Below are 46528 nucleotides of genomic sequence, written 5' to 3' on the forward strand. Positions count from 1 at the left end.
GAGGCCGCCGTAGGCGTTTGGACCTTTGGCCTGTTGTGGGTGGTTTTCGCCCTCCGGTCCGTCCTACCGCCTGTGGGGGCCACGGGTCCCCCGGGCCCCCACCGGGTCACGGGCGCCCCGCAGGATCACCGCCCTCATGCGATCGTGCGGGGCAGTCGCAGGCTCAGGGCGGCCGTCAGGGCGATGCCGGCCAGTTGGACCAGCAGTGTCGTCACCAGGGCGTCCCGCATGCCCATGCCCGGCGCCAGCGTCAGGAACAGCGTGCCGAGCGTCGCCACGCCCAGCGCCAGCGCCGACTGCTGCGTCGTCACCATGACGCCGCTGCCGACGCCCGCACGCGCCGTCGGCACCTCCGACAGGATGATCCGCAAGGTGATCGGGAGCTGGAGCGCCTGGCCCGCGCCCGCCACCGCCGCGCCCGGCAGCAGCTCCCACACGCCCAGGTGCGGCCAGGAGCGCCAGGCGGTCACGACCAGCAGCCCGATGCCGACCGCCTGGATCAGCCCGCCGACGGTCACCACCCGGGTGCCGAAGCGGGCCACCAGCCGCGGCCCGTACAGCGAGACCACGAAGAACGCCAGCGCCATCGGCGTCAGCGCCAGACCCGCGGAGACCGGACCGAGCCCCGCGCCCTGCTGCAGCGACACCGCGATCACGAACATGAAACCGCTGAATCCGATCGAGAACGGCACGATCATCACCAGACCGCGGCGCAGCGACGTCAGCGCGAACAGGCTCGGCGGCACCAGCGGCGTACGGCCCAGCCGGTCCGCGCGGCGCTCCACCGCGTAGAACGCCCACGCCGCGAACGGGAACGCGGCCAGCGACAGCCAGGTCCACAGCGGCCAGCCCGCCGCCCGGCCCTCGGTCAGCGGCGCCAGCAGGGCCAGCAGGGAGGCGGCGAGCAGCACCGTGCCGGGCCCGTCCACCGGTTCCGGGTGCTGCGAGCGGGTCTCGGGGACCGCCCGCGCGCCCAGGAACAGGCCGACCACCACGACCGGAACGTTGACGAGGAACACCGAACGCCAGCCGGTGCCCCAGACGTCCGCCGCCACCAGGACCCCGCCGAGGATCTGCCCGGCCACCATGGAAAGACCGGCCGTCGCGCCGTACAGGCCCATCGCCCTGGCGCGGTGCTGCCCGCTGGTGGCCGCCTGGATCGTGGCCAGCACCTGCGGCAGCATCGCCGCGGCCGCCGCGCCCTGCGCGACGCGTGCCGCCACCAGCGTCCAGGCGGTCGGCGCGAGGCCGCACGCCAGCGAGGTCACGCCGAAGGCGGCCATTCCGTAGAGGAAGAATTCACGCCGGCCGAACAGGTCGCCCAGCCGGCCGCCGAGCACGAGCAGCACGGCGTACGACACTCCGTACCCGGCGACGACCAGTTCGAGGACGGCCTCGCCCGCGTGCAGGTCCCTGCCGATCGTCGGCAGGGCGACGTTGACGATGAAGAAGTCGATGAGAGGCAGTGCCGCGCCCAGCAGCACCGTGAACAGTCCGAGCCCGCCCAGCCGTGGGGTCGCCACCGGCGAGCGGACGGTACGGGAAGTGAGAGTCTCAGTCACGCCATCGAGCCTCCGCCGGCTCATAGCGTGGTACCAGAGTCTCTTTATCCTGGTACCCACGCCACCTGGAAACAGGGTCCGAGGGGCGACAGACTGGGGGCATGGCGACGATGGTGCGGGAGACGACGGCGGCCCGGGAGACGACGGCGGTCCGCGAGACGACGGCGGTCCGCGAAGCCCGCCAGGACCGAGCCCGGCAGGCCCGGGAAGCCCCCGAGCCGGAGGCGCCCGGCAGGCGCACGGCCGAGATCCGGCGGCACGAGCTCGCCGCGTTCCTGCGGCACCGCCGCGAGCACATCACCCCCGAGCAGGTCGGACTGCCCCGCGGCCGGCGCCGCCGCACCCCGGGGCTGCGCCGCGAGGAGGTCGCGCAGCTCGCCGCGGTCGGTGTCACCTGGTACACGTGGCTCGAGCAGGCCCGGGACATCCAGGTGTCCGTCCAGGTCCTCGACGCCCTCGCCCGCACGCTGCTGCTCGACGCCAGCGAGCGCGCCCACCTGTTCAACCTGGCCGGTGCCGTGGACCCGGCACCCGGCGCGCACTGCCCGTCGGTCACCGAGGCCCAGCGGATCCTGCTGGAACAGCTCGAGCCGCTCCCCGCCTGCATCTCCAACAGCCGGTACGACATCCTCGCCTACAACCGCACCTACGGGCTGCTGATGTGCGACCTGGACACCGTCCCGCCGGCGGACCGCAACTGCATGGTGCTGAGCTACACGCACCCGGACTGGCGTGCGTCGATCGTCGAACTCGACGAGACCATGCGGCTCATGGCCGCCAAGTTCCGCGCCAACATGGCCGAGCACCTCGGGGAGCCGGCCTGGAAGATGCTGCTGAAGCGGCTGACCACCGAGTCCGCGGAGTTCCGCGAGAACTGGGAGCGGCACGAGGTGGTGGGCGCCCGCAGCAAGCGCAAGCAGTTCCGCAACGCGTACGTGGGCCTGCTGACGGTGGACCACACGGACCTGTGGCTGGGGCCGCACAACGGGCCGCGGATGGTGACGTACGCGCCGGCGGACCAGGAGACCCGGGAACGCCTGGAGAAGCTGCATGCGATCGCGTTGGAGCGGAGCGCCGCCTGACGCTTCAGGGGCGCCTGCCGCCCTGGGCGGAGACGCCGGACGCCTCGCGCACCTCGGGGGACTCCAGCCGCTCGGCCGTGCGTTCGGCCGTCTTCCTGGCCCACCGGCCGGTGGTGAGCGCGCCCAGGGCCAGCACCAGGGCGCCGCACGCGACGAGGATCCACCAGCCCGGCCGGGCCGCCGTCACGAACGTCGCCCGGTAGGACGACGCCGTCACGCCGGACGCCAGCACCGCGCCGACCACCGCCACACCGAGGGTCTGGCCGAGCTGGCGGCTGGTGGAGGCGACCGCCGCGGCGACACCGGCCTGGGCGCGGGGCATGCCGGAGACGGCGGTGTTGGTGATGGGGGCGTTGACGAAGCCGAAGCCGATGCCGAACAGGACGTAGCCGACGAGCAGCATGGGGTTCGACGTCTCCGCCTCGAAGGCCGCGAACAGCACGGCGCTCGCGGTCATCGCGCAGCCCGCCACCAGCAGCGGCAGGCGCGGCCCGCGGTTGCCGACCAGACGGCCGGACAGCGGGGCGCACAGCATCGTCGGGGCCGCCAGGGCCAGCATCCACAGGCCCGCGTGGAGCGCGTCCAGGCCGCGTACGTTCTGCAGGTACAGCGTGGACAGGAACAGGAAGCCGCCGAGGGCCGCGAACGCGCTGACGGCGATCACCGTGGCCCCGCTGAACGGCGCCGAGTGGAAGAAGCGCAGGTCGATGAGCGGTTCGGCGCGGCGCGGCTCGTAGCGGAGCAGGCCGAGCAGCGCCAGGAACGCGACCGCGGCGAACGGGACGATCCGTCCGGCACCGGCCTCCGGCGCCTCGATGATCGTGTACGTCAGGCAGCCGAACAGGGCGATCACCAGTAGCTGGCCCACCGGGTCCGGGCGGCGCGCCTTGGGCGCCCGGGACTCCGGGACGAAGCGCAGGGTGAGCAGCAGCGCGGCCAGTCCCACCGGCAGGTTGACCCAGAAGATCGACCGCCAGCCGACCGACTCCACCAGCAGCCCGCCGACCAGCGGGCCCGCGGCCATGGATATCCCGACCACGGCACCCCACACCCCGATCGCGCGGGCCCGTTCACGGGCGTCGGTGAAGGTGTTGGTGATGATCGACATGGCGACCGGGTTGAGCATCGAGCCGCCCACCGCCTGCACCATGCGGAACACGACCAGCAGCTCCAGGTTCGGTGCGAGCGAGCACAGCAGGGAGCCGACGCTGAAGACCGTCAGGCCCGCCAGGAAGATCCGCTTGCGGCCGATCCGGTCGGCCGTCGAACCCGCGAGCATCAGCAGCGAGGCCAGGACCAGCGTGTACGCGTCGATGGTCCATTGCAGGCCGGACACGCTCGCGTGCAGTTCCCGCTGCATCGACGGCAGCGCCACGTTCAGAACGGTGTTGTCGAGGCTCACGATCAGCAGGCTCATGCAGCAGATCGCGAGCACCAGCAGACGTCGGCGGTGGCTGAGCTCGGGCATGGACCCATGGTACGCCGACATCAATAGTGTGTCTAACTAATGACTCTTACATGGTCATCGCCGATACGCGACAATGGGGCAATGCCCATGACCGAGTCCCCTTTGCAGATCGGCCCGCACACCGTCCAGCCGCCCGTCGTGCTCGCGCCCATGGCCGGGATCACGAACGCGCCGTTCCGCACGCTGTGCCGAGAGTTCAGCGGCGGCAAGGGGCTGTTCGTGAGCGAGATGATCACGACGCGGGCGCTGGTCGAGCGCAACGACAAGACCATGCAGCTCATCAAGTTCGACGCGAGCGAGAAGCCGCGGTCGATCCAGCTCTACGGCGTGGACCCGGCCACCGTCGGCAAGGCCGTCCGCATGATCGCGGAGGAGGACCTCGCCGACCACATCGACCTCAACTTCGGCTGCCCGGTGCCGAAGGTGACCCGCAAGGGCGGCGGCTCGGCGCTGCCCTACAAGCGGAACCTGCTGCGGGCGATCCTGCGCGAGGCGGTCAGCGGGGCCGGCGACCTCCCGGTCACCATGAAGATGCGCAAGGGCATCGACGACGACCACATCACCTACCTGGACGCCGGGCGGATCGCCGTCGAGGAGGGCGTGACGGCCATCGCGCTGCACGGGCGGACGGCCGCCCAGCACTACGGCGGCACCGCGGACTGGGACGCCATCGCGCGGCTGAAGGAGCATGTGCCGGAGATCCCCGTGCTGGGCAACGGCGACATCTGGTCGGCCGGGGACGCGCTGCGGATGGTGCGCGAGACGGGCTGCGACGGGGTGGTCGTGGGCCGCGGCTGCCTGGGGCGGCCGTGGCTGTTCGCGGACCTGGTGGCGGCCTTCGAGGGGCGGACGGAAGCCATGGCGAGGCCGACGCTCCGCGAGGTCGCCGACGTCATGGTCCGGCACGCCACGCTGCTCGGCGAGTGGATCGGGGACGAGTCGAAGGGCGTCGTCGACTTCCGCAAGCACGTCGCCTGGTACCTGAAGGGCTTCGCGGTCGGCTCCGAGATGCGCAAGCGCCTCGCGATCACCTCCTCACTGGAGGAGCTGCGGGCCGGGCTGGACGAACTGGACCTCGACCAGCCCTGGCCGGCCGGCGCCGACGGGCCCCGCGGCCGTACGTCCGGCAACAACCGGGTGGTGCTGCCGGACGGCTGGCTGAAGGACCCCTACGACTGCGCGGGGGTCGGCGAGGACGCGGAGCTGGATACCTCCGGGGGCTGAACCCGCCCTCCCCGCCCCGGTGCTCACTTCTTCGGGTGCGGGGTCGAGCCGTAGGCCGTGAGGAACCTGTCGCGGAAGGCGCTCATCTTCCACACCGGGGCGTTGTGCGCCGGGCGCAGGCCGTCCGTCCAGCCCCAGTCGGCGACCTTGTCCAGGACCTCGGGGTCCTTGGCGACGATCGAGATCGGCACGTCGTGGCTGGCGTTGTTGCCGGTGACGTGGGCGTTCGCCTGGTGGTCGCCGAGGAAGACGAGCACGGTGTCGTCCTTGCCGTAGCGCTGCAGCCACTCCGACAGGGCGGTCACCGTGTACTGCACGGACTTGCCGTACTCCTGCTTGGAGTGCAGGTCGCTGGTGTAGGTGTAGGAGGCCGGGTGGGCCGCCTTCTCGATGGAGTCGAAGATCGAGCCGTTGCCCAGCTTGTCCCAGGGGACCATCTTCGGGATCGGCGCCCAGGGCGTGTGGCTGGAGGTCAGGATGAGGAACGACATCCGCGACTTGCCGTCGGCCGGCTGCTTGCTGTGCTCCAGCTTCTGGAACTGCTCGAGGGTGTACTGGTCCGGCATGGTCGACCAGCTGAACTTCGGCCCCTTGTAGCCGAGCTGGAAGGCGTTGTAGACCTTGTCGAGGCCGTACCACCTGGCCTCCGGCCAGCCCTTCTGCACGCCGGGCATGATGCCGACGGTGTCGAAGTCGCCGGTCTTCTGGAACGCCTTGGTCAGGGTGAGGTGGTCGCCGGCGCCGCCCTGGGTGACCGTCCGGTAGCGGTTCTGGTTGTTGATCCACAGGCCCGACATGGTCGTCGAGTGGCCGAGCCAGCTACTGCCGCCGTACGTCGCCGAGGTCAGCCAGCCGCTCTTGGCGTGGAAGCCGGCCCTGGCGAGGGCCTGGGTCTGCGCGTCGAGCGTGGCGTCGACGCCGGGCCCCTCGACCGGGTCCTCGATGGCGCTGCGGCCGTAGCTCTCGATGAACGTGAAGATCATGTCCTTGCCGCGCAGGTCGGGCACCAGCTCGGAGCCCGGGGTGGCGCCGAAGGCGTCGACCTTCTCGGTCTTGGAGAACTCCCGTTCGTCCCTGATGGTCTGACGGATGAGGTCGGAGCGGACCTTGAGCATCGTGACGGCGCGGTCGGCGGCCAGCGGCACACCGCTGTACTGCAGGTTGAGAACCGTGCAGGTCATCCACACCATGCTGAGGACGAGGACGGTACGGGTGGTGGTGGCACGGTGCCGGGCCATGACGTTGCTGAGCCGGACGACGGACAGTGCCGAGACGGCGAGGACGACGAGGACGAGCGCGACGGCCGCGACCAGGGTTCCCAGGGCGCCCGTGCCGCCCAGGGTGTCCTGGAGGTAGGAGTAGGCGTCGCTGAAGAGGGGCCAGTCGAGGACGGCGTTGAAGTCGCGGCCGAGGTACTGGTAGAAGCCGGCGTCGAGCACGTTGAGCATGGTCTGCACGCCGAGTGCGACACCGGCGAGCCAGGCGACGACCAGCCGCGGCCGCCGCGGCAGAGCGGTCAGCACGACGGCCCCGATCAGTGCCTCCACGGGGATCCGCAGGAACATGGCCGGCCGGAAACTCGCGGTCCTGTTGGGCATGACGAGCGAGAGGACGACGAGGGCGCCGGCCAGAACGGTGACGGTGACACCGAGAACGCGGGCGGCGCGCGGGTGGTCGGCCCGCCAGGTGCGCAGGCGGAAGCGGGGCCGGGGGCCGTCGGTCGTACCGGCCCTGTCGTCGGCCCCGTTCTCCCCCTGCGCCTCGGCCTCGGCCTCGGGCTCGGCGGCCGGGGTCGCGACGGGTTCGCCGTCGGCGACGGCCGCGGTGTCCGCCGCCGAGGCGGGGCGGTCGTCGTGGGCGCTGTCCGCTGAGGCGCTGTCCGCCGGGGCGGTGCGTTGCGGGTCCCCGTCCGCCGAAGTGCCGTCCTCCGGCTCGTGGTCCGCCGAAGTGCCGTCCTCCGGGTCCCCGTCCGCCGAAGTGCCCTCTTCCGGCTCGCGGTCCGCCGGAGTGCCGTTCTCCGGCTCGCGGTCCGCCGCGGCGGCGGACGCCGGCCGGGGCTCCTCGGCGCTCTGCTCGTCGCCCTGCTCGGCGTCCGCGTCCCCGCCCGCCTCCGTGGTCGCTTCAGCGGCCGTCTCCGTAGCCGTCTCCGCGGCCGTCTCCGCGATCGTCTCCGCGGTAGGCCGGACGGGCCCGGCCGTCGGCCCGGCGTGGGTCTCGTGAGCGTGTGCCGCCCTGTCGTGGCCGGGCTCGCGGGTCGCGGTGTCCGCCTCGGGCTCGGGCGCCGTGCCGTGGCCGTCCCCGGCCGGGGGGGTCTCCTGGGCGTCCGGCTCCGTCGCACGGTCGGCGGGCTCGCCCGGAGCGCCGGATATCGCCTCCGCCGCCGGCCGCTCGCCCTCCTCCGCAGGCAGGACCCCGTCCGTGGCCGCCCCCGCCTTGTCCGTCGTCTGTGGTGCGCGCGTGTTGAGAGGCAACCCGAGGGTCCTTCCGTGCGAAGCCCGTGGTGGAGGCGGGCCACGCTGGGGAGGCTGGGCCCGCCTTCATCCCCTACGGGCGGCCGGCTACCCGCGTTCACCACGGCGCCCCAGCGCCCGGCAAACACCCGGCAAACCCCAGGTCAACCCAGTCCGCGAGGACAGTGGGCCGCGCTTGTGAAGGGCTCGGAGAGAGCCGCCCCGGGGCCGCGCGCCGCCCGCCCATTGGCTCCGCGCGGTCCCGGGTGTCTGTGACGACGGGGCGCTACGCCCCGCCCACCGCCGTGAGCAGGGCGAGGGGTGTCGCCGCCGAGCGGGACTCGCGGACGCAGGCGTGCGGGTACGGCACCGGCTCCGGGTGGGTGTCGCGGTCGTACCCGGCCAGCACCTCCGGCAGCCGGTGGCCCGTCGCCGTCGCGGCGTCGACCAGGGCGTGGGCCACCGCACGGGCCTCGTCGTGCAGGCCGTAGCGGGCCAGGCCCAGCGTGATCAGCGCGTTGTCGTGCGGCCAGACCGAGCCGCGGTGGTACGACATCGGGTGGTACGCCGCCTGGCCCGCCGCCAGGGTGCGGACGCCCCAGCCGGAGAAGAAGTCCGGTTCCAGGAGGCGGCGGCCCACCAGTTCGCCGTACTCCTTGTCCAGCAGCCCCGACCAGAGCAGATGGCCCGCGTCGGAGGCCAGCGCGTCCACCTGGCGGCCCTCGCCGTCCAGCGCCAGCGCGGGGAAGGAGTGTTCGTCCATCCAGAAGTCCCGCTGGAAGCGGTCCCGCAGATCCCCGGCCGCCTGTTCGAGCAGCGCCGCGTACACCTCGTCGTCCCACACCGTGCGGGCCAGTTGCGCGGTGCGGCGCAGCGCGTCGTACGCGTACCCCTGCGCCCCCGCCGCCATCACCGGCCCGGTGGGACGGCTCCCGTCGGCGGAGCAGATCGCGCCGGGGGAGTCCTTCCAGTTCTGGTTGGCGAGGCCGCCCTGGTCGGCGCGGTAGACCAGGTAGCCGCGCGAGGTGAGGCCGCCGTGGTCCAGCATCCAGCCGATCGCCGCGCGGGCGTGGGGCTCCAGGCGGCGGGCCGTCGCCGTGTCACCGGTCTGCTCGACGTAGGCCCCGAGCAGCACCAGGAAGAGCGGTGTCGCGTCGACCGAGCCGTAGTACCGCCCGTACGGCACCTGCCCGAAGTGCGCCAGCTCCCCGTGGCGCACCTCGTGCACGATCTTGCCCGGCTGGGCGACCGAACCCGCGGAGACCTCGGTCGCCTGGGTCGCGGCGAGCGCGGCCAGAGTGGCCGCCGCCGGCCCGGGGCGGTAGGGGAGCGCGAAGAGGGAGGTCAGGAGCGCGTCGCGGGCGAGGAGCGTGAGGAACCAGGGCGCGCCGGCCGCCGGGACGCGCAGCTCCTCCCCGTCGGGTCCCGTGGCCGGGACCTGGAGCGCGGCCAGGTCGGACAGGCCCCGCGCACAGGCCGTGGCCAGCTCGGGCCAGCCGGTGGGGAAGGCGATGCCTTCCATGAAGGCGCCCTCCAGCGCGAGGAGCCGGTGGTTGGCGGCGGCCGGGGACGCGGGGACCACCGGGTCCTGCGCCGCCCCGTGCGGCCGGGCGGCGACCCGCAGCGTCAGCTCCGCCGAGCCGTGCGGCTCCAGCTCCAGCGTCCACACCAGGCGCCGGGCGCCCGTGCCGGTCTCCTCGACACCGTCCGGCGCGGGTTCGGCGGTGACCCTCGTACAGGAGCGCCACTCGCCGCGCCGGTAGCCGAACTCCACGCCGTCCTCCAGGACCTGGCGCGAGCGCACGGCACCCGTCTTGGCGTACGTGCGGTGGTCGGATCGCAGCTCGAACTGGTCCGTGAAGTCGGCGTCCGCCGTGACCGCGACACGGACCGTGGTCGGCACCGGGCGGTTGCTGGTGAGCCGCAGCGACTCCACGAACGCCCCGTCCACGACGGCCTGTTCGCGGAACAGGGTGTGCGCGGGCGGTTCCTGGCGGCCGCCGCGCGGCACGAGCACGCAGCGCGCCGTGTCCCCGTCGGCGACCGGCGTGAGCGTCTCGGGCACCGCGCCGTCGACGGTGAGCTGCCAGCGGCTCAGATGGCGTGCGTCCCGTACGAACAGCCCGGACGGGGAGGTGACGCCCCGCACCCCGTTGATGTCCCCGCTGTCGCCCACCGCGGCGAACGTCGCGCCGCACACGAGCAGATGGTGCCGGTCCGTCATCCCCGCTCCCCTCCCTTGTCACTCCTGTCGAACGTGCCGGTGCCCGTCGGGGACACGCCCTGTCCGGGGTGGTCGTGGAGCAGGTCGAGGGTGAGGGCGGCGGTCCAGCCGAAGCCGGCCGCTCCGCAGGCCTCGCCGGTGTACGGGTCGACGTACTCCGCGAAGTCGGAGGTGTCCGCGGTGTCCAGCAGGGCCTCGCGCAGCGCGTCGGCGTCCGCCTGCTCGCCGTGCACGCGCAGCCCGCGCTCCAGCAGCCAGCCGGTGTTGAACCAGGCGGGCCCCCGCCAGTACCGGTGCGGATCGAAGGCCTCGCCGAGCAGGTCGTAGCTGGGTACGAGCCGGGCGGCCCCGCCGAGCGAGAAGTGCGGCCCGCGCAGGGTCCCCAGGAGGGCGGTGGCGATGTCCCGGGGGAGCGAGGGCAGCAGCAGGGGGATCAGGCCGGAGACGGTGCGCTCGGGAACGAGGGTGCCGCCCGTGCCGCCGCCGTACACGTCCCGGCAGAAGAACATCCCCTCGTCCGGATCCCACAACCGGTCGATCAGGGCCCCCGTCAGGCGTTCCGCGCGGGCGTGCCGTGCCGTGCCCCCGGCGCCCAACTCCTGCGCGATACGGGCCAGGGCGTGCTCCGACGCGATCAGCAGTGCGTTGAACGCCGGGTCCTCCACCGCGAACCGGCCCGCCCCTCCGCCACCACCGCCCTCGACCGAGGCCGTACGGGCCGCCCCCTTGTCCGTCCCGTCGGCGTATCCGCCGTCGCGGTACTCCGTCGCCAGCCGCACGTACCGCCCGTAGTCCAGATCCGTCGGCCGGTCCTCGGGCGCGCCGTGGGCCAGGTCGGCGCGGCGGAACGAGCGGGCCGGGGCCGGGGTGATCCTGGACAACGGCGCGTCCCAGGCGGGGCTGTTGTCCATGCCCTGCTCCCACGGGTGCACCACCGAGGCCAGCCCGCCGCCGCCCAGGTCGCGGCGGTGCAGCAGATAGCGGTGCCAGGCCGCCAGGCGCGGGTGGACCCGGGCGAGGAAGCCGCGCGCCCGGGAGAGCCCCGGGTCGGCCAGGTGCACCAGCCAGGCCGCCAGCGCGTGGACCGGTGGCTGCACGATGCCCGAGGTCTGTACGGTGCGCGGGGCGCCCGCGGCGCGCCCCGCGGTGGAGGAGCGCCAGAAGTCGGGGCTCGGGAAGTAGGCGTCGAGGGGCACGGAGGGGTTGAACACGATGTGCGGAATCCGCCCGTCCGCCCACTGGGCGTCCAGCAGCGTCTCCAGCTCGGTCTGCGCCCGTAACGCCGAGATGTGGCGCAGCCCGATCGCGATGAACGCCGAGTCCCAGGACCACTGGTGCGGGTACAACTCACGCGAGGGGACCGTCGACGTGCCCGTCCAGTTGGCCTCCAGGACCCGCGCCGCCCTGACGTGCACAGACGCGGGAGGGGCCGGGTCGTATACACGGGCCCCGGAACGGGCGGTCCCACGCGGGCCGGAGGCGGGCGGTGAGCCGGAGGGGCGTACGGGAGACGTGAGTTCGGTACGGCGGGCGGTGAGTTGGGTCGTGCGCTCCACTCAGGTCTCCCCGAAAGACGTCCGGCCGAGCGGTTCGGCAGTAGCTACCGTAGGGTTACGTCTATTTAACACGCAAAACTCACTATGTAATGCGGTGTTGGTGAACGCAAGGGGGTGCGCATGAGCGGAAGAGCCGGAAAGCCGGGCGCGTCGGCCGGCGCCGGAGATCTGCTCGAACTGGTGCGCAGTGGCCGCGCCACGACCCGGGGCGCGCTGCAGCAGGCCACGGGCCTGTCCCGGGCCACGGTCGGCCAGCGTCTGGACCGGTTGTTCCGGGCCGGCTGGCTGCGCGAGGGCGCGGGCGGCCCGGTCGACTCGCCGCTGGGCGGACGCCCCTCCATCACCCTGGAGTTCGACGACGCGCATGCCGTGGTGCTCGCCGCCGACCTCGACACCCGGCACGCCCGCGCCGCCGTCCTCACCCTGGCCGGCGAGATCCTGGCCGAGCATACGGGCATCCTGCTGCTCGAGGACGGCCCGGACGCCGTGCTCGGTGAACTGGGCCGCTGGTTCGCCGGACTCCTCGACAGGGCGGGCCACCGGGCGCACGAGGTGTGCGGGATCGGCCTCGCGGTCCCCGGGCCCGTCGACACCGACACCGGCCGGGTGGTGCAGCCGCCGATCATGCCGGGCTGGGACGGCTACGACATAACGGGGCGCCTCGGCCGCGCCTTCACCGAGCACGCGCGCGGCGCCGCCGACGTGCCCGTGCTGGTCGACAACGACGCGAACCTGATGGCGTACGGCGAACAGCGCACCGGGCACCCGGACTGCGGCGCGTTCGTGCTGGTCAAGGTCTCCACCGGGATCGGCGCGGGCGTGGTCGTGAACGGCCGGATCTACCGCGGCATCGACGGGGGCGCCGGCGACATCGGGCACATCCGCGTCCCCGAGGGCGCCGAGGCGCTGTGCCGCTGCGGGTCCTACGGCTGCCTCGCCGCCGTCGCGAGCGGCGGTGCCGTGGCGCGCCGGCTGGATCGGGCGGGGGTGCCGGCCGCCTCCGGCTCGGACGTGCGCGAGCTGCTGGCCGCGGGGCACCCGGAGGCCGTCGCGCTCGCACGGGAGGCCGGGCGGAGGGTGGGGGAGGTGCTGGCGACCGTGGTGACGCTGCTGAACCCCGGGGTGCTGATGATCGCGGGCGACCTGGCCGGGACGCCCTTCCTGACGGGCGTGCGGGAACTGCTGTACCAGCGGGCGCTGCCCCGCTCCACCGCGCACCTCGACGTGGTGGTCTCGCGGCTCGGGGAGCGGGCGGGGCTGGTGGGGGCGGGGGCGCTGGTCGTCGAGCACCTCTACGCCCCGGAGCGGGTCGAGGAGCGGCTGCGGGCACTGGGTGTCTGAGACCCCGCCCGCCCCGTTCCCTTCCGTCCCGCTCCCGTCCCGGAAAACTCCACGCTCTTGGCGTGCGCATGACAAACACATTTCCGCGCGGATCCCCGTCCGCATGGTGAAATCGGGCGACCTCGATTAGCGTGATTCTCGCCACCCCTGATAGGGATTGCGCTCAGATGAGCGGATCTTGTGCGGTTGCACTTCCTCAAGGGGTGGCACTGAGTGCCACCCCTTGATCGTTCATCGATCGAATATCAGAAGATGCAAGAGCTGCTCATCTGAGCATTAAACCCCCTCTACGGGCGGCGATCCCTTCAAGAACTGAAAACATCGCCCGGTTGCCACTTGCCAAGCCTTGACTTTCGATCCGGTGGCGGACGAGTGGTTACGGGCGCATGACGCGCAAGTGGACGTACCCAGACGCCTTTGATCTGGGTATGTTCCTCGCCGTCAGGGCAGCCACCGCGTCCTCGAGGAGTCGAGACCGTGTCGGAAAACAAAGATCGCCACGTAACAGAGAACGGCGCCGAGGGCCTGAAGTTCGTTTACGACTTCACCGAAGGCAACAAGGACCTCAAGGACCTTCTCGGCGGCAAGGGTGCGAACCTCGCCGAGATGACCAACCTCGGCCTGCCGGTCCCTCCGGGCTTCACGATCACCACCGAGGCCTGCAAGGTCTACCTGGACAGCGGCGAGGAACCCCCGGCACTGCGCGACGAGGTGAGTGCGCACCTCGACGCCCTCGAGAAGAAGATGGGCAAGAAGCTCGGCCAGGCCGACAACCCCCTGCTCGTCTCCGTCCGCTCCGGGGCCAAGTTCTCGATGCCCGGCATGATGGACACCGTCCTGAACATCGGCCTCTCCGACAAGTCGGTGCAGGGCCTGGCGAAGCAGGCCGGCGACGAGCGGTTCGCCTGGGACTCCTACCGCCGGCTCATCCAGATGTTCGGCAAGACGGTCCTCGGCGTCGACGGCGAGCTCTTCGAGGACGCGCTGGAGAAGGCCAAGGAGGCCAAGAAGGTCGCCGACGACACCCAGCTCGACGCCGCCGACCTGAAGAAGCTGGTCACCAGGTTCAAGAAGATCGTCAAGACCGAGGCCGGGCGCGACTTCCCGCAGGACCCGCGCGAGCAGATGGACCTCGCCATCAAGGCGGTCTTCGACTCCTGGAACGGCGACCGAGCCAAGCTCTACCGCCGCCAGGAGCGCATCCCGCACGACCTCGGCACCGCGGTCAACGTCTGCTCGATGGTCTTCGGCAACCTCGGCCCCGACTCCGGCACGGGCGTCGCCTTCACCCGCGACCCCGCCTCCGGCCACCAGGGCGTCTACGGCGACTACCTGCAGAACGCGCAGGGCGAGGACGTGGTCGCGGGCATCCGCAACACCGTCCCGCTCGCGGAGCTGGAGAACATCGACAAGAAGTCCTACGACCAGCTCCTGCAGATCATGGAGACGCTGGAGAACCACTACAAGGACCTCTGCGACATCGAGTTCACCATCGAGCGCGGCAAGCTGTGGATGCTGCAGACCCGCGTCGGCAAGCGCACCGCGGCCGCGGCCTTCCGGATCGCGACGCAGCTCGTGGACCAGGGCCTGATCGACGAGGCCGAGGCGCTGCAGCGGGTGACGGGCGCGCAGCTCGCGCAGCTCATGTTCCCCCGGTTCGACGAGAAGGCGAAGGTCGAGCAGGTCGCCCGCGGCATCGCGGCCTCGCCGGGCGCGGCGGTCGGCAAGGCGGTCTTCGACTCCTACACCGCGGTGAAGTGGTCCCGCTCCGGCGAGAAGGTCATCCTGGTCCGCCGCGAGACCAACCCCGACGACCTGGACGGCATGATCGCGGCCGAGGGCATCCTCACCTCCCGCGGCGGCAAGACCTCCCACGCGGCCGTCGTCGCGCGCGGCATGGGCAAGACCTGTGTGTGCGGCGCGGAGGAGCTGGAGGTCGACACCAAGCGCCGCCGGATGACCGTGCCCGGCGGGCACGTCGTCGAGGAGGGCGACCTGATCTCCATCGACGGCTCCTCCGGCAAGGTGTACCTGGGCGAGGTCCCCGTGGTCCCCTCCCCGGTCGTCGAGTACTTCGAGGGCCGGATGCACGCGGGCGCCGACGACGCCGACGAACTGGTCGAGGCGGTCCACCGCATCATGGCCTTCGCGGACCGCAAGCGCCGCCTGCGGGTGCGCGCCAACGCCGACAACGCCGAGGACGCGCTGCGCGCACGGCGCTTCGGCGCCCAGGGCATCGGCCTGTGCCGCACCGAGCACATGTTCCTCGGCGACCGGCGCGAGCTGGTGGAACGCCTGATCCTCGCCGACACGGAGGCCGAGCGCGAGGAGTCCCTGAAGCAGCTCCTGCCGCTGCAGAAGCAGGACTTCGTCGAACTCTTCGAGGCGATGGACGGCCTCCCGGTCACGGTCCGCCTGCTGGACCCGCCGCTGCACGAGTTCCTGCCGGACATCACCGAGCTGTCGGTGCGCGTGGCCCTCGCCGAGTCCCGCCAGGAGCCGCACGAGAACGAGCTGCGCCTCCTCCAGGCCGTGCACCGCCTGCACGAGCAGAACCCGATGCTCGGCCTGCGCGGCGTACGCCTCGGCCTGGTCATCCCGGGCCTGTTCACCATGCAGGTCCGGGCGATCGCGGAGGCGGCGGCCGAGCGCAAGGCGGCCAAGGGCGACCCGCGCGCCGAGATCATGATCCCGCTCGTCGGCACGGTCCAGGAGCTGGAGATCGTCCGCGAGGAGGCCGACAAGGTCATCGCCGAGGTCGAGTCGGCGACGGGCACGGAGCTGAACCTGGCGATCGGCACGATGATCGAGCTGCCGCGCGCCGCCCTGACGGCCGGTCAGATCGCGGAGGCCGCCGAGTTCTTCTCCTTCGGCACCAACGACCTCACGCAGACGGTGTGGGGCTTCAGCCGCGACGACGTGGAGGCGAGCTTCTTCACGGCGTACCTGGAGAAGGGCATCTTCGGCGTCTCCCCGTTCGAGACGATCGACAAGGACGGCGTGGGCAAGCTCGTCCGCGACGCCGCGAAGGCGGGCCGCGCCACGCGCCCCGACCTCAAGCTCGGCGTGTGCGGCGAGCACGGCGGCGACCCGGAGTCGGTGCACTTCTTCCACGAGGTGGGCCTGGACTACGTCTCCTGCTCCCCGTTCCGCATCCCCGTGGCCCGCCTGGAGGCCGGCCGCGCGGCGTCGCAGTCGCAGGGCAGCGACCACCGCTAGACCCGCCGACCAGATCCGCCGACAGGTCCTCCGACGGACCGGCACCGAACGCCGGGACCGCTGCCGGTCACCCCGACCCTCACCGACGCGGCAGCGGTTCCGGAGCACCAGGAGAGGGCGGCACCCCTGTGCGGGGGGTGCCGCCCTCTCGCGTACGGGAATCAGTACAGGAAGCGGTGCAGGGGGGCGGACTCCGTCAGCAGCATCGTGACCCGGTGGGCCAGCCGCTGCCACGCCTCCTCCTCCGCGTAGGAGAGCCGCACGTCCTCCTCCCCGGCCGTCTGCAACGCCGCGAAGAGGACATCGGTGTCGGCGTCGGGCGCGAGGTCCACCATCGACAGCACCCGCGCCAACGCACCGACCAGGCCGGCCGCGGACTCTCCGGTCGCGGAGGCCTCGCCGAGGAAGCCGGCGACGACGTCTGACCGGGGCGGCAGGACGAGGGCTCCGGACAGCTCACGCAGCAACGCGTACAACAGGTCCGTGTCGCCGGTGGGCAGCCGGACGAGGCACAGGCCCTCGTGTTCCCAGCGGCCGTTCGGCGTCCACACCCTCGGCCCGCGTGCCACGGCGTCGGTCAGGGCCGTCCGGATGCGCCGGAAGGCCGCGAGCCCGTCCGTGAACAGCGCGTCCTCACCGGATCCAAGGGAAGTCCCGGCCAGGGGCTCCAGCAAGTGCTGCTCCACCCGGTCGCATTGAGCGTCGAGTTCCGGGTCCACGACGACGAGGCGAACTGACGTGCGCTGCTCCTCCATGCCGAACACTGTGCCAGTCGGCTCTGACAACGGTGACGGGGGCCGCTGCCCGCCCGACAGGGGCACCCGGCCTCACAGTGACCCACCGCCGTCCACGACCAGGTCCGTTCCCACGACCGGCGCGGCGGCGTCGGAGGCCAGGTACAGCACGGCGGCGGCGACCTCCTCGGTGGCCGCGATGCGGCCGAGCGGGAGCGTCGCCCTCGCGCGCTCCTCCCGGTCGGCCTCCGTCTCGCCGGGCCGCAGCGACATGGGGGTGGCGGTGGCGCCGGGGCTGACCACGTTGATGCGGACGCCGTCGCGGATGTGGTCGAGGGCGGCGGCCCGGCTGAGCGCGGTGACGGCGGCCTTGGAGGCGGCGTAGGCGGCGGCCCCGGCGGGGCTGGTGTGGACGCCGAAGGTGGAGGACACGTTGACGATCGCACCACCGGACGCCTGGGTCCGCATCCGGGTGATCTCCGCCTTGAGAGCCAGGAAGACGCCGGTGACGTTGATGTCGAGCTGGGTGCGCCAGTCGTCCTCGGGCATCTCGGCCAGGGGCCGGCCGCCCCGGAAGACGCCCGCGTTGTTCACGGCCACGTCGAGCGACCCGAAGCGGTCCACGGCCGCCCGGACCAGGGCCTCGGCGTCCTCGGCGCGCGAGACGTCGGAGGTCACCGCGAGCGCCTTGCCGCCCCGCTCCTCGATCAGCGCGACGGTCTCCGCCAGCGGCTCCCGTCGCCGCCCGGCCACCACGACGTGTGCGTCCTCCGCGGCGAAGGCGAGCGCGACGGCCCGTCCGATGCCGGATCCGGCGCCGGTGACGAGGGCGGTGCGCCCGGAGAAGCGGGTGGCGGTCATGATCTCCCCTTTTTCTTGACCGATCAGTTCAGTATGAGGGCCTGGAAAAGCGCGCCCGTGAGGGCGCGTCTCCACCCGTAGAGCCTCAGTCGAGCAGCGTCAGGGCCTGCTCCGCAGCGTCCCGGACACGCGCCGGATCCGGCGAGGCCTTGCCCACGACCCGCAGCCCCTGCATCACGACCAGCAGCATGCGGGCGAGTGCGCGCGGATCCCGGTCCGCGGGCAACTCGCCCTGCGCCCGGGCGCGGACCAGCGCGGCGTGCAGCAGGTCCTCGACGTGGTCCCACCGCTGCTCGACGCGGCGGGCCGCGTCCGGGTCGCGCGGGGCCAGTTCGGCGGCCGTGTTGGTGACCAGGCAGCCGGCCAGCCGCCGGTCCTCGGCCGCCGCCTCGCCGGCGAACCGCCGGATGACGGACCGAACGGCGGGCAGTGCCGGGCCCGGCCCCGACAACTCCCGCAGCAGGAGCGCGTCACGGTTCTCGCAGTACCGGTCGAACGCCTTGAGGTACAGCTCGTGCTTGTTGCCGAAGGTCGCGTACAGACTGGCGCGCCCGATGCCGAGGTGCTCGACGAGGTCGGACATCGACGTCGCCTCGTAGCCGCGCCGCCAGAACAGCTCCAGGGCCGACTGCAGCGCGGCCTCGGGATCGAACTCCTTGGTCCTGGCCACGCGCCGGAGCCTAGTTTTTTCTGGAACGATCGGTCAAGACGGCTCGGCGGTACGCTCCCTCCTGCGCCCGCCCGCCTCACACCGCACCCCCGCCCCGCCCCCGGAACCCTCACACCCACCCCCCGCCACCGCTGAGGGCAGCGTTCCCGGTGGGAAACAGTCGTGATGCGGCCGGGTAACGTCGGCACCGCACGCTCGACACATGACCTCGAATACGCGTGTGGTGGTGATCGGCGCCGGGCTCGCGGGCGTCCGTCTCGCCCGGCGGCTCGGCGAGCTCGACGTGCCCGCCCTGATCGTCGGCGAGGAGGAGCACCCCCCGTACAACCGCGTGCTGCTCGCCGACGTACTGGCCGGCCGCTACGCACCCGAGGTGATCTCCCTGCCGGCCCCCGAGCGCCTGGTGCGCTCCCGGGTCACCCGGATCGACCGCGCTGCCCGCGCGATCCACTGTGCCGACGGCTCGGTGATCGCATACGACACGCTCGTCCTCGCCACCGGCTCGAACCCCGTCCTGCCGCCCCTGCGCGGTCTGCTCACCCCCGACCGGCCCGAACTGCCCGAGGGCGTCCACGCCTTCCGCACCATGGACGACTGCCTGGGCCTGGCCAAGGCCGTGCGCCGGGGTGTGCGCGCCGTCGTCATCGGCGGTGGGCTCCTCGGCGTCTCCGCCGCCCGCGCGCTCGCCGCCCGCGGCGCCCAGGTCGTCCTGGCCCAGCAGGCCGAGCGCCTGATGGAGCGCCAGCTCGACCCGTCCGCCTCCAAGCTGGTCCGCCGCCACCTCACCGACCTCGGCGTCGAGGTGCACACCGAGACCCGGGTACGCGGCGTGCGCACCCTCGGCGGCGCCGTCCGCAGTGTCGAGATGGCCGACGGCTACGCCCTCGACGCCGACCTCGTCGTGCTGGCGTGCGGCGTCCACCCCCGGGTGGGCCTCGCCCGGGACGCGGGTCTCGCCGTCCACAAGGGCGTCCTCGTCGACGACGAGCTGCGCACCTCCGACCCGCACATCCGGGCCATCGGCGACTGCGCCCAGCACGACGGCACCCTCTACGGCCTCGCCGCCCCGGCACTCGAACAGGCCGAGGTGCTGGCCGAGTCGCTCGCCGGAGACGCGGACTCCCGCTACACCGGCACCCGTTCCCTGACCCGGCTCACCCTCACCGGGCAGGACTTCCTCGACCTCGCGGCCTTCGGCGAGACCGAACCGCGCCCCGGCGACGACGTCGTGCAGCTCACCGACGCCACCCGCGGCACCTACCGCAAGGTCGTCGTCCGCGACGACCGCCTGGTCGGCGGCGTACTCGTCGGCGAACTCGGCACCGTCGGCGCGCTCGCCCGCGCCTGGGAGGGAGCAGAGCCGCTCCCCTCCGGCGGCGCCCCGCTGCTCCACCTGCTCACCAACGATGGAGGCTCCTGATGTCCACGGACACCACCCCCACGATCGTGCTCGTCGGCCATGGCATGGTCGGCCAGCGCTTCCTCGAAGCGCTCGCCGAGCGCGGCCTGACCGCCACGCACCGGGTGGTCGTACTGTGCGAGGAGCCGCGCCCCGCCTACGACCGCGTCCAGCTCACCTCGTACTTCTCGGGCACCATGCCCGAGGAACTGTCCATGACCGACATGGAGTTCATCGCCGCGCACGGCATCGAGCTGCACATCGGCGACCCGGCGCTGACCGTCGACCGCGAGGCGAGGACGGTGACCGCCCGCTCCGGGCTGACGGTCGCCTACGACACCCTCGTCCTCGCCACCGGCTCCTACCCCTTCGTCCCGCCGGTCCCCGGCAAGGACGCCGAGGGCTGTTTCGTCTACCGGACCATCGAGGACCTGCTGGCCATCGAGGAGTACGCGAAGACGAAGGCCACCACCGGCGCGGTCGTCGGCGGCGGTCTGCTCGGTCTGGAAGCGGCCGGCGCGCTCAAGGGACTCGGCCTGACCACGCACATCGTGGAGTTCGCGCCGCGCCTGATGCCGGTGCAGGTCGACGAGGGCGGCGGCGCCGCGCTGCTGCGCACCATCGAGGACATGGGCCTGACCGTGCACACCGGCACGGGCACCCAGGAGATCGTCGTGGGCGAGGACGGCTCCGTCACCGGCATGAAGCTGTCCGACGGCTCCGAACTGGCCACGGACATGGTCGTGTTCTCCGCCGGTGTCCGCCCCCGCGACCAGCTCGCCCGTGACTGCGGGCTCGCCGTCGGCGAGCGCGGCGGCATCACCGTCGACGAGCAGTGCCGCACGGTCACCGACCCGCACGTGTTCGCGATCGGCGAGTGCGCGCTCGCGGCGGACGGCCGGGTGTACGGCCTGGTCGCCCCCGGCTACGAGCAGGCCGAGACGGCGGCCGCGACCATCGCCGCCGACGAGACCGAGCAGTTGACGTTCACCGGCGCCGACCTGTCCACCAAGCTGAAGCTGCTCGGCGTGGACGTGGCCTCCTTCGGCGACGCGCACGGCACCACCGAGGACTGCCTCGACGTCGTCTACTCCGACTCCCGCTCGGGCCTGTACAAGAAGCTGGTCATAGGCCGCGACGGAACGCTGCTCGGCGGCATCCTGGTCGGCGACGCGGAGGCCTACGGCACGCTGAAGGCCTTCACCGGTTCGGTGCCGCCCGTCTCGCCCGAGTCGCTGGTGCTGCCCGCCGGCGCCGGGGAGCCCGCCCAGCTCGGTCCCACGGCGCTGCCGGACGAGGCGATCATCTGCTCCTGCAACAACGTCACCAAGGGCACGATCCGCGCAGCGGTGACCGATCACAAGTGCACCACCGTGCCCGAGGTGAAGAAGTGCACCAAGGCCGGTACGACGTGCGGCAGTTGCGTCAAGGTGCTCGGCCAACTGGTCGACGCCGAGCTGGAGGCGTCCGGCGTCGAGGTCGACAAGGGCCTGTGCGGCTGCTTCTCCCAGACCCGCGAGGAGCTCTACGAGATCGTCCTCGCCCTACGCATCAACTCCTACCAGGACCTGCTCGACCGCTACGGCCGTGAGGGCGCCCGCGGCGGCGACGGCTGCGAGACCTGCAAGCCGGCCGTGGCCTCGATCATCGCCTCGCTCGCCCCGACGATCGGCGCGAGCAACTACGTCCTGGACGGCGAGCAGGCCGCCCTGCAGGACAGCAACGACCACTTCCTCGCCAACCTGCAGAAGAACGGCTCGTACTCGGTCGTGCCGCGCATCCCCGGCGGTGAGATCACCCCCGAGAAGCTGATCGTGATCGGCGAGATCGCCCGGGACTTCGGCCTCTACACCAAGATCACCGGCGGTCAGCGGATCGACCTGTTCGGCGCCCGGGTCGAGCAGCTTCCGCTGATCTGGGCCCGGCTGGTGGACGCCGGCTTCGAGTCCGGCCACGCCTACGGCAAGGCGCTGCGCACGGTGAAGTCCTGCGTGGGCTCCACCTGGTGCCGCTACGGCGTGCAGGACTCCGTGCGCATGGCGATCGACCTGGAGCTGCGCTACCGGGGCCTGCGCTCCCCGCACAAGCTGAAGTCGGCCGTCTCCGGGTGCGCCCGCGAGTGCGCGGAGGCCCAGTCCAAGGACTTCGGCGTGATCGCCACCGCGAGCGGCTGGAACCTGTACGTCGGCGGCAACGGCGGCGCCACCCCACGCCACGCGGACCTGCTCGCCCAGGACCTGTCGGACGCGGAACTCGTCCGCCTGATCGACCGGTTCCTGATGTTCTACATCCGTACCGCCGACCGCCTGGAGCGCACCAGCGTGTGGCTGGAGCGCATCCCGGGCGGCCTGGAGCACGTGCGCGACGTGGTCGTCCACGACTCGCTCGGCATCTGCGACGAGCTGGAGGCCCTGATGGCCGCGCACGTGGCCAACTACCGCGACGAGTGGGCCGAGACCATCAACGACCCCGAGAAGCTGGCCCGGTTCGTCTCCTTCGTCAACGCGCCGGACACCCCCGACCCGGTCGTCGGCTTCGTCCCCGAGCGCGACCAGATCAAGCCCGACCTGCCGCTGCTCACCATCGGCACGCGACCCCTGGAAGGAAGCGCCCAGCGATGACCCTGGCACTCGAGACCACCGATCTGAAGATCGAGCTCCGGATCGACGAGGACACCTGGTTCCCGGTCTGCGACCTGAGCACGCTGATCCCGGGCCGCGGCGTGGCGGCACTGCTGCCGGACGGCCGTCAGGTGGCACTCTTCCGGGACCGCGCGGGCCGGCTCTACGGCATCGACAACCGGGACCCCTTCGGCGGCGCCGCGGTCCTCTCGCGTGGCCTGACCGGCACCTGCAAGGGCCGTCCCTTCGTCGCCTCGCCGCTGCTGAAGCAGCGCTTCGACCTGGAGAACGGCCAGTGCCTGGACGACGAGACGGTCCGGGTGGCGGCGTACGAGGTGCGGGCCGCCTGAGGGCGGCCGCCCGGACTCCCCCGAGGCCCCCTCGGGCCGCCGGGCCGGTCACCGGCCCGCGGCCCGGTCCGTGACCGGGCCGGCCGCGACAACCTCAGAACACCCTCAGACGGATGGACGGGCCACCCGCACCGTACCTAGGGTCGCGATCATGCCCGACATCTCGCTGACCATGGCCGCCGCCCTGTGTCTCGCCGCGCTCGCGGCCGGCTGGATCGACGCCGTGGTCGGGGGCGGCGGGTTGCTGCTGCTTCCGGTACTGCTCCTCGGCCTGCCCGGCGGCACCCCGGCGTCGTACGCGCTCGGCACCAACAAGGCCGTCGCGATCGTCGGGACGACGGGGGCTGCGGTGACGTACGCGCGCCGGACGCCGGTCGACGTGGGGACGGCCGTACGGATCGGGCTCGCGGCGCTGGCCGGCTCCACGGCCGGGGCGTTCGTCGCCGCCGGGCTGAGCACGGACGTCCTCAAGCCGGTCGTCATGGTCGTGCTGCTCGGCGTCGGCACCTTCGTGATCCTGCGCCCCGCCTTCGGCACCGCCCCCTCCACCGCGCCGGTCTCCGCACGCCGGGTGCTCGCCGCCATCGGGCTCGCCGGCCTCGGCATCGGCTTCTACGACGGCCTCGTCGGCCCCGGCACGGGCACCTTCCTCGTCCTGGCGCTCACCGCGGTGCTGCACCTGGACCTGGTGACCGCCTCCGCCACCGCGAAGATCGTCAACTGCTGCACCAACGCGGGCGCGCTCGCCACGTTCGCCTGGAAGGGCACGGTGTTCTGGCAGCTCGCGGTGCTGATGGCCGGGTTCAACCTGGTGGGCGGCATGGTCGGGGCACGCACGGCGCTGAAGCGGGGCAGCGGGTTCGTGCGGATCGTGCTGCTGACGGTGGTGTTCGCCCTGGTCGCGAATCTGGCGTACCAGCAGTGGGCGGCCTGACGGCATGCGGGTGCCGTGACCGGTCAGCGGCTTCCCGTCAGGTGGGCGAAGACGACCACGTTGCCCTTGTACCCCGTCGCCTTCGAGTAGCCGCCCCCGCAGGTGATCACCCGTAGCTCGGGGCGCTCCGCCGCGCCGTACACCTTCTCGTCGGGGAAGTCGCGCGTGGGGTAGACCTCGACCGCGTCCACCGTGAACAGGGCGGTCGAGCCGTCGCGGCGGCCGATCTCGATCGTGCTGCCTCTCGTGAGGGCCCCCAGGTCGTAGAAGACCGCCGGGCCCCGGGTGTTGTCGACGTGCCCGGCGACGATCGCGGTGCCGGTCTCGCCGGGCATGGTGCCGGACTCGTACCAGCCGGCGAGGTTCTTGTCGTCGGCGGGCGGGACGTCCAGGCTGCCGGCACTGGTCAGCCCCAGCCCCATGAGGGGGGCGTCCACGTGGATCGAGGGTATGCGGATGCGGTCGGGCGGGGAGGGCGGCAGCGCGGGCGCGGCGGAGCCCTCGCGGTCCGGGTCCACGGCGCCCTGCGCGGCCGAGGGCTGAGGGGGAGCGTCGCTCCGGTGGGCGCTGTGCAGCAGCCAGGCGCCGGAGCAGAGGGAGACGGCGGTGACGGACGCTATCGCCGCGTTGCCGACCTTGTGCACATGAGCCTCCTTCCGGGAGGGCGGGACCACGGGCCCCCTCCGGGCCGCGAGGGGCAGTCGGACCCGGAGGGGGATCGGGACGGCGGTACCGGCGGACGGACAGCGGAGGGTGTCCATCAGATCCCCTCGCCTCTCGACCGGCGATGCAGGAGCCAGGTACCGCCCGCGGCGGCGACGGCGAGTGCCGTCACACCGGCCGCGGTCCGTGCGGGGTCGGGGCCGAGTGCGCCGCCGACCCCCGTCTTCACGCTTCCTCGCGGACGCGTCTGGTCCTTGGCCGTGCTCAGGGTGACCGCCAGGTCGCCGGTCACCCTGGTCTGACGGCCGCCGGAGCACGTGGCGACGATCTCGTACGTTCCCGGCTGCGCGCCCGGCGGCACCCGGAACCGGCCGATCGCGTCCTGCTCGTGCGTGCTGGGAGCGAGCATGAACGTGCCGCCGCCGACCGCGGTGGCGTCGCCCGCCGCGGAGCCGTCCGCGCCGCACGCCGCCGTGTTGACGGTGACCTCGCTCCCGGGCACGGCCGTGGCGGGGAAGACCTCCAGGCTTCCGGTCTCGCCGGCGTACGCGGGCGCGGCGGCGAGCCCCGCGGCGGCGAGGGCGAGCGCGGTGCCGGTCAGCGTGCGGGCCGTACGTCGCATCGTGGTGCTCCTCGGGCGGGACACGGCCCGCGGCATCACCGGCGTGCCGCTGCGTCGGTCGTGTCCCCGCACTGTCGAGGAAAAGGCCCACGGGCCGCGCCCGCACGCTGACGGCATGTCAGAAATACGATGAACGGGTGCCCGGCCGGGTGGCTGCGGCAGCGTTTCGGCAGGTCAGCGGCGCGATGCGGCGCTTGGGGGAAGAACCCCGAAGGGTGAAGGCGCCGGGGGTGAACGGGTGACCGGTCGTCAGTTGCCCGATCCCCGCCGCCGTGCCGCGTCATGGGCGCTCGCGCCGCCGGGCCGGCGCAGCGCCGACCACGGCTGCGCGCATCCGGCCGCCGGGGCGCACCTGCCGAGCGGCACCGGGACCGCCGACGGCCGGTGCGGGTCCGGCAGCAGCGGCCACCGCTGCTCCTCGTCCACCTGCCGCGCTCCGCCGGGACGCCGGGGCAGCCGACGACCGTGTCGTCGCCCGGCCGGTCCACGGCGTCGTCCGTCCCGGCGGACGGCACCTCGGTGACCGGTGACCGGCGACCCGGCCCCCGCGCGGACGGAACCGGGCGCCTGGGCCGGACGGGGAAGCACCACGCGGCCGCCCCGGCTCGGTTGCCGGGGCGGCCGCGTGCGGAGCCGTCCGGCTCAGTTCACGTTCACGGCGCTCCAGGCCGCCGCCACCGCGTCGTACTCCGTGCTGCCCGCCCCGTACAGGTCCTTGGCCGCGTTGAGCGTCGCCGTCCTCGCGCCCGCGTAGTTCGTCGAGGACGTCATGTAGACCGTCAGCGCCCGGTACCAGATCGCGCCGAGCTTGTCCCGGCCGATGCCCGTCACCGTGGAGCCGTTGCAGGTGGGGGAGTCGTAGCCGACGCCGTTGAGGGTCTTGGCGCCGCTGCCCTCCGCGAGGAGGTACGCGAAGTGGTTGGCGACGCCGGACGAGTAGTGCACGTCCAGTTGGCCCACCGAACTGCTCCAGCAGTCCGCGGAGTTGCCGTCCTTGGACGGCTTGTCCATGTAGCGCAGCGCCTTCCCGCCGAAGCCGGAGCGGACGATCTTCTCGCCGATGAGGTAGTCGCCGGGGTCGGAGGCGTTGTTCGCGTACCACTCCACCAGCGTCCCGAAGATGTCCGAGGTCGCCTCGTTCAGACCGCCGGACTCGCCCGAGTACGTCAGCGCCGCCGTCTTCGACGTCACGCCGTGCGTCATCTCGTGCCCGGCCACGTCCAGCGCCACCAGCGGCCCGAGCGTCGTGCCGTCACCGTCGCCGTACGTCATGCAGAAGCAGTTGTCGTCCCAGAAGGCGTTGTTGTAGTTCGTGCCGTAGTGGACGCGGTTGTACGAGCCCTTGCCGTCCCCTGCGATGCCGTTGCGGCCGTGCACGTTCTTGTAGTAGTCCCAGGTCATGTCGGTGCCGTACTGCGCGTCCACCGCGGCCGAGGAGCGGTCCGAGGTGGTGCCCGAACCCCAGTGGTTGTCGGAGTCGGTGAAGAGGGTGGCGGGGGCGCGGCTGACGCAGATGCTGGTGAGGAAGCACAGGTCGGTCTTGTTCCCGGCGTCGCCCGTGTACGTGTCGCCGCGCGTGGGGTCCTTGAGCTGGTACGCCGACCCGGACTGCGTGGTCTCGAGCGGAACCGTGCCGCTGTACAGGGACTTGCCGTCACCGGTCGCCGTCTCGATGTCGTCCCAGGCGTCGATCTGCCGGCCGGTACCGGCGTCGGTGACGACGGTGCGCGCGACCGGGTTGCCGAGCGAGTCCTGCCCCGTGACCTGGGTGCGCCAGGCCAGGCGGGGCGCGCCGTGCAGCGCGTCGACGACGAGCTGCGGCCGGGCGGTCAGGTGCTTGAGCAACTCCCCGGCGTTCGCGGCGCGCAGCGCGGCGGTGGCGAGGTCGGCGGCCTTGGGGGCCTTGACGGCCGGGGTGATGGTCGGCACGGACAGGGCGCGTGTCGTGGCCCGGTCGGCGCCGCGGTACGACCCGTCGGGCGCCAGGTGCACCACGAAGTCGCCGCCCAGCACCGGCAGTCGGCGGTACGTACGGTCGTAGCGCACGTGCCGGCTGCCGTCCGGGTCCACGACGACGTCCCGTACGCTCGTGCCCTGCGCGGACGTCAGGCCCAGGCGGGCGGCCTCGCGCACCAGCACCGCGGCGGCGTCGCGGATGACGGTGGACCGGCTCGGTCTGCCGGCCGCGTCGGCGGCGGGGGCCGGGGCGAGCGCGGCGGCCAGCAGGGCGGCGGCGGTCGCGGCGGTGCCGGCTGCGCAGAGACGGGAACCTCGGGCGGGCCGTATCCGACTCATCGGTCTCCTCGGGAAGGCGCCCGGGGGCGCGTGGGGCAGGGTGGGGGCCCTGACGGTCCTCCGATTCAAGGGCCCCGGACATGTCATGTCCATGGAGCTTCCGGGGAGATGTGTGAGAGGTGAGAATCGGTTCTGTGAGACTGCCGTTCTTCGTGTACGGGACGCTGCGCCCCGGCGAGCACAACCACGCCCTCCTGCTGCGCGGCCGCACCATCTCCGAGGAGCCGGGGCTGCTCAACGGCGCGGTGCTGTACGACGGTCCCGGATACCCCTACGCCGTGGCGGAGGACAACGGCGGCACGGTCAGCGGCGAGATCGTGACCGCGCGGCCCGACGCCTACGCGGAGTTGCTCACCGTGCTGGACCGGCTCGAGGAGTACGTGCCGGGCGACCCGCGCAGCCTGTACGAGCGGGTACAGCGGGACGTGACCGCCGCGGACGGCAGGACCGTACGGGCCTGGGTGTATCTCGCCGCGCCCGCCGTCGCGGCACGGCTGCGCGAGCGGGGCCGGCCGATCGAGGGCGGCGACTGGGCGGCCCGCCGCTGACGGCACGCCACCGGGCAACGGGGCCCATCCCGTCGCTCGTGTGGGCGACCGCGCCGTGCGCCCCCGCCCGCCCGTGCGTCGGCCCGCCTAGGGTCCCGGCCATGACCGATAGCCCCCTCACCCGGCGGCGTGCGCTCGCGCTGGGCGGTGCCGTCGCGGGTGCCGCCCTGGGACTCGGAACCAGCGCCTGCTCCTTCCTCCACCGACGTGCGCCGGAAGCCCACGAGGCGCCCGGCGCGGAGCTGTGCGTCCTCAACCCGAGCGTCACCCAAGGGCGGTATCACCTGGCCGGCGCACCCTTCCGCCGGGACATCACCGAGGGCAAGGAAGGAGTCCCGCTCACCGTACGGCTGACCGTGCGCGACGAGCCCCACGCCTGCGCCCTGCTGAGGGACGCGGCCGTGGAGATCTGGCAGTGCGACGCCTGGGGCTACTACTCCGGCTTCCCCGGTCTGCACCCGGGCGGTACGACGCCCGCCGAGAGCCACAGCAGCGGCGCCGCCCCCGCGACGTATCTGCGCGGCTTCCAGGCCACCGGGGCCGACGGCGTCGCCGAGTTCACCACGATCTTCCCCGGCTGGCACATGGCGCGCGCCCCGCACCTCTACGTCAAGGTGCACACCGGCGGCAGGAGGACCGCGGGCACCTACAAGGGCGGCCGGGTCAACTGGACCGGCCAGCTCTTCTTCCCCGACCGCCACACCGACGAGGTCTACGCGAAGCTCCCGTACACCGAGCACACCGGCACCCGCACCGGGCTCGCGCACGACCCGGTCTACCGCGGCGGCGGCGCCAGGGACGGGCTGCTGACCGTCACCGGGGACGCCGAGAAGGGCCTGGTCGCGTCGCTGACCGTCGGGATCGACCCGACGCGGGAGACCTCCGCGACGGGCGGTGCGCCCATCTCACCCCCGACCAGCGAGCCGGCCGACGGCCCGCCGCCCCCGGACAGCGCGGCGAGCGCGTCCCGCACGCCCACCCCCGGCGTCACTCCGCGGAGTCCCCACCCAGGCGCTCCAGCCTCACCGCACACACCTTGAACTCGGGCATCCGGGACGTGGGGTCGAGGGCGGGGTTCGTCAGCGTGTTGGCGCGGCCCTCGCCCGGCCAGTGGAACGGCATGAACACCGTGTCGGGCCGGACGGCGCGGCTGATCCGCGCGGGCGCGACGGCCCGGCCCCGCCGCGACACCACGGCGACCGCGTCCCCGTCCGCCGCCCCCAGCCGCTCGGCCAGCCGCGGGTGCATCTCCACGAACGGCCCGGGCGCTGCGGCGTTCAGCTCCGCGACACGCCGCGTCTGGGCCCCGGACTGGTACTGCGCGACGACCCGCCCGGTGGTCAGCAGCACCGGATACGCCTCGTCGGGCTCCTCGGCGACGGCCCGGTACGACACGCCGGCGAACCGCGCCCGCCCGTCCTCGGTGGCGAAACGGTCGAGGAAGAGCCGGGGCGTGCCGGGGTGCACGCCGGGCGCCCGCTCGCCGGAGTGCTCCGCCGGGGCGTCGGGCAGCACGTCCGGGGAGGCGACCTCGCCCATGTCCGGCTCCGCGCTCTCGGCCGGCGCCGGGCAGGGCCAGAACACCCCGTTCTCCTCCGCCAGCCTGCGGTAGGTGATCCCGGAGTAGTCCGCCGGCCCGCCCGCGCTGGCGCGGCGCAGTTCCTCGAAGACCTCCTCCGGGTCCGTGGAAAAACCCTTCTCCACCCCGAGGCGTGCGGCGAGTTCGTGCAGGACCTCCAGGTCGCTGCGGACCCCGGGCGGCGGGGACAGGGCGCGGCGGCGCAGCAGGACCCTGCCTTCCAGGTTCGTCGTCGTGCCCGTCTCCTCCGCCCACTGCGTCACCGGCAGCACCACGTCCGCCAGCTCCGCCGTCTCCGACAGGACCACGTCGCACACCGCCAGGAAGTCCAGCGAGCGCAGCCGGTCCTCGATGTGCGCGGCGCGCGGGGCCGACACCACCGGGTTGGAGCCCATCAGCAGCAGCGTGCGGATGTCGGTGCCCAGCGCGTCGAGGAGTTCGTAGGCGCTGCGGCCCGGGCCCGGCAGCGCGTCCGGGTCCACGCCCCACACCTCGGCCACATGCCGCCGCGCCGCCGGATCCGTCAGCTTGCGGTAGCCCGGCAGTTGGTCGGCCTTCTGGCCGTGCTCGCGTCCGCCCTGCCCGTTGCCCTGGCCGGTCAGGCAGCCGTAGCCGGACAGCGGACGGCCCGCGCGCCCGGTGGCCAGGCACAGGTCGATCCACGCACCCACCGTGTCCGTGCCCTTGGACTGCTGCTCCGGCCCCCGCGCGGTCAGCACCATCGCGGACTCCGGCTCGCAGAACAGCCGCACGGCCCGGCGCAGTTGGGGAACGGACACCCCCGTGATCCGCTCCACGTACTCCGGCCAGTGCGCCATCGCCGCCGCCCGCGCCTCCTCCCAGCCGCTCGTGCGCTCCCGGATGTACGCCTCGTCGGTGCGCCCCTCGGCGATCACCAGGTGCAGCAGGCCGAGCGCCAGCGCCAGGTCCGTGCCGGGCCGCGGCGCCAGGTGAAGGTCCGCCTGCTCGGCCGTCCGTGTCCGCCGCGGGTCGACGACGATCAGCGTGCCGCCGTTCTCCTTCAGCTCCGTCAGGTAGCGCAGCGCCGGCGGCATCGTCTCGGCGAGGTTGGAGCCGACGAGGATCACGCACCCGGTCCTCGGGATGTCCTCCAGCGGGAACGGCAGCCCCCGGTCGAGCCCGAACGCCTTGATGCCCGCGGCCGCCGCGGACGACATGCAGAACCGCCCGTTGTAGTCGATCTGCGAGGTGCCGAGTACCACCCGGGCGAACTTCCCGAGCGTGTACGCCTTCTCGTTGGTCAGGCCGCCCCCGCCGAACACCCCGAGCGCGTCGGGCCCGTGCTCGGCCCGCGCGCGGGAGAGCGCCCCGGCGACCCGGTCCAGGGCCTCCTCCCAGGTGGCGGGCGTGAGCACGCCCCCCGTCCGCACCAACGGCGAGGTCAGCCGCACCCGCGACGACAGCACCTCCGTCGCCGTACGGCCCTTGCCGCACAACGCGCCCCGGTTCACCGGGAAGTCGGCACGCTCGGCCACCTCGACGCCGCCCTCGGGCGTGGGCTTCAGGTTCATCCCGCACTGCAGGGCGCAGTACGGGCAGTGGGTGGGCGTCGAGGTGGTCTGCATGCCGCTCAGCGTGCGTCGGGCGTGTTACGCGCCGGGGCGCCGCCCGTTACACGGCCGGGACCAGGACCTCCCCGCCGGTTCGGCGGCGGCGTGAGGTCCCGGACCGTTCGGCCCGCCCTACTGCCGGTTCAGCGAGCGCGTGATGCCCGCCGCGATCGTCGTCGCCAGCACCCAGCCGGTGGCGATCAGCAGGTACGACAGCCACTGGTACCAGCCGCGCGGCGCGTACGCCCCCTCCTGGCCGAAGTCGATGATCGGCAGCAGCAGGTCCAGGGTGTAGAAGAGCGGGTTGAACTCCGGCGCCTCGGAGGGCTTCAGCGCCGGCGGACGGTGCAGGGCGAAGGCGAGCGTGCCGGTGCACAGCAGCAACAGCAGCCAGCCCCCGGCCCGCATCGGGCGGAAGCCGTAGCCGACGGCGGCGTCCTGCACCCAGCCCCACAGCCGGGCGTACCGCGGCAGGGTGCGGCGGTGCCGGCGCAGCTTGGCGAGCTGGACGGTGCGGGCGGCGGCGTCGTCGCCCACCGTGCGGTAGGCCGTCGTCAACTGCTCGTACGGGTAGGGGAGGTAGCCGAGCTCCTCGCGTTCCAGCAGCGGCAGGCGCTGCTCGGCCGGAAGGTGCGGGGTCAGCACGCGGTAGCCGCACCCGTCGATCCTGACCCGGTCGGGCCACACCTCGGGCGGCACGTGCAGCAGCTCCAGCTGGGCCCCGCGCAGATTGACGGCGCCCTCGATGGGCGCCGCGTCGCGCAGCCACAGCTCGCCGACGACGCAGCTACTGGCGCGCAGGGCCTGTCCGCCCGGGTTGGACAGCCGGGCATGGGCGAGGTTGAGCTGGCGTGGGATGCGTGCACCGGCGAGATTGACCCGGCCACGGGCGCGCAGCCGCATGGCGTGCAGGTCGGTCCCGACCGCCAGGACCTCGGCGTGCAGGGCGGTGGCGCCCGGGGCGTACAGCTCCGCGTCGTTCAGGTTGACCTGGCCGCCGACCGTGGCCCCGTTCATGTGGACCCGGCCGTGTGCCACCAGACCGGCGGCCCACACGTCCGTGCGCACCTCCGCGTGGTTGAGCTGGAGGACGGCCTCCTCGGGGACCTCCCCCGGGCGGCCGAGCTGTGCCCCGTTCGCGAAGAACGCCCCGGAGAGATGCGCCCCCGCAAGCCGTATCGGCCCGGTGATGCGGCAGCAGGTGATCCGCACGACGCCTTCGGCGCGCAGGCTCCCCGCGGTCAGCCCGGGCAGCACCGAGTCGCTCAGCACCAGGGCGCCGACCCGCGCCCCGTACAGGTCGGGCGCCTCCTCGAAGTGGCACTGCCGCAGCCGGACGGGATGACCGACCGTGCCGTACTTCAGATCGAGCCGTCCGGTGACGCGCGCGCCCCACACCTTCAGCCCGGCTATCCGGTCGTCCCGCACCGGCCCGTCCAGCAGCAGCGCCCGCAGCACCTCCGCCCGCAGCGTCCGCTCGGGACCCCACGAGGCGCCCTGCGCGGGATCGTCGTCGGGGCCCTCCCGGAAGTCGACCCCGGCACCGAGCGGGAAGGCCTCCCAGACGCGGCGCTCGGCGGGCGTCAGGTCCGTGATCTCCATGCTCAGCTCCCGGCCGCCGCCAGCGCCTTCGTGACCCCCTGCTCCTTCGGCCCGAGGAACGTCGGGTCCGGGTGGAACAACACGTCCAGGGCCGCCTTGCCCGCCGCGAACACCTCCCGGGTGCCGCCGTAGTACCAGGTCACGTCGTGCTTGTCGGCCACGCCCACGCCGTACGACGTCACGCCCGCCGCCCGGCACAGGGCGACCGCGCGGCGGATGTGGAAGCCCTGACTGATCAGGACCGCCCGGTCCACGCCGAAGATCTTCTTCGCGCGGACACAGGAGTCCCAAGTGTCGAAGCCGGCGTAGTCGGTGACGACCCGGGCGCGGGGCACGCCGTGCCGCGCCAGGTACGCGCGCATCGCGTCCGGCTCGTCGTAGTCCTCGCGGCTGTTGTCGCCGGTGACCAGGACGACCTTGATCCGGCCCGCCCGGTACAGGTCCGCCGCCGCGTCCAGGCGGTGCGCGAGGTACGGCGACGGCTCGCCGTTCCACAGGCCCGCGCCGAAGACGACGGCGACGTCGGTGCGCGGGGCGTCCGCGGTGGTGCGCAGCCGGCCGGCCGTGCTCAGGTACAGCCACGTGGCCGGCAGCAGCGCCAGCACGCACAGCGCGACCACGACCTGGACGGCCCTGCGCTGTCCGGCGCGCGTGCGCGGCAGCCTAGGTCTGCGGATCCTCAGGCGCGGCAGGCCCATCGAAACGCGTCCCCCGTTCATGACGTCAGCGGTGTCGCCAGTGAGGACGCGGCGGACGGTGATCCGGTTCGGGTCCCCTCACACCCCCTGCCCCCGCCCCGTGAAACGCCGGAAAACAACCCGGTCACGGCCACGCAACGGCACGGCAACCTGCTGCCGCGAGGATCGGTGCATGACGGCGTCGAACCCCCTGCGCGACGAATCCCCCCTCCGCCCCGGCGGCCCGCCGCTCGGCGGCGGCCACCTCGACAGCACGGCGCAGCTCATGAACCGCATCACCCGCCGGCTCGGCAGCCGGCTCAGCCAGGTCTCGCTCGACGGCACCCGGCGCCCCGCCCCGCCCGCGCTCGTCCTCGTGGCGCACGGCAGCCGCGACCCGCGCGCCCTGGCGACCGTGCGCGCCCTCATGGAACGGGTCCGCGAGCTGCGCCCGCACCTGCCGGTGCACCTCGGGCACATCGAGCTGAACGAGCCGCTGCTGCCCGACACCCTCGCCCTGCTCGGCGACGGCGACGCCGTCCTCGTACCGCTGCTGCTCAGCCGCGGCCACCACGTCAAGCACGACATCCCCGAGGCGGCCGCGGCGGCGCGCGCCCACACGCGCCTCGCGCCCCCGCTCGGCCCGCACCCGCTGCTCGTGGAGACCCTGTACGCCCGGCTGGCCGAGGCCGGCTGGCCGGCCTCCATGAGCGACGCCCGGCGCCGCACGAGCGCGGTGGTGCTGGCCGCCGCCGGCTCCCGCGACCCCGACTCCGCCGTCGACACCCGACGCACCGCCCGGCTCCTCGCCGAACGCCTCGGCGTCCCCGTCGTCCCCGCCTACGCCTCCGCCGCCGCGCCCACCGTGCCCGGCGCGGTCCGCGCGCTGGCCGCCCGCGGCCGTCACCGGGTCGCCGTCGCCTCGTACTTCACCGCCCCCGGCCGCTTCCACACGGAGTGCGCCGAGGCCGCCCCGTGGATCGCCGCGGCGCCCCTCGGCGCCCACCCCGCCATGGCCCGCCTGGTCCTGCACCGCTACGACCAGGCCCTCGCCGCCCCGGAAGCGGCCACGGAACCCGCCCTGGCGTCGGCCTGACCCACGTCCGAGGCCCCGGCGGGAAACGGACGACGGCATCCCGAATGTCCGTGACTGCGTTTACTGTCGGGTCATGGACGGGATCGCACCGAAGGCTCACCAGACCCCTGCACGCTGCGAGAACGGCTCGGCGTACGACGCGTCGGACACCGAGCGCTGGGCCGCCGAGCCCGACAAACGCCCCGGCCGTACCGCCTTCCAGCGCGACCGCGCGCGCGTGCTGCACTCGGCCGCGCTGCGCCGCCTGGCGGGCAAGACGCAGGTCGTCACCCCTGGCACCAGGAGTGAGGCCTGGGACGCCAGCCCCCGCACCCGCCTCACCCACTCACTGGAATGCGCCCAGGTCGGCCGGGAACTCGGCGCCGCCCTCGGCTGCGACCCCGACCTGGTGGAGGCCGCCTGCCTCTCCCACGACCTCGGCCACCCGCCCTTCGGGCACAACGGCGAACAGGCGCTGAACGAGTTCGCGCACGACTGCGGCGGCTTCGAGGGCAACGCCCAGTCCCTGCGCCTGCTCGCCCGCATCGAGCCCAAGCGGTTCGTCCGCAGCGTCTGCACCGGCGAAGTCGTCAGCGTCGGCCTCAACCTCACCCGCGCCGTCCTCGACGCCGCCACCAAGTACCCGTGGCCGCGCGGCGCCCACCCCACCGACCCCGCCTCCGCGAAGTTCGGCGTCTACGAGGACGACCGCCCCGTCTTCGACTGGTTCCGCAAGGGCGCCCCCGGTCACCGCACCTGCTTCGAGGCCCAGGTCATGGACTGGTCCGACGACGTGGCCTACTCCGTGCACGACTTCGAGGACGGCCTGCACGCCGGGTACATCGACCCGGGCGCCCTGCACGCCGAACCCGAGCGGCGGGCGGTCTTCGCCGTCGCCCTCGGCCGGTACGTGCCCGCCGACACCGACCCCGAGGAGCTGGCCGAGGCCCTCGACCGGCTCCTCGCCCAGCAGTGGTGGCCGAGCGGCTACGACGGCTCCGCCATCGCCCAGGGCCGCCTGAAGGACGCCACCAGCCAGCTCATCGGCCGTTTCTGCCTGGCGGCGGAGGGCGCCACCCGGGCGGCGTACGGGAGCGGGCGCCTGACCAGATACGCCGCCGAGCTGGTCGTCCCCCGCAGCACCCGCATGGAGTGCGCGGTCCTCAAGGCGGTCGCCGACCTGTACGTGATGCAGCGCGCCGAGCAGGAGCGGATCCGCGCGGACCAGCGCATCGTCGTCGCCGAGCTGGCCGAGGCGCTCACCGCCCGCGCGCCCGACGGGCTCGATCCGCAGTTCCGGGCGCTGTTCGAGGAGGCGGCCGACGACCGTGCCCGCAAGCGGGTGATCGTCGACCAGATCGCCTCGCTCACGGACGCCTCGGCGGGCTCCCTGCACGCCCGGCTGACGGGGCGCGGATGACGCGGGCCCGGCGGGGACGTGACGGCGGCACGTGACGCCCGGTTGTGCCCCTCCGTGGCCTGATCGGGGCACCCCCTCTTCCCGCAGGCCGCCGTCGTGCGGGAGGCTCGCACATGGCGACATCCTTACGAGGAGGCATCAAGTGGTCGACGCGGATCAGACATTCGTCATCGTCGGAGGAGGTCTGGCCGGCGCGAAGGCGGCCGAGACGCTGCGAGCGGAGGGCTTCAGCGGCCGCGTGATACTGATCTGCGACGAACGCGACCACCCGTACGAACGGCCTCCCCTCTCCAAGGGCTATCTGCTCGGCAAGGAGGAGCGCGACAGCGTCTTCGTGCACGAGCCCGCCTGGTACGCGCGCAACGACATCGAGCTGCACCTCGGCCAGACCGTCGACGCCATCGACCGGGTCGCGAAGACGGTCCGCTTCGGCGACGACGGCACGCTCGTCCACTACGACAAGCTGCTCCTGGTGACCGGCGCGGAGCCCCGCCGCCTGGAGATCCCCGGCACGGACCTCGCCGGCGTCCACCACCTGCGCCGCCTCGCCCACGCGGAGCGCCTCAAGGGCGTGCTCGGCGCCCTCGGCCGGGACAACGGCCACATCGTGATCGCGGGCGCCGGCTGGATCGGCCTGGAGGTCGCGGCGGCGGCCCGCGAGTACGGCGCGGAGGTCACCGTCATCCAGTCCGCGCCGACCCCGCTGCACCACGTCCTCGGTCCCGAGCTGGGCGAGCTGTTCGCGGAGCTGCACCGCGACCACGGGGTCCGCTTCCGCTTCGGGGCGCGGCTCACCGAGATCGTCGGCCAGGACGGCATGGTGCTGGCCGTCCGCACCGACGACGGCGAGGAGCACCCCGCGCACGACGTGCTCGCCGCGATCGGCGCGGCCCCCAGGGTCGCTCTCGCGGAGGCGGCGGGCCTGGAGCTGGCCGACCCCGCGCAGGGCGGCGGCATCGCGGTGGACGCGTCACTGCGCACCTCGGACCCCGACATCTACGCGGCCGGTGACGTGGCGTCCTTCCACCACCCCCTCTTCGACACCCGGCTGCGCGTCGAGCACTGGGCGAACGCGCTGAACGGCGGCCCGGCCGCCGCCCGCGCGATGCTCGGGCGCGAGGTGACCTACGACCGGGTGCCGTACTTCTTCTCCGACCAGTACGACGTGGGGATGGAGTACTCGGGATGGGCGCCGCCCGGCTCGTACGACGAGGTGGTGATCCGGGGGGACGCCGGGAAGCGGCACTTCATCGCGTTCTGGCTGAAGGAGGGCAGGGTGCTGGCCGGGATGAACGTCAATGTGTGGGATGTCACGGACCGCGTCCAGAAGCTGATCCGGGAGCGGACGGTGGTGGATCCGGAGGCGTTGTCGGACCCGGGGGTGCCCCTGGAGAGCCTGGCCCCGTGAGACGGCGGACGCCGTCCACCGTCGCCGCCACTGTCACATCACCCCCGTGGTGGGATTCCCGGGGCCGCTGCACCCGACAGCCGCCGCGCGGCGGACCGGACCCCGGCCGGGGCCAGGCCGGCTCGCCGAGGCGTGTGGGTTCCGCCCCGTAGAATTCACGCGTGGCAGGACGGATCAACGACGAGGACGTGAAGGCGGTACGGGATGCCGTCCCGATCGACGCCGTCGTGTCCGAGTACCTCCAACTGCGCAACGCCGGCGGGGGAAACCTGAAGGGCCTGTGCCCCTTCCATGACGAGAAGTCGCCGTCCTTCCAGGTCAGCCCAAGCAAGGGGCTGTTCCACTGCTTCGGCTGCCAGGAGGGCGGCGACACCATCACGTTCGTGATGAAGGTCGACCACCTCTCCTTCTCGGAGGCCGTCGAGCGGCTCGCCGCCCGCGCGGGCATCACGCTGCGGTACGAGGAGGGCGGGTACAACCCGACCCACCAGCGCGGCGAACGCATCCGCCTGGTGGAGGCCCACCAGCTCGCCGCCCAGTGGTACGCCGAGCAGCTCGACGCGAGCCCGGAGGCCGAGACGGGGCGGAAGTTCCTGGCCGAGCGCGGCTTCGACCAGGCAGCCGCCCTGCACTTCGGCGTCGGCTACAGCCCGCAGGGCTGGGACCACCTCACCCGCTACCTGCGCGGCAAGGGCTTCAGCGACAAGGAGCTGATCCTCTCCGGCCTGTCCCAGGAGGGCCGCCGGGGCCCCATCGACCGCTTCCGCGGCCGGCTGATGTGGCCGATCCGGGACATCGGCGGCGACGTGGTCGGCTTCGGCGCCCGCAAGCTCTACGAGGCGGACACCGGCCCGAAGTACCTGAACACCCCCGAAACGGCGATCTACCGCAAGTCCCAGGTCCTGTACGGCATCGACCTGGCGAAGAAGGACATCGCGAAGACCAGCCGGGCCGTGGTCGTCGAGGGCTACACGGACGTCATGGCCTGCCATCTGGCCGGCGTCACCACGGCCGTCGCGACCTGTGGCACGGCCTTCGGCGGCGAGCACATCAAGATCCTTCGGCGGCTGCTGATGGACAACGGCAGCGCGCGCGTCATCTTCACCTTCGACGGCGACGCGGCCGGCCAGAAGGCGGCCCTGCGCGCCTTCGAGGACGACCAGAAGTTCGCCGCCGAGACGTACATCGCGATCGCGCCGGACGGCATGGACCCCTGCGACCTGCGGCTCGCGAAGGGCGACGAGGCGGTCGCGGACCTGGTGGAGCCGCGGACGCCGCTCTTCGAGTTCGCGCTGCGCCAGATCGTCGGCCGCTACGACCTGGAGACCCCCGCGGGCCGGGCGGCCGCGCTGGACGAGGCGGCCCCGGTGGTCGCCCGCATCAAGAACAGCGGCGCCCAGCACGAGGTGGCGGTCCAGCTCGCGGGCATGCTCGGCATCCTGGACACGCAGTTCGTGGTCAAGCGGGTGGCGCAACTGGCCCGCTGGGCGCGGGACCGGGGCGGGCGAGGCCCGGCGCCGACGGGACCGCGCCCGGCGGAGCGCTATGAGGCGGCGCCCCGCCCGGCCGTCTCCGGCCCGGCGCTCACCCTGCGCAACCCGGTCTACGCGACCGAGCGTGAGCTGCTGAAACTCGCCCTCCAGCGGCCGGAATTGGTGTCGCCCGCGTTCGACGCCTACGGGGTCGACGAGTTCACGGCGGCGCCGTACGCGGCCGTACGGCAGGCGATCATGGAGGCGGGCGGCGCGGAGTGGGGCGTGCAGGACCCCCAGGAGTACCTGGTCCGGGTCCGCGAGGCGGCGCCCGACGACACGGTGCGGGCGATGGTCACGGAACTGGCCGTCGAGGCGATCATGCGCAAGACGGTGGACGACGTCTACGCGGGCACCGTTCTCGTCACGGTCCGCCGCCGCGCGGTCGAACGCCGCATCCGCGACATCCAGTCCACCCTGACCCGCCTGGGCGTGCACGGCGACCCGGCCCAACTGGCCGCCGTGCAGAACGAGCTGTGGGTACTGCAGCAGTACGACCAGGCGCTGCGGGAGCGGGGGGCGGCGGCGCTGTAAGGGCGACCCTCGAGCTACTCCTCGCTCGACTGCTCGGACGGAGCGATCCCGAGATGCTGCGTGATCGCCTGGAGCTGCCCCATCATCGTCACCTGACCGGACACCAGAGCCCCGAGCAGTTCACCGTGCTCCGTCAGCGTCTTGGTGTGCGCATCCAGCGTCTTGGTGTGCGCATCCAGCGTCTTGGTGTGCGCATCCAGCGTCTTGGTGTGCGCCTCCAGCGTCTTGCCGTGCTCCAACTGCGTGTCCCGCAGTGCCCGGATCACCTGCATGTCGGATCGCCGCTGAACCTGCAGCGCGGCCACGTCACGGTCGGAGCCCACGGCCAGGTTCTGCGTCGTGGCCTGCTGCTCCACGACCTCGTTCACCTGAGCCTCCAGCGCCTCGATGCGCCGCCGCAGCTCTTCCATGTCGCTCATGCCTTCCATCCTGCCCCACTCAGCGGATCCCAGTGCCCTGGGACGTCAGTCCGATGGTCAAACGAACTGAGTAACCGCCCGGTCACGCACGGGCCTCAAAAAGTGGACGCACGCCCCTACTGACGGCGATGTGTCGTACCCCACACTGGGTTCCGGTGCCTGAGTCCTCGGAGCGCGGCCGGCCCGCCCACGGCGGCGGGTTCGACACCCCCGCGGTTCCGCTCACCGACGTACCGCTGCGGCACGCCTGAAGCAGCGACATTCCTGGAGGTCGCCCCCGTGCAGACCCAGACCCTCACCCAACCGGAGATCGTGAACGACGAGCCGGACGCGCAGACCGACGTCCTCCCGGCGGTGCCCCCGCAGAACCGGCTCGCGCACCACCCCGAGACGGAGCCCGAGCCATCGGACCCGGCCGAGCTCGACGAGCCGCTCGAACCCGTCGAAGCCCTCCGCGACCGTGCCGACACCAGTGGCCCCTCCTCCGACCTGTTCCGCCAGTACCTGCGCGAGATCGGCCGCATCCCCCTGCTCACGGCCGCCGAGGAGGTCGAACTCGCCCGCCGTGTCGAGGCCGGCCTGTTCGCCGAGGAGAAGCTGCTCAGCACCCCCGACCTGGACACCCGGCTCGCGCTCGACCTGGACCGGCTGGTCGTCATGGGCCGCATGGCCAAGCGGCGGCTCATCGAGGCCAATCTGCGCCTCGTCGTCTCCGTCGCCAAGCGCTACGTGGGCCGCGGACTGACCATGCTGGACCTGGTCCAGGAGGGAAACCTCGGACTGATCAGGGCCGTCGAGAAGTTCGACTACGCCCGCGGCTACAAGTTCTCCACGTACGCGACCTGGTGGATCCGCCAGGCCATGTCCCGCGCCCTCGCCGACCAGGCCCGCACCATCCGTGTCCCGGTCCACGTCGTCGAGCTGATCAACCGGGTCATCCGCGTCCAGCGTCGCATGCTCCAGGAACGCGGCTACGAACCGACCCCCGAAGAGGTCGCCGCGCACCTGGAGCTGCCCAGCGAGCGGGTGAGCGAGGTGCTGCGGCTCGCCCAGGAGCCCGTCTCGCTGCACGCGCCCGTGGGCGAGGAGGACGACGTGGCCCTCGGCGACCTCATCGAGGACGGCGACGCCACCAGCCCGGTGGAGTCCGCCGCGTTCCTGCTGCTCAGGGAGCACCTGGAAGCGGTGCTGTCCACGCTGGGGGAGAGGGAACGGAAGGTCGTCCAGCTACGGTACGGACTCGTCGACGGCCGTCCGCGCACCCTGGAGGAGATAGGCCGCATCTTCGGCGTCACCCGCGAACGCATCCGCCAGATCGAGTCGAAGACGCTGAACAAGCTCCGCGACCACGCCTTCGCCGACCAGCTCAGGGGCTACCTGGACTGAAGGGGCCGCCCGCGCGGGCGGCCCCCGGGGATCAGTCGACCTCGGCCACGGCCTGCGCGAACTGTGCCTTGTACAGCCGCGCGTACGCCCCGTCCGCGGCCAGCAGCTCCGTGTGCGAGCCCTGTTCGACGATGGAGCCGTTCTCCATCACCAGGATCGTGTCGGCGTCCCGGATCGTCGACAGCCGGTGGGCGATCACGAACGACGTCCGCCCGTGCGCCAGCTTCGCCATCGCCTTCTGGATCAGCACCTCCGTGCGCGTGTCCACGGAACTCGTCGCCTCGTCCAGCACCAGGATCACCGGGTTCGACAGGAACGCCCGCGCGATGGTGATGAGCTGCTTCTCACCCGCGCTGACCCCCGCCCCCTCGTCGTCGATCACGGTGTCGTAGCCGTCCGGCAGCGTACGGACGAACCGGTCCGCGTGCGCCGCCCGCGCCGCCTCCTCGATCTCCGCGCGCGTGACCTCGCGCGAGGCACCGTAGGCGATGTTCTCCGCGATCGTGCCGCCGAACAGCCAGGTGTCCTGCAGCACCATGCCGATCGAGGACCGCAGCTCGTCGCGGGACATCTTCGCGATGTCGACGCCGTCGAGCGTGATCCGCCCGCCGGTGACGTCGTAGAAGCGCATGAGCAGGTTGACGAGCGTGGTCTTGCCCGCCCCGGTCGGGCCGACGATCGCGACCGTCTGCCCCGGCTCCACCTTCAGCGACAGGTTCTCGATGAGCGGCTTCTCCGGGTCGTACCGGAACGACACGTTCTCCAGCGCGACCCGCCCGCGCAGCTCCTCGGGCCGCAGCCCCGGCTCGGGATCGGCCTGCTGCTCCTCTGCGTCCAGCAGGTCGAAGATCCGTTCCGCGGACGCGACACCCGACTGCACCAGGTTCGCCATCGACGCGACCTGCGTGAGCGGCATCGAGAACTGACGCGAGTACTGGATGAAGGCCTGCACGTCACCGATCGACAGCGAGCCCGACGCGACCCGCAGACCGCCGACCACCGCGACCAGCACATAGTTCAGGTTGGACACGAACATCATCAGCGGCTGCATCACACCGCTGTTGAACTGCGCCCGGAACCCGGCCTCGTACAGCGCCTCGTTCTGCTCGGCGAACTGCCTGGCCGACTCCTCCTGCCGCCCGAACACCTTCACCAGGGTGTGCCCGGTGTACATCTCCTCGATGTGCGCGTTCAGCTTGCCGGTGGTGCGCCACTGCTGCACGAAGTGCGGCTGCGACCGCTTGCCGATGCGCGTCGCGACGAAGAACGACAGCGGCACGGTCACCAGGGCGACCAGCGCCAGCAGCCACGACACCCAGAACATCATCGCCAGCACGCCGACGATCGTCAGCAGCGAGTTGATGAGCTGGCCCATCGACTGCTGCAGCGTCTGCTGGATGTTGTCGATGTCGTTGGTCGCCCGGCTGAGCACCTCGCCGCGCTGCCGCTGGTCGAAGTACGACAGCGGAAGCCGCGACAGCTTTCCCTGCACGTCCTCGCGCAGGCGGTAGACCGTCTTGTTGATGGCCCGGTTGGAGAGCCGGGTGGACACCGCCATCAGCAGGCCGGCCACCAGGAACGTGCACAGCGCGAGCAGCAGGACGTTCCCCACGGCATCGAAGTCGATGCCCTTGCCCGGGGTGAAGTCCGTGCCGGAGAGCATGTCGGCGATGCCGCCCTGGCCCCGCTTCCGCATGGAGTCGAGGACCTGCTCCTTGCTCAGGCCCGCCGGCATCCGGCGGCCGATGATCCCGGCGAAGACCAGGTCCGTCGCCCTGCCCAGGATCTTCGGCCCGACCACGGACAGCCCGACGCTCAGCACACCGCAGACCAGCATCGCGATCATGGTGGGGCGTTCGGGTGCGAACCGGGCGAGGAGCCGCTTCCCGGACCCCTTGAAGTCCATCGACCGCTGGTCGGGGCCGCCCCCGCCCATCATCCCCCGCATGGGCCCGGCCATCAGGCAGCCTCCGCTTCCGTGAGCTGGGAGAGCACGATCTCCCGGTAGGTCTCGTTGCCCGCCATCAGCTCGTGGTGGCGGCCGGTGCCGACGACGCGGCCCTCGTCCAGGACCACGATCCGGTCGGCGTCCCGGATGGTGGCCACGCGCTGGGCGACGATGACGACGGTCGCCTCGGCGGTCTCCCGGGCGAGCGCCGCCCGCAGGGCCGCGTCGGTGGCGTAGTCCAGCGCGGAGAAGGAGTCGTCGAACAGGTAGATCTCCGGGCGCTGCACCAGGGTGCGGGCGATCGCGAGGCGCTGCCGCTGGCCGCCGGAGACATTGGTGCCGCCCTGTGCGATGGGGGAGTCGAGGCCGTTCTCCAGTCGGGAGACGAAGTCCTTGGCCTGCGCCACCTCCAGCGCGTGCCACAGCTCCTCGTCGGTGGCGTCCGGATTGCCGTAGCGCAGGTTCGTGGCGACCGTGCCCGCGAACAGGTACGGCTTCTGCGGGACCAGCCCCACCGTCCTGGCCAGCAGCCCGGGGTCGATCTCCGACACGTTCACACCGTCCACGAGGACCTCGCCCTCGGTGGCGTCGAACAGGCGGGGGATCAGCCCGAGCAGGGTGGACTTGCCACTGCCGGTGGACCCGATGACGGCCGTGATCTCACCGGGCCGCGCCACCAGGTCGACGGCCTTGAGCACCGGCTCCTCGGCCCCCGGATAGCGGAACCCGGCGCCCCGGATCTCCAGATGACCGTGCCGGCGCAGTTCGGTGACGGGCGCGGTGGGCGGCACGACGCTGGAGGAGGTGCCGAGCACCTCCTGGATGCGCTCGGCGCAGACCTCCGCGCGCGGCACCATCATGAACATGAAGGTGGCCATCATCACGGACATGACGATCTGCATGAGGTAGGCGAGGAACGCCGTCAGGTCACCGATCTGCATGCCGCCGCTGTCGATGCGGTGGGCGCCGAACCAGACCACGGCGATCGAGGAGAGGTTCACCACCGTCATCACCAGGGGGAACATCAGCGCAAGGGTGCGGCCGGTGGCCAGGGACACCTCGGTGAGCTCGGTGTTCGAGCCCTTGAAGCGGCCCTTCTCGTAGTCGTCACGGACGAAGGCGCGGATCACCCGGTTGCCGGAGATCTGCTCGCGCAGCACCCGGTTCACCGTGTCGAGGCGGACCTGCATGGTGCGGAACAGCGGCCGCAGCCGGCGCACGATCAGGGTGACGCAGATGCCGAGTACGGGCACCACGGCCACCAGGACCCCGGACAGCGGTACGTCCAGACCGAGCGCCAGGACGATGCCGCCCACACACATGATCGGCGCCGACACCATCAGGGTGAACGTCATCAGGGCGAGCATCTGCACCTGCTGCACGTCGTTCGTGGTGCGGGTGATCAGCGACGGCGCACCGAAGTGACCCACCTCGCGGGAGGAGAACGACTGCACCCGGTCGAAGACGGCGGCCCTGATGTCCCGGCCGGCGGCCGACGCGGTACGGGCTCCGAAGTAGACGGCGCCCATGTTGCACACGACCTGGCCCATCGAGACCCCGATCATCAGGCCGCCGAAGGTCAGGATGTAGTTCGTGTCCCCCTTCACGACACCGTTGTCGATGATGTGCGCGTTCAGGGTGGGCAGATAGAGCGTGGCGCAGGTCTGCAGGAACTGCAGCAGAACCAGCAGGGCGATCGGTTTCTTGTACGGACCCAGATGGGTTCTCAGAAGTCGTATGAGCACGCGAGGTCTCTCGGAGTGGTGGACGAAAGGGGAGGCGGTCGGTGGTGCACCACCCCCTATCGTCGGACACTCCACCCGCGTTACCTCAACCGATTAAGCCGAGAGCGGTCAAAGGACCGAGCGGGCTCGGCCTTAGGGCGTACTCCTTCAGGGTGGTGACGTGCGCCACCGTGCGGCGGCCGCCGCACGGCTGACACCGTGTGAGATGGACGACACCGGGGCGTCTACGGGCGGAACGCCCCCGGATGCGTCTGCTCCCGTACCGACACGTACTGCTGCCGTACGGCCTGACCCACCGCGAGTTCCTCGCCCGGCTCCAGAACCTGCGCCGCCGCGCCCTGCCACGGGGGCGGGGTGCGCGGGTCGAGGGTGCCCTGGGAGACGCCGAGTGACCAGGCCGCCTGGCGGGCCGCGCCGATCGCCGCGTAGTCCGCCGGCTGGGGGACGACGACCTGCGTGCCGAACAGCGAGGGCGCCGCCGCCTGCACCGCGGGCAGCTCCGCCGCGGCACCCAGCAGGAAGATCCGCCGCACCTCCACGCCGCGCCCGCGCAGCACGTCGAGCGCGTCCGCGAGCCCGCACAGCATGCCCTCGAACGCGGCCCGCGCCAGGTGCTCCGGCTTCATCGACTCGCGGCGCAGCCCGGCCAGGGTGCCCGCGGTGTGCGGCAGGTTCGGGGTCCGCTCGCCCTCCAGGTACGGCAGCAGGACCAGCCCGTGCGAGCCCGGCGTCGACTTCATCGCCAGGTCGGACAGCGCCTCGAGGTCCGGCAGGCCGAGGAGCTCGGCGGCGCCGCGCAGGGTGCGCACGGCGTTGAGCGTGGTCACCACCGGCAGGTGCATGCCCGTGGCGTCCGCCAGCGAGGTGATCATCCCCGAGGAGTCGACGAGCGCCTCGGGGTGGACGGCCATCACGGAACCGGAGGCGCCGAGCGAGACGACGGCGTCGCCCAGCCCGATCCCCAGACCCAGCGCGGCGGCCATCGTCTCCCCGGTGCCCGCGGAGATCAGCAGCCCCTCCGGTGTCGTACCGGCCGCCTCGGAGGGGCCGATCACCTCGGGCACCATGGCCTGGTGGCCGAGCGCCAGCTCGACGAGGTCGCTGCGGTAGGCGCCGGTCGCCGCCGACCAGTACCCGGTCCCGGAGGCGCCGCCCCGGTCGGTGGTCCGTCTCACCGGCCGCCCGAGCAACTGCCACACCAGCCAGTCGTGGGCCTGCATCAGCACGGCGGTGCGCAGCGCGTTGTCCGGTTCCGTCTTGGCGAGCCAGCGGAGCTTGGTCACGGGCTGCGCGGCCTGCGGGACACAGCCGACGGCCTCGGCCCAGGCCTGCCGGCCGCCGAGCGCGTCGATCAGGTCTGCCGCCGCGACCTGGGCCCGCTTGTCGCCGCCGACCAACGCGGGCCGCACGGTGGCGCCCTGCGTGTCGAGCGGGACCAGCGCGTTCTGCTGCGCGGATACGCCGATGGCCTGCACGCCCTCGAGGAGCCCGCCCCCGGCCGCCTCCCCGAGCGACAGCAGCCAGGCCTGGGGGTCGACGTCGGAGGGACGGCCGCCGCCCTCGAGGGTCTCCACCGGGTGCGGCGCATACCCCTGCCTGAGCACCGCCCCCGTGTCCGTGTCACAGACGACGATACGAGTGAAATCGGGCGAACTGTCCAGCCCGGCGACTATCCCCATGCGGAAATTCTGCCGTACGGAGGGGGGTGGACGCGCCGGGGGGGGGGGGGGGGGGGGGGGAGACCCCACCCCCCACCCCCCCCCCCCCCCCCACTCATTTTTTTTTTTTTTCCCCCTTTTTTCTTCCCCT

The 46528-nt window shown here is 72.6% G+C and carries 33 protein-coding genes and 1 pseudogene; 15 read left to right on the forward strand and 19 right to left on the reverse strand.

The window, feature by feature from the left end; all coding sequences use genetic code 11:
* Positions 1 to 134 precede the first annotated feature (134 nt).
* Positions 135 to 1562 (reverse strand): MFS transporter, encoded by a 1428-nt coding sequence (locus ACZ4SW_RS05630; RefSeq protein ID WP_468238330.1) that lies wholly within the window; start codon positions 1560 to 1562, stop codon positions 135 to 137.
* 101 nt (positions 1563 to 1663) lie between these two features.
* On the opposite strand from ACZ4SW_RS05630, the gene ACZ4SW_RS05635 reads away from it, so the two are divergent.
* Entirely contained in the window at positions 1664 to 2644 is a 981-nt protein-coding gene (locus tag ACZ4SW_RS05635; RefSeq protein WP_468238332.1) for a helix-turn-helix transcriptional regulator, read from the forward strand.
* 4 nt (positions 2645 to 2648) lie between these two features.
* Here ACZ4SW_RS05635 and ACZ4SW_RS05640 read toward each other — a convergent pair whose 3' ends face one another.
* The gene (locus tag ACZ4SW_RS05640) at positions 2649 to 4112 is read right to left on the reverse strand and encodes an MFS transporter (protein WP_468238335.1); all 1464 of its coding nucleotides are present in this window, start codon (positions 4110 to 4112) and stop codon (positions 2649 to 2651) included.
* 81 nt (positions 4113 to 4193) lie between these two features.
* Here ACZ4SW_RS05640 and dusB point away from each other — a divergent pair, with 81 nt between their 5' ends.
* The gene (gene dusB / locus ACZ4SW_RS05645; protein ID WP_468238337.1) at positions 4194 to 5336 is read left to right on the forward strand and encodes a tRNA dihydrouridine synthase DusB; all 1143 of its coding nucleotides are present in this window, start codon (positions 4194 to 4196) and stop codon (positions 5334 to 5336) included.
* A 23-nt stretch (positions 5337 to 5359) separates the two neighbouring features.
* Here the strand turns inward: dusB and ACZ4SW_RS05650 are convergent, their stop codons facing one another.
* The 3 genes from ACZ4SW_RS05650 to ACZ4SW_RS05660 all read right to left on the reverse strand — a co-directional run bounded on the left by ACZ4SW_RS05650 (position 5360) and on the right by ACZ4SW_RS05660 (position 11566).
* Complete coding sequence (locus ACZ4SW_RS05650) at positions 5360 to 6934, reverse strand: LTA synthase family protein (protein ID WP_468238517.1); 1575 nt, start codon at positions 6932 to 6934, stop codon at positions 5360 to 5362.
* A 1138-nt stretch (positions 6935 to 8072) separates the two neighbouring features.
* Positions 8073 to 10010 (reverse strand): amylo-alpha-1,6-glucosidase, encoded by a 1938-nt coding sequence (locus ACZ4SW_RS05655; RefSeq protein ID WP_468238340.1) that lies wholly within the window; start codon positions 10008 to 10010, stop codon positions 8073 to 8075.
* Positions 10007 to 11566, reverse strand: coding sequence for an MGH1-like glycoside hydrolase domain-containing protein (locus ACZ4SW_RS05660; RefSeq protein ID WP_468238342.1), 1560 nt, complete (start codon positions 11564 to 11566; stop codon positions 10007 to 10009). Before ACZ4SW_RS05660 ends, ACZ4SW_RS05655 begins: the two co-directional genes overlap by 4 nt.
* Before the next feature lie 120 nt (positions 11567 to 11686).
* Between ACZ4SW_RS05660 and ACZ4SW_RS05665 the strand changes: the two genes are divergently transcribed.
* Together ACZ4SW_RS05665 and ppdK are read left to right on the forward strand one after the other, a co-directional pair.
* On the forward strand, positions 11687 to 12907 hold the full coding sequence (locus ACZ4SW_RS05665) for an ROK family protein (protein ID WP_468238345.1): 1221 nt from the start codon (positions 11687 to 11689) through the stop codon (positions 12905 to 12907).
* A gap of 477 nt (positions 12908 to 13384) precedes the next feature.
* Positions 13385 to 16126 carry a pyruvate, phosphate dikinase gene (gene ppdK / locus ACZ4SW_RS05670; protein WP_468238347.1) on the forward strand — a complete coding sequence of 914 codons (2742 nt, stop codon included), beginning with the start codon at positions 13385 to 13387 and terminating at the stop codon, positions 16124 to 16126.
* 161 nt (positions 16127 to 16287) lie between these two features.
* On the opposite strand, the gene ACZ4SW_RS05675 is transcribed toward ppdK, so the two are convergent.
* From ACZ4SW_RS05675 to ACZ4SW_RS05685, 3 genes are all read right to left on the reverse strand, one after another.
* Positions 16288 to 16881 carry a hypothetical protein gene (locus ACZ4SW_RS05675; protein WP_468238349.1) on the reverse strand — a complete coding sequence of 198 codons (594 nt, stop codon included), beginning with the start codon at positions 16879 to 16881 and terminating at the stop codon, positions 16288 to 16290.
* 72 nt (positions 16882 to 16953) lie between these two features.
* A complete protein-coding gene (locus tag ACZ4SW_RS05680; RefSeq protein ID WP_468238351.1) occupies positions 16954 to 17721 on the reverse strand; it encodes an SDR family NAD(P)-dependent oxidoreductase in 768 nt (255 codons plus the stop codon).
* A gap of 85 nt (positions 17722 to 17806) precedes the next feature.
* Positions 17807 to 18391 carry a TetR/AcrR family transcriptional regulator gene (locus ACZ4SW_RS05685; RefSeq protein WP_468238353.1) on the reverse strand — a complete coding sequence of 195 codons (585 nt, stop codon included), beginning with the start codon at positions 18389 to 18391 and terminating at the stop codon, positions 17807 to 17809.
* Positions 18392 to 18593: 202 nt separating this feature from the next.
* Between ACZ4SW_RS05685 and ACZ4SW_RS05690 the strand changes: the two genes are divergently transcribed.
* From ACZ4SW_RS05690 to ACZ4SW_RS05705, 4 genes are all read left to right on the forward strand, one after another.
* Positions 18594 to 19811: an NAD(P)/FAD-dependent oxidoreductase gene (locus ACZ4SW_RS05690; protein ID WP_468238355.1), complete on the forward strand. Its 1218-nt coding sequence runs from the start codon at positions 18594 to 18596 to the stop codon at positions 19809 to 19811.
* Positions 19811 to 22411: a nitrite reductase large subunit NirB gene (nirB, locus tag ACZ4SW_RS05695; RefSeq protein WP_468238358.1), complete on the forward strand. Its 2601-nt coding sequence runs from the start codon at positions 19811 to 19813 to the stop codon at positions 22409 to 22411. Before ACZ4SW_RS05690 ends, nirB begins: the two co-directional genes overlap by 1 nt.
* Complete coding sequence (gene nirD, locus ACZ4SW_RS05700) at positions 22408 to 22761, forward strand: nitrite reductase small subunit NirD (protein ID WP_468238360.1); 354 nt, start codon at positions 22408 to 22410, stop codon at positions 22759 to 22761. The genes nirB and nirD overlap by 4 nt, the downstream gene beginning before the upstream one ends.
* Before the next feature lie 151 nt (positions 22762 to 22912).
* On the forward strand, positions 22913 to 23695 hold the full coding sequence (locus ACZ4SW_RS05705) for a sulfite exporter TauE/SafE family protein (RefSeq protein ID WP_468238362.1): 783 nt from the start codon (positions 22913 to 22915) through the stop codon (positions 23693 to 23695).
* 23 nt (positions 23696 to 23718) lie between these two features.
* On the opposite strand, the gene ACZ4SW_RS05710 is transcribed toward ACZ4SW_RS05705, so the two are convergent.
* From ACZ4SW_RS05710 to ACZ4SW_RS05725, 4 genes are all read right to left on the reverse strand, one after another.
* Positions 23719 to 24339: a class F sortase gene (locus ACZ4SW_RS05710; RefSeq protein ID WP_468238364.1), complete on the reverse strand. Its 621-nt coding sequence runs from the start codon at positions 24337 to 24339 to the stop codon at positions 23719 to 23721.
* Positions 24340 to 24455: 116 nt separating this feature from the next.
* A complete protein-coding gene (locus ACZ4SW_RS05715) occupies positions 24456 to 24980 on the reverse strand; it encodes a hypothetical protein (protein ID WP_468238367.1) in 525 nt (174 codons plus the stop codon).
* A gap of 249 nt (positions 24981 to 25229) precedes the next feature.
* Positions 25230 to 25406, reverse strand: a complete 177-nt coding sequence (locus ACZ4SW_RS05720; protein WP_468238369.1) for a hypothetical protein — start codon at positions 25404 to 25406, stop codon at positions 25230 to 25232.
* A 216-nt stretch (positions 25407 to 25622) separates the two neighbouring features.
* A complete protein-coding gene (locus ACZ4SW_RS05725; protein ID WP_468238372.1) occupies positions 25623 to 27275 on the reverse strand; it encodes a M4 family metallopeptidase in 1653 nt (550 codons plus the stop codon).
* 134 nt (positions 27276 to 27409) lie between these two features.
* Between ACZ4SW_RS05725 and ACZ4SW_RS05730 the strand changes: the two genes are divergently transcribed.
* Positions 27410 to 27823 (forward strand): gamma-glutamylcyclotransferase family protein, encoded by a 414-nt coding sequence (locus ACZ4SW_RS05730; RefSeq protein ID WP_468238374.1) that lies wholly within the window; start codon positions 27410 to 27412, stop codon positions 27821 to 27823.
* A gap of 101 nt (positions 27824 to 27924) precedes the next feature.
* Positions 27925 to 28863, forward strand: a complete 939-nt coding sequence (locus ACZ4SW_RS05735; protein WP_468238377.1) for an intradiol ring-cleavage dioxygenase — start codon at positions 27925 to 27927, stop codon at positions 28861 to 28863.
* On the opposite strand, the gene ACZ4SW_RS05740 is transcribed toward ACZ4SW_RS05735, so the two are convergent.
* From ACZ4SW_RS05740 to ACZ4SW_RS05750, 3 genes are all read right to left on the reverse strand, one after another.
* On the reverse strand, positions 28811 to 30988 hold the full coding sequence (locus ACZ4SW_RS05740; RefSeq protein WP_468238379.1) for a molybdopterin oxidoreductase family protein: 2178 nt from the start codon (positions 30986 to 30988) through the stop codon (positions 28811 to 28813). The genes ACZ4SW_RS05735 and ACZ4SW_RS05740 overlap by 53 nt on opposite strands.
* A gap of 117 nt (positions 30989 to 31105) precedes the next feature.
* Complete coding sequence (locus ACZ4SW_RS05745; protein WP_468238381.1) at positions 31106 to 32575, reverse strand: membrane-associated oxidoreductase; 1470 nt, start codon at positions 32573 to 32575, stop codon at positions 31106 to 31108.
* A gap of 2 nt (positions 32576 to 32577) precedes the next feature.
* Positions 32578 to 33294 (reverse strand): SanA/YdcF family protein, encoded by a 717-nt coding sequence (locus tag ACZ4SW_RS05750; RefSeq protein ID WP_468238384.1) that lies wholly within the window; start codon positions 33292 to 33294, stop codon positions 32578 to 32580.
* A gap of 151 nt (positions 33295 to 33445) precedes the next feature.
* Here ACZ4SW_RS05750 and ACZ4SW_RS05755 point away from each other — a divergent pair, with 151 nt between their 5' ends.
* From ACZ4SW_RS05755 to dnaG, 4 genes are all read left to right on the forward strand, one after another.
* Positions 33446 to 34348, forward strand: a complete 903-nt coding sequence (locus ACZ4SW_RS05755; RefSeq protein ID WP_468238386.1) for a sirohydrochlorin chelatase — start codon at positions 33446 to 33448, stop codon at positions 34346 to 34348.
* Between the two features lie 73 nt (positions 34349 to 34421).
* Positions 34422 to 35747 (forward strand): deoxyguanosinetriphosphate triphosphohydrolase, encoded by a 1326-nt coding sequence (locus ACZ4SW_RS05760; RefSeq protein WP_468238388.1) that lies wholly within the window; start codon positions 34422 to 34424, stop codon positions 35745 to 35747.
* Positions 35748 to 35889: 142 nt separating this feature from the next.
* Positions 35890 to 37155 carry an NAD(P)/FAD-dependent oxidoreductase gene (locus tag ACZ4SW_RS05765; RefSeq protein ID WP_468238391.1) on the forward strand — a complete coding sequence of 422 codons (1266 nt, stop codon included), beginning with the start codon at positions 35890 to 35892 and terminating at the stop codon, positions 37153 to 37155.
* Positions 37156 to 37316: 161 nt separating this feature from the next.
* Positions 37317 to 39221, forward strand: coding sequence for a DNA primase (gene dnaG / locus ACZ4SW_RS05770; RefSeq protein WP_468238393.1), 1905 nt, complete (start codon positions 37317 to 37319; stop codon positions 39219 to 39221).
* Between the two features lie 14 nt (positions 39222 to 39235).
* On the opposite strand, the gene ACZ4SW_RS05775 is transcribed toward dnaG, so the two are convergent.
* On the reverse strand, positions 39236 to 39640 hold the full coding sequence (locus ACZ4SW_RS05775; protein ID WP_468238395.1) for a hypothetical protein: 405 nt from the start codon (positions 39638 to 39640) through the stop codon (positions 39236 to 39238).
* Between the two features lie 155 nt (positions 39641 to 39795).
* Here ACZ4SW_RS05775 and ACZ4SW_RS05780 point away from each other — a divergent pair.
* Positions 39796 to 41026: pseudogene (locus ACZ4SW_RS05780) on the forward strand (RNA polymerase sigma factor).
* Positions 41027 to 41057: 31 nt separating this feature from the next.
* On the opposite strand, the gene ACZ4SW_RS05785 reads toward ACZ4SW_RS05780, so the two are convergent.
* The 3 genes from ACZ4SW_RS05785 to ACZ4SW_RS05795 all read right to left on the reverse strand — a co-directional run bounded on the left by ACZ4SW_RS05785 (position 41058) and on the right by ACZ4SW_RS05795 (position 46398).
* Positions 41058 to 42986, reverse strand: a complete 1929-nt coding sequence (locus tag ACZ4SW_RS05785) for an ABC transporter ATP-binding protein (protein WP_468238398.1) — start codon at positions 42984 to 42986, stop codon at positions 41058 to 41060.
* Positions 42986 to 44719 carry an ABC transporter ATP-binding protein gene (locus ACZ4SW_RS05790; RefSeq protein ID WP_468238400.1) on the reverse strand — a complete coding sequence of 578 codons (1734 nt, stop codon included), beginning with the start codon at positions 44717 to 44719 and terminating at the stop codon, positions 42986 to 42988. The genes ACZ4SW_RS05785 and ACZ4SW_RS05790 overlap by 1 nt, the downstream gene beginning before the upstream one ends.
* 224 nt (positions 44720 to 44943) lie before the next feature.
* Positions 44944 to 46398, reverse strand: a complete 1455-nt coding sequence (locus ACZ4SW_RS05795) for a xylulokinase (protein ID WP_468238403.1) — start codon at positions 46396 to 46398, stop codon at positions 44944 to 44946.
* Between the last annotated feature and the right edge of the window lie 130 nt (positions 46399 to 46528).

This window comes from Streptomyces sp. NPDC028331 (assembly GCF_055565775.1).

Coding starts and splice junctions, on each gene's coding strand:
- ACZ4SW_RS05635 (WP_468238332.1), top strand. CDS start 1,664: ATGGCGACGATGGTGCGGGAGACGACGGCGGCCCGGGAGACGACGGCG.
- ACZ4SW_RS05640 (WP_468238335.1), bottom strand. CDS start 4,112: ATGCCCGAGCTCAGCCACCGCCGACGTCTGCTGGTGCTCGCGATCTGC.
- dusB (WP_468238337.1), top strand. CDS start 4,194: ATGCCCATGACCGAGTCCCCTTTGCAGATCGGCCCGCACACCGTCCAG.
- ACZ4SW_RS05650 (WP_468238517.1), bottom strand. CDS start 6,934: ATGCCCAACAGGACCGCGAGTTTCCGGCCGGCCATGTTCCTGCGGATC.
- ACZ4SW_RS05655 (WP_468238340.1), bottom strand. CDS start 10,010: ATGACGGACCGGCACCATCTGCTCGTGTGCGGCGCGACGTTCGCCGCG.
- ACZ4SW_RS05665 (WP_468238345.1), top strand. CDS start 11,687: ATGAGCGGAAGAGCCGGAAAGCCGGGCGCGTCGGCCGGCGCCGGAGAT.
- ACZ4SW_RS05675 (WP_468238349.1), bottom strand. CDS start 16,881: ATGGAGGAGCAGCGCACGTCAGTTCGCCTCGTCGTCGTGGACCCGGAA.
- ACZ4SW_RS05680 (WP_468238351.1), bottom strand. CDS start 17,721: ATGACCGCCACCCGCTTCTCCGGGCGCACCGCCCTCGTCACCGGCGCC.
- ACZ4SW_RS05690 (WP_468238355.1), top strand. CDS start 18,594: ATGACCTCGAATACGCGTGTGGTGGTGATCGGCGCCGGGCTCGCGGGC.
- nirB (WP_468238358.1), top strand. CDS start 19,811: ATGTCCACGGACACCACCCCCACGATCGTGCTCGTCGGCCATGGCATG.
- nirD (WP_468238360.1), top strand. CDS start 22,408: ATGACCCTGGCACTCGAGACCACCGATCTGAAGATCGAGCTCCGGATC.
- ACZ4SW_RS05705 (WP_468238362.1), top strand. CDS start 22,913: ATGCCCGACATCTCGCTGACCATGGCCGCCGCCCTGTGTCTCGCCGCG.
- ACZ4SW_RS05715 (WP_468238367.1), bottom strand. CDS start 24,980: ATGCGACGTACGGCCCGCACGCTGACCGGCACCGCGCTCGCCCTCGCC.
- ACZ4SW_RS05725 (WP_468238372.1), bottom strand. CDS start 27,275: ATGAGTCGGATACGGCCCGCCCGAGGTTCCCGTCTCTGCGCAGCCGGC.
- ACZ4SW_RS05735 (WP_468238377.1), top strand. CDS start 27,925: ATGACCGATAGCCCCCTCACCCGGCGGCGTGCGCTCGCGCTGGGCGGT.
- ACZ4SW_RS05740 (WP_468238379.1), bottom strand. CDS start 30,988: ATGCAGACCACCTCGACGCCCACCCACTGCCCGTACTGCGCCCTGCAG.
- ACZ4SW_RS05745 (WP_468238381.1), bottom strand. CDS start 32,575: ATGGAGATCACGGACCTGACGCCCGCCGAGCGCCGCGTCTGGGAGGCC.
- ACZ4SW_RS05750 (WP_468238384.1), bottom strand. CDS start 33,294: ATGAACGGGGGACGCGTTTCGATGGGCCTGCCGCGCCTGAGGATCCGC.
- ACZ4SW_RS05755 (WP_468238386.1), top strand. CDS start 33,446: ATGACGGCGTCGAACCCCCTGCGCGACGAATCCCCCCTCCGCCCCGGC.
- ACZ4SW_RS05760 (WP_468238388.1), top strand. CDS start 34,422: ATGGACGGGATCGCACCGAAGGCTCACCAGACCCCTGCACGCTGCGAG.
- ACZ4SW_RS05775 (WP_468238395.1), bottom strand. CDS start 39,640: ATGAGCGACATGGAAGAGCTGCGGCGGCGCATCGAGGCGCTGGAGGCT.
- ACZ4SW_RS05785 (WP_468238398.1), bottom strand. CDS start 42,986: ATGGCCGGGCCCATGCGGGGGATGATGGGCGGGGGCGGCCCCGACCAG.
- ACZ4SW_RS05795 (WP_468238403.1), bottom strand. CDS start 46,398: ATGGGGATAGTCGCCGGGCTGGACAGTTCGCCCGATTTCACTCGTATC.